General features: G+C 32.8%; 48 protein-coding genes and 1 pseudogene. 7 read left to right on the top strand and 42 right to left on the bottom strand.

Translation table 11 applies throughout. The features are described from left to right. Window positions 1-736: IS4 family transposase (locus H033_RS0103225; RefSeq protein ID WP_026837001.1), on the top strand; the 736-nt coding region annotated here is incomplete at its 5' end. A gap of 449 nt (window positions 737-1,185) precedes the next feature. On the opposite strand, the gene H033_RS0103220 is transcribed toward H033_RS0103225, so the two are convergent. The 3 genes from H033_RS0103220 to H033_RS21945 form a co-directional block, all read right to left on the bottom strand. Further along, on the bottom strand, window positions 1,186-1,917 hold the full coding sequence (locus H033_RS0103220; RefSeq protein WP_196809412.1) for a carotenoid biosynthesis protein: 732 nt from the start codon (window positions 1,915-1,917) through the stop codon (window positions 1,186-1,188). 332 nt (window positions 1,918-2,249) lie between these two features. Then, window positions 2,250-2,474, bottom strand: coding sequence for an ATP-binding protein (locus H033_RS21950; RefSeq protein ID WP_316928619.1), 225 nt, complete (start codon window positions 2,472-2,474; stop codon window positions 2,250-2,252). A 203-nt stretch (window positions 2,475-2,677) separates the two neighbouring features. Next, the gene (locus H033_RS21945; RefSeq protein WP_231367536.1) at window positions 2,678-2,893 is read right to left on the bottom strand and encodes a hypothetical protein; all 216 of its coding nucleotides are present in this window, start codon (window positions 2,891-2,893) and stop codon (window positions 2,678-2,680) included. Between the two features lie 194 nt (window positions 2,894-3,087). Here H033_RS21945 and H033_RS0103205 point away from each other — a divergent pair, with 194 nt between their 5' ends. Then, window positions 3,088-4,098 carry a DDE-type integrase/transposase/recombinase gene (locus H033_RS0103205; protein ID WP_026837005.1) on the top strand — a complete coding sequence of 337 codons (1,011 nt, stop codon included), beginning with the start codon at window positions 3,088-3,090 and terminating at the stop codon, window positions 4,096-4,098. Here H033_RS0103205 and H033_RS19435 read toward each other — a convergent pair. From H033_RS19435 to H033_RS22440, 7 genes and pseudogenes are all read right to left on the bottom strand, one after another. Next, window positions 4,084-4,560 carry a hypothetical protein gene (locus H033_RS19435; RefSeq protein WP_231367535.1) on the bottom strand — a complete coding sequence of 159 codons (477 nt, stop codon included), beginning with the start codon at window positions 4,558-4,560 and terminating at the stop codon, window positions 4,084-4,086. The two genes, H033_RS0103205 and H033_RS19435, sit on opposite strands and share 15 nt — an antisense overlap. 517 nt (window positions 4,561-5,077) lie before the next feature. Then, the gene (locus H033_RS0103195) at window positions 5,078-5,515 is read right to left on the bottom strand and encodes a DUF6624 domain-containing protein (protein ID WP_155827694.1); all 438 of its coding nucleotides are present in this window, start codon (window positions 5,513-5,515) and stop codon (window positions 5,078-5,080) included. A 149-nt stretch (window positions 5,516-5,664) separates the two neighbouring features. Then, window positions 5,665-6,172: pseudogene (locus H033_RS21760) on the bottom strand (aquaporin). Between the two features lie 202 nt (window positions 6,173-6,374). Beyond that, window positions 6,375-6,773 (bottom strand): GlcG/HbpS family heme-binding protein, encoded by a 399-nt coding sequence (locus H033_RS0103185; protein ID WP_026836995.1) that lies wholly within the window; start codon window positions 6,771-6,773, stop codon window positions 6,375-6,377. Between the two features lie 102 nt (window positions 6,774-6,875). Then, window positions 6,876-8,066 carry a formaldehyde dehydrogenase, glutathione-independent gene (gene fdhA, locus H033_RS0103180; RefSeq protein WP_026836994.1) on the bottom strand — a complete coding sequence of 397 codons (1,191 nt, stop codon included), beginning with the start codon at window positions 8,064-8,066 and terminating at the stop codon, window positions 6,876-6,878. A gap of 196 nt (window positions 8,067-8,262) precedes the next feature. After that, complete coding sequence (locus H033_RS22355; protein WP_026836993.1) at window positions 8,263-8,484, bottom strand: helix-turn-helix domain-containing protein; 222 nt, start codon at window positions 8,482-8,484, stop codon at window positions 8,263-8,265. A gap of 18 nt (window positions 8,485-8,502) precedes the next feature. Further along, the gene (locus tag H033_RS22440; protein ID WP_410503515.1) at window positions 8,503-8,769 is read right to left on the bottom strand and encodes a hypothetical protein; all 267 of its coding nucleotides are present in this window, start codon (window positions 8,767-8,769) and stop codon (window positions 8,503-8,505) included. 628 nt (window positions 8,770-9,397) lie between these two features. Between H033_RS22440 and H033_RS21935 the strand changes: the two genes are divergently transcribed. The 3 genes from H033_RS21935 to H033_RS0103160 are packed head-to-tail and all read left to right on the top strand — an operon-like array spanning window position 9,398 to window position 11,362. Further along, window positions 9,398-9,682 carry a phage integrase N-terminal SAM-like domain-containing protein gene (locus H033_RS21935; protein WP_231367534.1) on the top strand — a complete coding sequence of 95 codons (285 nt, stop codon included), beginning with the start codon at window positions 9,398-9,400 and terminating at the stop codon, window positions 9,680-9,682. Next, entirely contained in the window at window positions 9,636-10,241 is a 606-nt protein-coding gene (locus H033_RS19420) for a tyrosine-type recombinase/integrase (protein ID WP_231367533.1), read from the top strand. The genes H033_RS21935 and H033_RS19420 overlap by 47 nt, the downstream gene beginning before the upstream one ends. Then, window positions 10,241-11,362 carry an IS91 family transposase gene (locus tag H033_RS0103160; RefSeq protein WP_026836992.1) on the top strand — a complete coding sequence of 374 codons (1,122 nt, stop codon included), beginning with the start codon at window positions 10,241-10,243 and terminating at the stop codon, window positions 11,360-11,362. Before H033_RS19420 ends, H033_RS0103160 begins: the two co-directional genes overlap by 1 nt. Window positions 11,363-11,666: 304 nt before the next feature. On the opposite strand, the gene H033_RS0103155 is transcribed toward H033_RS0103160, so the two are convergent. From H033_RS0103155 to H033_RS0103140, 4 genes are all read right to left on the bottom strand, one after another. Beyond that, window positions 11,667-12,191, bottom strand: a complete 525-nt coding sequence (locus H033_RS0103155; RefSeq protein WP_155827691.1) for a hypothetical protein — start codon at window positions 12,189-12,191, stop codon at window positions 11,667-11,669. A 203-nt stretch (window positions 12,192-12,394) separates the two neighbouring features. Next, the gene (locus H033_RS0103150; RefSeq protein WP_026836979.1) at window positions 12,395-13,222 is read right to left on the bottom strand and encodes an IS3 family transposase; all 828 of its coding nucleotides are present in this window, start codon (window positions 13,220-13,222) and stop codon (window positions 12,395-12,397) included. 23 nt (window positions 13,223-13,245) lie between these two features. Beyond that, complete coding sequence (locus H033_RS19415) at window positions 13,246-13,629, bottom strand: helix-turn-helix domain-containing protein (RefSeq protein WP_034886061.1); 384 nt, start codon at window positions 13,627-13,629, stop codon at window positions 13,246-13,248. A gap of 226 nt (window positions 13,630-13,855) precedes the next feature. After that, window positions 13,856-14,095, bottom strand: a complete 240-nt coding sequence (locus H033_RS0103140; RefSeq protein ID WP_196809410.1) for a hypothetical protein — start codon at window positions 14,093-14,095, stop codon at window positions 13,856-13,858. Window positions 14,096-14,197: 102 nt separating this feature from the next. On the opposite strand from H033_RS0103140, the gene H033_RS0103135 reads away from it, so the two are divergent. Together H033_RS0103135 and H033_RS0103130 are read left to right on the top strand one after the other, a co-directional pair. Beyond that, window positions 14,198-14,509, top strand: coding sequence for a transposase (locus H033_RS0103135; RefSeq protein ID WP_026836989.1), 312 nt, complete (start codon window positions 14,198-14,200; stop codon window positions 14,507-14,509). 8 nt (window positions 14,510-14,517) lie between these two features. Then, a complete protein-coding gene (locus H033_RS0103130) occupies window positions 14,518-15,405 on the top strand; it encodes an IS3 family transposase (RefSeq protein ID WP_155827685.1) in 888 nt (295 codons plus the stop codon). A 227-nt stretch (window positions 15,406-15,632) separates the two neighbouring features. Here H033_RS0103130 and H033_RS0103125 read toward each other — a convergent pair whose 3' ends face one another. From H033_RS0103125 to H033_RS0102990, 28 genes are all read right to left on the bottom strand, one after another. Beyond that, window positions 15,633-16,316 (bottom strand): glycohydrolase toxin TNT-related protein, encoded by a 684-nt coding sequence (locus H033_RS0103125; RefSeq protein WP_026836987.1) that lies wholly within the window; start codon window positions 16,314-16,316, stop codon window positions 15,633-15,635. A gap of 173 nt (window positions 16,317-16,489) precedes the next feature. Next, window positions 16,490-18,010 (bottom strand): hypothetical protein, encoded by a 1,521-nt coding sequence (locus H033_RS0103120; protein ID WP_026836986.1) that lies wholly within the window; start codon window positions 18,008-18,010, stop codon window positions 16,490-16,492. 152 nt (window positions 18,011-18,162) lie between these two features. Continuing rightward, a complete protein-coding gene (locus H033_RS0103115) occupies window positions 18,163-18,585 on the bottom strand; it encodes a type II toxin-antitoxin system VapC family toxin (protein ID WP_026836985.1) in 423 nt (140 codons plus the stop codon). Next, window positions 18,586-18,834 carry a DUF6364 family protein gene (locus H033_RS0103110; protein WP_026836984.1) on the bottom strand — a complete coding sequence of 83 codons (249 nt, stop codon included), beginning with the start codon at window positions 18,832-18,834 and terminating at the stop codon, window positions 18,586-18,588. It lies immediately after the preceding gene. A gap of 216 nt (window positions 18,835-19,050) precedes the next feature. Next, window positions 19,051-19,473, bottom strand: coding sequence for a type II toxin-antitoxin system VapC family toxin (locus H033_RS0103105; RefSeq protein WP_026836983.1), 423 nt, complete (start codon window positions 19,471-19,473; stop codon window positions 19,051-19,053). Continuing rightward, a complete protein-coding gene (locus H033_RS0103100) occupies window positions 19,474-19,722 on the bottom strand; it encodes a DUF6364 family protein (RefSeq protein WP_026836982.1) in 249 nt (82 codons plus the stop codon). Between the two features lie 235 nt (window positions 19,723-19,957). After that, a complete protein-coding gene (locus H033_RS19410; RefSeq protein ID WP_051227753.1) occupies window positions 19,958-20,857 on the bottom strand; it encodes a hypothetical protein in 900 nt (299 codons plus the stop codon). 161 nt (window positions 20,858-21,018) lie between these two features. After that, window positions 21,019-21,384, bottom strand: coding sequence for a hypothetical protein (locus H033_RS0103090; RefSeq protein WP_026836981.1), 366 nt, complete (start codon window positions 21,382-21,384; stop codon window positions 21,019-21,021). Between the two features lie 144 nt (window positions 21,385-21,528). Beyond that, on the bottom strand, window positions 21,529-21,705 hold the full coding sequence (locus tag H033_RS21540; protein ID WP_155827682.1) for a hypothetical protein: 177 nt from the start codon (window positions 21,703-21,705) through the stop codon (window positions 21,529-21,531). Between the two features lie 207 nt (window positions 21,706-21,912). Further along, the gene (locus H033_RS20810; RefSeq protein WP_026836980.1) at window positions 21,913-23,499 is read right to left on the bottom strand and encodes a hypothetical protein; all 1,587 of its coding nucleotides are present in this window, start codon (window positions 23,497-23,499) and stop codon (window positions 21,913-21,915) included. A gap of 140 nt (window positions 23,500-23,639) precedes the next feature. After that, a complete protein-coding gene (locus H033_RS0103075; protein WP_026836979.1) occupies window positions 23,640-24,467 on the bottom strand; it encodes an IS3 family transposase in 828 nt (275 codons plus the stop codon). A gap of 23 nt (window positions 24,468-24,490) precedes the next feature. Beyond that, entirely contained in the window at window positions 24,491-24,874 is a 384-nt protein-coding gene (locus tag H033_RS19400; protein ID WP_034886061.1) for a helix-turn-helix domain-containing protein, read from the bottom strand. Window positions 24,875-25,090: 216 nt separating this feature from the next. Then, window positions 25,091-25,507 (bottom strand): hypothetical protein, encoded by a 417-nt coding sequence (locus H033_RS0103065; RefSeq protein WP_026836978.1) that lies wholly within the window; start codon window positions 25,505-25,507, stop codon window positions 25,091-25,093. 98 nt (window positions 25,508-25,605) lie between these two features. After that, window positions 25,606-26,007, bottom strand: coding sequence for a DUF4345 domain-containing protein (locus tag H033_RS0103060; RefSeq protein ID WP_034886060.1), 402 nt, complete (start codon window positions 26,005-26,007; stop codon window positions 25,606-25,608). A gap of 188 nt (window positions 26,008-26,195) precedes the next feature. Next, complete coding sequence (locus tag H033_RS0103055) at window positions 26,196-27,146, bottom strand: tetratricopeptide repeat protein (RefSeq protein ID WP_231367532.1); 951 nt, start codon at window positions 27,144-27,146, stop codon at window positions 26,196-26,198. Window positions 27,147-27,189: 43 nt separating this feature from the next. Beyond that, complete coding sequence (locus H033_RS0103050) at window positions 27,190-27,507, bottom strand: hypothetical protein (RefSeq protein WP_026836975.1); 318 nt, start codon at window positions 27,505-27,507, stop codon at window positions 27,190-27,192. After that, window positions 27,494-27,829 (bottom strand): hypothetical protein, encoded by a 336-nt coding sequence (locus tag H033_RS0103045; RefSeq protein ID WP_026836974.1) that lies wholly within the window; start codon window positions 27,827-27,829, stop codon window positions 27,494-27,496. The genes H033_RS0103050 and H033_RS0103045 overlap by 14 nt, the downstream gene beginning before the upstream one ends. A 461-nt stretch (window positions 27,830-28,290) precedes the next feature. After that, entirely contained in the window at window positions 28,291-29,055 is a 765-nt protein-coding gene (locus H033_RS0103040) for a hypothetical protein (RefSeq protein ID WP_026836973.1), read from the bottom strand. Between the two features lie 3 nt (window positions 29,056-29,058). Next, the gene (locus tag H033_RS0103035) at window positions 29,059-29,295 is read right to left on the bottom strand and encodes a hypothetical protein (RefSeq protein ID WP_026836972.1); all 237 of its coding nucleotides are present in this window, start codon (window positions 29,293-29,295) and stop codon (window positions 29,059-29,061) included. A gap of 871 nt (window positions 29,296-30,166) precedes the next feature. Continuing rightward, a complete protein-coding gene (locus tag H033_RS0103030) occupies window positions 30,167-31,078 on the bottom strand; it encodes a hypothetical protein (RefSeq protein ID WP_026836971.1) in 912 nt (303 codons plus the stop codon). A 170-nt stretch (window positions 31,079-31,248) separates the two neighbouring features. Beyond that, window positions 31,249-31,431, bottom strand: coding sequence for a hypothetical protein (locus H033_RS0103025; protein WP_026836970.1), 183 nt, complete (start codon window positions 31,429-31,431; stop codon window positions 31,249-31,251). 647 nt (window positions 31,432-32,078) lie between these two features. Continuing rightward, window positions 32,079-33,932 carry a MutS-related protein gene (locus H033_RS0103020; protein ID WP_026836969.1) on the bottom strand — a complete coding sequence of 618 codons (1,854 nt, stop codon included), beginning with the start codon at window positions 33,930-33,932 and terminating at the stop codon, window positions 32,079-32,081. 252 nt (window positions 33,933-34,184) lie between these two features. After that, on the bottom strand, window positions 34,185-35,114 hold the full coding sequence (locus H033_RS0103015; protein WP_026836968.1) for a M64 family metallopeptidase: 930 nt from the start codon (window positions 35,112-35,114) through the stop codon (window positions 34,185-34,187). 704 nt (window positions 35,115-35,818) lie between these two features. Next, complete coding sequence (locus tag H033_RS0103010) at window positions 35,819-36,376, bottom strand: hypothetical protein (RefSeq protein ID WP_026836967.1); 558 nt, start codon at window positions 36,374-36,376, stop codon at window positions 35,819-35,821. 178 nt (window positions 36,377-36,554) lie between these two features. Continuing rightward, window positions 36,555-36,737: a hypothetical protein gene (locus tag H033_RS0103005; protein WP_026836970.1), complete on the bottom strand. Its 183-nt coding sequence runs from the start codon at window positions 36,735-36,737 to the stop codon at window positions 36,555-36,557. Window positions 36,738-38,130: 1,393 nt separating this feature from the next. Next, window positions 38,131-38,673, bottom strand: coding sequence for a hypothetical protein (locus H033_RS0103000; protein WP_026837004.1), 543 nt, complete (start codon window positions 38,671-38,673; stop codon window positions 38,131-38,133). 265 nt (window positions 38,674-38,938) lie between these two features. After that, window positions 38,939-39,802, bottom strand: a complete 864-nt coding sequence (locus H033_RS0102995; RefSeq protein ID WP_026837003.1) for a GIY-YIG nuclease family protein — start codon at window positions 39,800-39,802, stop codon at window positions 38,939-38,941. Window positions 39,803-39,983: 181 nt separating this feature from the next. After that, the coding region (locus H033_RS0102990) for a hypothetical protein (protein WP_026837002.1) at window positions 39,984-41,634 on the bottom strand (1,651 nt) is incomplete at its 5' end.

Here is a 41,634-nt window from a genome sequence, read left to right as displayed (position 1 = left end):
AAAATTATTCAGTTGCCTGGAAGATCAACCCTGCCAAGGGTTTTATGAGGTACAGGTGGATGCCTGTGCAAAGACCAAAAGAAAAAAAAGGACGGCAAAAATTGAAATCAGATATAAAGAGGTGGAACTCAAAAGAACCAGCGCAACGAGCAAAGGAGTGGCATCCAGCATAAAACTATATCTGATAGAGGCTAAAGAGGCGGACTATACTGGCCCCGATAAAATATGCTGGAGGCTATTGACAACCTTGCCTATACAGACAATAGAAATGGCAGAAATGTGCGTGGAATGGTATAAGTGGAGATGGACGATAGAAGAGGTGTTCAAAATATTAAAAAAAGAGGGATACAATGTTGAGGCGTCAGAGCTGGAGTATGGGTCATCGGTAAGAAAACTAAGCTTATTGATAATGGAGGTCGTCATCAAACTGTTCCTAATGCGGCTAGCGTATGCAGAACCAGAAAGAGAGATGAGCGCCGATAGCTGTTTTACAGAAGAAGAGCAAGAGTTTTTAGAGCACCAAATAAAAAGTCTGGAAGGTAAAACAGAGAAACAAAAAAACCACTATAAGAAAAAAGAGCTAAAAAGATATGTTTGGGCGATAGCTAGACTTGGTGGTTGGAAAGGGTATGAAAGCAAAAGACATCCAGGTATAACAACCCTATGGATAGGATTGAAATATTTTAAAGCCGCAATGGAAGGGTGGACCATTCATAAAGATATGTCCACACGATAGGAACCATCGGGACATACCTCGTGGGCCCGCCCATACCGTTCGGGCGGGCTTGCCCCGAGCTTCTTGATTTCTTTCACTTTTTTGAGGTTCAAATTCAACTTTTGGATAAACTTCATTTTTTATTTCTATTTCAGACTTCCCAATGATTTTAATTTGAGCTACATTTAGGTGTTGAACTTAGAATATCATAGTTCTGTTGCGCTATTGTGTGATAACAATTGTATACACGTAAACTTACATATAATTCACTTAATCAATTGTGAACCTTTGTATTCAATTAAATAATCTACCAAATAAATGTTCTGAGTGACCAGTATTTTTTTAGCAACTGTTTATATAATTTTCTCACTAACTAATAGAATTTCGCAATTACTTTTGTAATTGAAAAAATCCCAAAACTTTTGTGAAAGCTTATAGAACTCTCATAGAAGTAGTTACAAATGAGAGTTTTAGTCGTTTTGTGAAGTTGTAGCGTTAATTTTAAATAATGCTTGTATAATAATATTCCCCAAGATTATTCCGATAATCGTAGGTAACCATAATTCATAGCCTGCGTTAACTCCGGTCCATAGGAAGATTGAGAGGAGAAGGGAAAGAGAGCCAATCCAGAGGTACTTCGAAATCGCCACGTTACCGTTCACAATGACAGGTTTCAAAACCAATTTCAAAATAAAATATGCAATTGTTCCTGAAATAATCCAGCCAATAAAATTTTGTAGAGGTACGTCGAACCATAATCCACCATTGGTGTATTCCCATAGTCCGCGTGCAACGGCTCCAGGGTCCAAGATAACATCTGTGCCAATAAGAATTCCAAGGTACGCCAGAAATCGTGTCCAGTGATGCTTAAACCATTTTTGTGCTAGTAACCAGGCACCAAAAACTAGCGGACTCCAAGCAATAAATACGGTCCAGGGGGTTGTTCCCAGTAACTGATAACCAAACGGCATCGTATATTCAAAAGGTGAATAAGGGAATCCTGTATGAATCCCAATTGATTCTATAATTAAGGCAAATACCCCCAAGGCCATAATTGCTGCAATTCCTCGTATACTATATATTTTCCAAATGCCGTAAAATGCCGGCATAGAAATTATACAAACGGCAATAATGGATCCAGTTTCTACAAACTGTTCTGATGGAACAGAACTCATCATAAAACCAATGATGAAAAAGAGCATCGATAAAGCGATTAGAATTATTTTCTTAATATCCATATTTTTAATAAATGTTTTCTAGAATGCTTGACCATTTAGTTTTTCAATTTCTTTACCCTTGACTCTTTAGATAGATATTCTTTTAAATAAATCAGATTTGTAAATCCTCCCATTACATTTCTTCAAATGCGTAGGAACGGTCTTGATCAAGGCAAGTAGGGCGGCGTAGGGATTTACCTTTGTCGGCGTAGTTGGTTTGTTAAATGGTATCTAAAATATCACTTTTTACTCGATTGCCAGCTATTTGCTGGTAACCAATGTTGTAAACTGGCTTTTATCCCATGTATTTTTATGAACTAAATATTTTCTATTACAAAAGTTAATTTTGCACGTCTTTTTTCAGGTTCGTTGAACTGTTTAATTAACTTAACTGTAAAAGTTGTACCAGTTTTTTCATCACTAATAAGATTAATATCTCCACCGTGAGCCTCAGCAACAATTTGTGTTAACGTCAAGCCCATTCCCCAACTTCCCAAAACCGAATTTTTATCTTTTTTATCTGTACCCATAAATTTAAAAATCTGTTCCTGCTTTGCTTCAGGAATTGGTTTTCCATAATTATTAACTTTTATTTAGACAGCTTCTTTTTCATCAATTATGGAAATAGTGATTGGTTTTTTCTTATCTCCATATTTAACAGCGTTACCAATGAGGTTTTTAAGTAATCTTTTAATCGCAGTACTGTCAAAAATCCCTTCTATTTTCTCAACCTTACAATCTGATTTTATATCATTAGTATAAACCTCCTACTTTCGGCGTGAACCCATTTAATATCTTTTAGTAAATCCGTATTCTCAAAATTTAACATCATCCCTTCGCCAGCTTTAATGGTTATTCCATCCATAAGTCCTTCAATTAAGCATAAAGCTTTCTTTACACCACGTTGAGCTGCTATTCTTGTTTTTTCAGCCCACTTTCCAGTCTTGTCCTGTTCCATCATTTCTAAAGATAATTGGGCAGCCGAAAGTGGATTGCGAATGTCGTGTGAAAGAGTACCTGTAAAGTTTCACTACAATGTTGATGGCATTTCATCCCTTTCGGGGTTTTCTTTGAAGGCGTAGCCGAAAAAGAAAACCCCGAAAGGGTCAGATAAAAAAGTTGATTATTTTTGTTTTACCACAAATAAAAATAATTATGCAACAAATCTATCATTTCAATGCCACTACGAATATAAATATTCGTACCCAAATTCAAACCAATTCTGCTACAAATTCCGAATTGGCATCAAGGTTCAACGTTTCCAAACAAACTATTTCAAAATGGAAAAACAGGGATTTCGTCCAAGATGTTTCCTGTGCGCCCCATAACATTATATATGCTTTGACCGATTTGGAAAAAGCGCTTGCCATAAGTTTGAGGAGTTCCACGTGGCTACCCATTGATGAGGTCTGGGAATCTTTGTTGGAGGGTAACCCGGCAATTTCAAGAAGTTCTGTCTACCGTTGTTTTGTGAAGGAAAACATCAATAAAGTACCTCAGGAAAAGAGGGATATTGCCAAAAAATTCAAAGCCTACAAACCAGGGTACCTAAATATAGATGTAACCTATTTGCCCAAATTCGAAGGGCAGTCATATTATTTATTTGTGGCAATAGATAGGGCCACCAGGACTATGTTCTATGAGGTCTATGAAAACAAAAAGGCTGAGAGCACAGAAGATTTCATGGACAAATGCCTGGATTTCTTTCCGGTCCATATCAGTCATATCTTAACCGATAATGGACTTGAATTCACCAACAGGCTTATTATGTCCAAAAAAGGAAAACTTTGTGACAAGCCTTCTAAAATGGATGTGAAATGCATGAAGAACAACATTGAACATAGGCTTACAAAACCAGCAACACCAAAAACGAACGGTATGGTGGAAAGAGCCAACGGAACGATTAAAAACAATACCATCCTAAAAATAAAATATCAAAACAAACAGCAGATGGGGAAGGATATGATGGAGTTCCTGTGCTACTATAATTTGTACAGGAGGCATGGTTCTTTGAGAAAAGAACTTAATGTGAAAACTCCTTTTCAAGCAGTTGAAAAATGGTACAAAATAGAACCTGAATTATTTAAAACAACACCCAATGAATTTAAAAATAAAATCCTAAGTTTACAATCTGATCTTAATCAACTTCCATCAACAACCTTGTGAAACTCGACAAGTACCAATTAATTTTTCCTGCATATCCTGTATGGAACGTGAAAATGAGCCTACGGATTTTAGTATCGAGGTTTCGATGACATATTTGAGCAAATCCGAAACATTTTCATTATAACCATTGTGGGATATGAGGAATTCACTCAGTGTACGGTGAAAAATTATATATTCGTGTACAACCTGTTCAACAGTATAATAGGCTGTAATTGACCGTTGCTTGCCGTGGTCTTCAATGCTTTTAAAGATTTCTTTGTATTTTTTATCCTTACTAACATCCTTCAATTTATCAAATCGAATCATTAGTTTAGCGATATCGTATATGAGAATAGGAAGATGGTTGTATAAAGCAATTGAGTCAGATTTTTTACTTGCTATGACTTCTTGCACAACTTGGTTCTTCCAAATTTTCATAATTTCTGCATTGTTTTCTCGAAGAATTCTCGCTGTTTCAAACATTATAGCAAAGTCTTTTTCAAATTTAACATTTTAATGCGGATAAAGTTCTAAACAATTATTCGATTTAAATTCTAAATCTAATGTATAATACAATGACGAATGTTTCTTTGAAGCTTGTGCAACGGTCTTGGTTAAAGCAAGTAGCGCGGGTAGGGACGCGAACTTGTCGGCTTTGGTGGTTGTTAATTGGTCTCTAAATAATACTTTTCACTCAAATGCCCACTATTTAGGCTTAACCGATGTTACCTGCTGGCGCTATACTTCAATTATATTGTTAATCAGTTTTATAAAGCGTAGGTGCGTTCAAACCTTTTTCTTGAAAAATCGTTTTATTCACTCTGTAATGCATTTCAGACATTCTATTTAAATATTTTTCAATAGGATCTAACCCAATTTCATTCCTTCTTTTATTGACATTTATGCTGTCTATTAATTCCCTTGGAAATGCCTGACAAATTTCCCAATTGTAAGCTACTTGAGTTCCATAGACTTGTTTTTGTCCGGTATTTAATTTTACTCAATCAATTAATAGTCCGAAGCTCGCTGGATCTGCATTATCATTTAAAACTTCAAATTTCATTTTTTTTAAAATCTTTTTTTGAAATTCTGGGTTATTGTCAGCATGTTGAACAACTAACCAAAAACTTTGAGAACCACGTTCTCCGACCAAATCATATCCTACATAACCGTATTGGTCGAAAATCTCTGTTATACGTTTCTGATTTTTTTTGTGAAGGCTATCCTTATTTGTTTTCCATTCTTGTTCAGATAATTTTTCATAATCACCACGAGCTATGTCTGCGGCGAATTGGTCAGTCTCGCGTATTTCTTCTAATTCATTAGCTAAATTTTGGTTGAACTTGTTTTCTTCCTCAACCACCAAGGAATTTGTTTTTTCTTCTTTACAACTCATTGTCAGAATTATAAATAAGAGAATATAATAAATATTTTTCATACAGAATTTTTTTGAAAGCTTGCAGGCAACGTTAATGTTTATGTGTGGTTGCGAGTAAATAAGCACGAACCTTTCGGATTAGAAAGGACTTTGAATATATGAAAAAGCCATTGAATTACACACCTTGCAACAATTTTTTATATACGGTGTTACCTGCTGACTTTATTCCGTTTTGCTAATGATTTCCATATTATCATTGCTAAAATCGCACTTAATATTGGTGGAGAAATATAAATCCAAAGTGCTGTAATGTTTCCGGATACAATTGCAGTTGCAATTCTTCTTACAGGATTAAATGAACCTTTAAAAATGGGACCTGCAAATAGAATAAGCCCTTTAAAGACTAATCCGATTATGAGTCCTGCAATATTGGATTTTTTTTTAGATGCTACACCCAAAATGGTAAGCATTAAATAGAACGTCAATATAAATTCTATTATGAAGGATTGTAATAATTCGCCTGAGGGAATTGTAGCACCTAAGGTTAGGTTTTCAGGAAACATGAATTTCAGCAATCTACTTGCCGCAAAAGCTCCAATGATTTGTTCAGAAATATAGAATAGAGCTTCTTTTTTGTTGTAATCTTTCCTTTAACGGTGCAATGGTGAAGGATGGTCTAATGTATGAGCCAGAAATATTTTCGAAAACATAAATCATTACACTTACTATTATTCCAAAAGCTAATGAAATTCCTATTTATCTTAAAGTTTCTTTGCTCAATTAAGATAATAGCTCATGTGCCACAAAAAAACCAATGTAAATGTGCCAATAAATTCAGCTGAATGTTTTTTCATAAAAATTTAAAATAAAAAGAGGATAATTAGTTTTAATTATCCTCTTTTTATTAATTAGTATATTATTAGATTGCTGATGCTCCAGCTTCTGCAACTGCGTGGTCATTTTCAACCGCACTTCCGCTTACTCCTATGGCTCCGATTATTTCGTCTTGTGCGTTTTTAATTGGAATTCCGCCAGGAAATGTAATTAATCCGTTGTTAGAATGTTCTATATTAAATAAAGAACCTCCAGGTTGCGATAATTCTCCCAGAAGGCCAGTATTCATATCAAAATAACGAGCAGTTTTTGCTTTTTTAGTTGCAATGTCAAGGGAGCCTAACCATGCGCCATCCATTCGTACGAGTGCAACTACGTTTGCTCCACCATCTACAACAACGATATTCATTTTAGTATCTATTTCGGTAGATTTTTGTTTTGCTGCTGCGATTACTTTTTCTGCTTGTGCTAATGTAATGTTCATAATTTATGTTTTAATATTGTTTTTATTTTAATACAAATGTAAAATGAGAATTTATTAATTCAATTACTATAATAGTCCAGTAACTTATGATAAAGGGTCAAACTATTTAGCTATCATACCGTGTGGGTCGATAACGAACTTTTTGGCGACTCCCGTGTCAAATTGTTCATACCCCCTAGGTGCATCTTGTAGACTTATCACTTCCGCATTTACGGCTTTGGCGATATCTACTTTATCGTGCAATATGGCATTCATTAATTGTCTGTTATATTTCATTGTAGGAGTTTGTCCTGTATGGAAAGAATGGGATTTGGCCCATCCCAATCCAAATCGAATTTTCAGACTTCCTTGTTTTGCGGCCTCTTCTTTGGCTCCTGGATCTTCGGTCACATATAGACCTGGAATTCCGATAGATCCACCAGCTTTAGTAATCGCCATAGCTTGGTTTAATACAATGGCAGGCATTTCTTTCCCTGCGGTGGCGCCGTGACCATTGGCTTCGAAACCTACACAGTCAACGAAGCAATCGACTTCGGGGATCCCGACAATCATAGCTATTTGCTCTTCTACAGGAATCCCGTTGGTTAAGTCAATGGTTTCACAACCAAAACTTCTGGCATGGGCAAGACGTTCTTTATTCATATCGCCTACTATCACCACGGCTGCACCTAATAATTGGCAGCTTGAGGCACAAGCGAGACCTACTGGTCCTGCACCTGCAATATAAACAACTGAACCAGCAGTTACACCTGCCATGACCGCTCCATGAAATCCTGTCGGAAAAATATCAGTAAGCATGGTCAGATCCAATATCTTTTCCATTGCTTGATCCTTATCGGGAAATTTTAATAAGTTAAAATCAGCATAAGGTATCATTACATATTCGGCTTGGCCTCCAATCCAGCCACCCATATCGACATATCCATAAGCGCCTCCTGGTCGATCTCCGTTAACATTTAAACAAATATTCGTTAGTCCCTTTTTACAATTTACACAACGACCACAAGCAACATTAAAGGGAACGGAAACCAAGTCTCCTTTTTTGATAAATTCAACGTCCCGTCCGCATTCTATGACCTCTCCTGTGATTTCATGCCCTAGAATTAAGCCCTTTTCGGCAGTGGTTCTTCCCCTTACCATGTGTTGATCTGAACCACAAATATTACTGGCCACTATTTTTAAGATAACACCGTGTTCACATTTTCGATCTCCCAAAGCCAGTTTGGGATAGTCTATTTCCATTAATTCTACTTCTCCTGTACCTTTATAGGCGATTCCATGATTTTTGCACATAATATTCTGATTTTAATGAAATTAATAAATATTTTCAACTGAATTGAGTTTACAATTTATGCTATTTTTTTGGTTAACGTTTATGAAAAAAGGTCAATAATTTGTGAAAAAAGGTCAAGCAACCCATGTTTAGGAAGCTTTATAAGTGAAGTTAATCTTATTTAACTGATAATGAATAAAATACAGAAAATAAAAGCTATAATGAAGCCTCTTTTGGGCTAAAACCAAATTTATTTTTAAAGGCAGTACTAAAATTTGAAAGGTTATTATACTCAAAATCTAAATAAATGTCTGACGGTTTTGAATCTCCTTGTTCCAAAATTTCCTTTGATTTTTGAAGCCGTTTATCCTGCAGCCATTTTCTTGGAGACACATTATATTCTTTAATGAAATGTCGATTAAAGGTTGATAGGCTCATTTAGCATAAGAATGCAATTTACTCTAGCTTTAAGTTTGAATCTATTTGACTTTCAACAATCTTTTTAAATTGTGACTTTTCCTTAACTATTAAAGAATGTAAATAGATTTCAAACTTTCTTCCATATTTCTGTAGAAGATAAAGCATCAATTCTTCAAATTTTACAGCAAGTAAATTCTCCATAAAAACTGTTGGTCCCTCACTAATTGTGGATAAAGAATTTAAATATGAAATGATATATGCGTCATTTCTGATGATGAAATAAGGTGATCCATCTTTTGCAATGTATTGATATTCAATATTTTTATCTAAAAAATTCTTAAGCTTTTTATCTAAAAAAAGAAGAGTTTACAATAATAAGTCGCATTTGTATCCAACAGTTCGGTCCAAAGCCAATTTCCTTTTTTAAGCCATAGCGATTAGTCTTTATTTACTGCAACTGCTATTCCAGTAAAATGGACTTGTTTTTTTCCAACTTGTAAAAAGCTAAACATATTCATACCTTAATTGACCTTGCTTTTAACAACATCATTGGAAATTTTAAAATCATAAACGAATAAATCAGGACTTTCTTTTTTTACTTAATATAGACTTCAGGTATGTTTTCTATTGGCATCTGGATTTTTTTTCAGCTTGCAGGTAACGATGATTTGTATGAGCCGTTGCGTGTCTCACACACGAACCATTAAAAGCACGAAACTCCGCTGGAAAATTCTTGGGAATTTTCCAGATAAGCACAGACCCAGCAATGGCTTATACACAATGTTGAACTAAACCTAAAGGTAGCTTCAAGCAATCGGTCGACTACTATTCACTACCTTTAAGTAGGTATTAATATTAATATTTAAAGTTATGAAAAAAAAGTAGTACCCTTATTGAGAGGGCCTGTATTTCTTTACCAGAATTTGAGGTATTGTATCGCAAATTAAAACGGTCTATTGAACTCTCCGGCAAAAGCCAAAGTACCCTTACCAATTATGCCCGCTGCCTCGCGCACCTTTCTCTCCATTTTAAATGTAGTCCTCTGGACCTTGACGAGGAACAAATTCTGGATTACCTGCATGTTTTAAAATCACAGCACAAAACACCATCAGACAGTTTCTTTAAGCATACGGTTTACGGCCTTAGGTATAGCCTACCGTGTCCGCGGCATGAAAGAGATGCGGGTGGCGCTTCCATCTATTGCACGACCAAATAAACTTCCGGTGGTATTGAGCAGAAGCGAGGTGAGGCAACTCCTTAAAACCCCGAGACTACTCAAACATCTGTTGGTCCTTGCAATGCTCTATGGCTGTGGTCTTCGCTGTTTCGAACTTGGCAACCTTCAGCTCAAAGATCTGGATTTTGACCGCAGGATGCTCCACATCCGCCAAGGTAAAGGCCGCAAAGACCGCTATGTTCCTTTATCCGGAATGCAGATTCGGGGTCTGAAAAAGTACATCGCAGCAGAAAACCCTTCGACCTGGTGGTTTAATGACTATGACAGGAAAAATAATCCCACTGCCTTGTCCACAAGAGGAGTCCAGTGGATCGTACGAGAGGCACGTAAACACAGCGGGATCAAAAAGGAAGTCACTAGCCACAGCCTTCGGCACAGCTATGCAACACACCTTTTGGAAATGGGACTGGATATCATTACTGTGAAGGATCTTTTAGGGCACGCAGATATCCAAACCACCTTAACTTACCTTCACGTGGCACAACTAGGTAGACAAAAGCCATTCAGTCCGCTGGAGCGGCTGTATAATCAAAAGTAATGGCATCCGCTACTCATGAAGTAGCACAGGTGTTAGAACGTAATAAGGAAGTTTTAGCTGATTATTGTGCCAACAGCTGGCAGCTAAGAACCCTGCACGCAGTTCGCAAATGCCGGACTGCTGCTTTGGGAGGTCATATTGACTGCTGTAATAATCCTTCTTGCCGGCGTTTGCACCTTAGCTACAATAGCTGCCGTAACCGACATTGTCCCAAGTGCCAGGGACACAAAAAGGAAACCTGGATAAGGGCCAGGGAAGAAGAACTCCTAAAGGTTCCTTACTTCCACGTGGTCTTTACCCTTCCCTGTGAGCTTAACCGGATATGCCTGTATGAACCAAAACTTGTATATAACTTGCTGTTTAAAACAGCCTGGCAAGTAATAAAAGGTTTTTCTGCAAATCCAAAGTTCTTGGGAGCCAATTCCGGTATGATTGCTATCCTGCATACTTGGGGACAAAACCTCTCGCTTCACCCGCACCTGCATTGTATTGTTCCAGGTGGTGGCATTGCCAAATCTGGCAAATGGAAGTTAGCCAAAAGCAAAGGAAAGTACCTGTTCCCGGTAAAAGCCATGAGCAAAGTGTTTAGGGCACAATTTGTGGCGGAACTGCGTAAGGAGCTGGGAACACAACAAGCCACTGCATTTTATGAGAACTTATTCAAAAACGAGTGGGTAGTATTTTGCAAACGTCCTTTTTTATGCCCTTCGCAGGTCGTGGAATATCTGGGACGTTACACGCACAAGATCGCCATCAGCAACCATCGCATAAAAGAGGCACAGGATAATACCGTAACTTTTTCGGTAAAGGACTATCGACACGGTGGAAAAAAATCAATACTCAAATTGACCGATGTCGAATTCATTAGGCGTTTTTCGCTTCATATACTACCCAAAGGCTTCGTGCGTATACGCCATTACGGGATCCTGAGCAGCTATCATAAAAGAATCAGCATTCCTGAGCTACAGGAAAGTCTTGGTAAAATCGATCTTCCAGAGAGACCACCTCTTCAGCATAACGTATGTCCTTATTGTAAAAAGGGAAAGTTAGAAATCATTGTGCTTTTTGGAGTGCGTGGACCACCGGAAGGCTGGAAGAATAAATTAGAAAAACAGAAATAAGTCCCCTTCGAAACACTATATACATGGTGTAACAGATCAGTAATGCTCAAAAACGAAAAAACATATGCAAATCAACGACTGGATTACTTGAGGAACACTAAAGAATAAAGTAAAAGCAGTAGAAAAGGAAGAAACTATTAAGCAGAAAAGATAATCAACTTCCAAATTACCGAATAGCAACTCTCCAAATTAGACTAATACCCATAGTAGACAATCGGCAAAAAACCGGTTCAGTCAACATTGCTTTCATGTTAGGCCGTACCGGCCACACGAAAGCTTAGTTATTGTAAGCAGTTGTTTTGTTTCATTTATTCTTCTCTCGATATTCAATTGGAGTCCAACATCTCATATACATACTTTCAATTTTTCCGTTTGGATAATAAACAGAATAGAAAGTTTGATCGCCATCAGAACAGTCCTCATTTCCATATAGTTTTGGATTTTTATTCCAATCTTTTTTAATTTCTAATTTTTCATAAAGTTCTTTAATGTCATCATAACTTCCGTTTGAATTTTCCAAATCAGATAAATTTTTATATTCAATTTTCTCGATATATTTTTTATTTTTTGAATCAAATTTATAGTTTACTAAAACTCCATCTACAAAAATATTCACATAAGAAGCTACACATCCGAAGCAGATATATGAATAGCTTTCAGTTAACAAAATGGGTTTATTTGGGTATTTGGTTTTCAATTCAGTTAGTTTTTGTAGATATGAATCTCTAAACTTCAATTGAACTTTTAATTCTGGATTTACAGTATTTGAAGATTCAAATGGTGAATTTTTAACACTTTCTAAGTGTGCAGTATTAATCTCTCGATTCAAAACCGAGATTTTGTTCGTGGAACATCCGATCAGAGTCAGAAAACTTAAAGTCAATATTCTTAGTTGAATTTTTTGTCTTGTCCTGAAATAGGTTGACCTTTTTTGTGTTAAAGGTTTTCATTTATAAATATCGTTTTTCTTCACGGAACATTGACAACTTCTTCAAAATTTTTCCTTCGGTTTTGAAAAAGTTGCCAACATTCCTAGGCCATTTTCTTTTTATAGGATTTGTATTTTATTGTATTGTACTTTTTGTGGATATGATCTGGTGTTTCCAGGCCAAGGCTCCAATGCAGTCTTTGCCCGTTATATACCTGAACTGCCTGCTTCATGATCTGTCTTGCTATGATGACGTTCTTGATTGTTTTCTTTAGTCCGAACTCATATTTGAGTATTCCGTTTATCCTTTCTGCAACTGCATTTTCGTAGGGGTCGTATTGTTGAGTTGTACTTAATACAAAATTGTTCTTGTCGGCAAATTCCGTGAACTCCGGACAGCAATACTGTATTCCCCTATCTGAATGGTGTATGATGCTCATATGTTTGAATTTCAGGTTCTTGATTGCCATGTCCAAGGCCTGCACGACCAATGTTGCCCTCATGTTGTCGTCGAGTGCCCATCCCATCAGTTTTTTGGAATATGCATCTGTTACCAGAGCCAGATAGGCGTGTCCATCATCAGTCTTTATATAGGTGATATCGCTTACGAATACTTGTTCACTGTGCGAGATTTCCATATCCTTTATTAGGTTTGGTGATTTATAGAATAAGTGTTTTGAGTCTGTTGTAATGTGGTAACGTTTGGTCTTCTTGACCAGCATTCCATAACTTCTTAGCAGGTCGAAGAGCGCGTCCCTGCCCATTTTTACATTTTGCTCCATAATCCCTTTTTTGATGTACTTGACCAGTTTTCTGGTGCCTGCCTTTGCGTGTGTTTTTCTTTCTTTACGTACAAGTTCCAGGACTATTTCGTCCCTTTTCTCTTTGGTATAATTTGCTTTGATTCTTTTGTAATAAGCCTGTTTGCTTATCCCGAGGCATTGATAGAGCCATTTTATTTTGAAAGGCTTTGTTTCTTTTTCTCTATCTCTTTTGCTAATGCTTCGGGCAAGTACTTTTTTGAAAGGTGCTCCCCGGTAATATTTTCAAAATCGGCAATGACATCTTGTTGAAATTCTTTTACAAACTCCAGTTCTTCAATACGTTGCTTCAATTTTTTGATCTGATCGTTCTTGCTCATACTCATGGATTTATTCTCGAAGTTACTCAATTTCTTAATCCAGTATTCAATGGAACTTCGAGAAATGTTATACTTGTTTGAAGCATGATTTACGGAGATCTGTCCGTTAGCTATTTCATCAATTATCGAAAGTTTCATGTCGAAACTAACTTTTTGATACTTCTTTTTTCGGCAGGTGCCATTCTTTGGTGTTTCCATAGGTGACTAAAAGTGTTTAATTTTTGGTCAACCTATTTTAGGACGAGGCATTTCTCACAATTGCTTACAACGGTCTTGGTTAAGGCAAGTGGCGTGGAGTAGGGACACGTTCTTGTCGGTTTTGTTGTTTGTTTCTTGGTCTCTAAAATATAACTTTTTGTTCAAATACCCGCTATTTGCGCTTAACCGATGTTGTGGAGCGTTATAAGTTCTGAATTGATATTCATTAACTCTCAACACTAATTTCGTTTAGGTTTTCTACATTCAAAATATCATTTATCGTGTCATTTGGAGTCAGCCATATAATTCCTCCGATTCCTCCAATTATCAATATCCTCAACAGTGATTTATTGAAATCTGTGCTGTATTTCATAAAACCAATAATTCCTACAATAATTAGGATTGGAAGTCCAATTTCATTAAACGCATTCATTGGCCATCTCATTATGGAAAAAAGTATCCCCAAACATGTGAAACTTAATCCGAAACCTAATCCAATTGATCCGTATAGTTTAGCCCCCAATAAGTTCGGAGTGATATTTTAAATTTCAAATAATACCTTTGAGATATGAAATACAAGAAATGGAGTCTAGAAGAAAAGTTAGAAATCCTATCTTCTTCAGAAGAACTGGGCATTGTTGAAGCCTGCCGCAAATACAGTGTTAGTACTGGTACTTTTTATAGTTGGAAGAAGAAATATGACACCCAGGGAGAAGTAGGCTTAAAAATGACCTATGACATTCGTAGTAAAGAGTTAAAGCAGGCAGAAGAAGAAAATAGGATACTCCGGAAGTTGTTAAGTAACAAGGAGATCGAATTAGAAGTTCAACGAGAGCTTTTAAAAAAAAAGTTTGGGACGTCCGATCCAAGAAAAATTTAGTGGATGCTATGTTCTTAAAACACAACATTGGTAAAACCAAACTTATTGATATGGTAGGTATGGTCCACAGTAGTTATTATAGAAAACCCAGTGCTGCTAAAAAGGGAAATAGGCCAAGCGAATTCACCTATCACGACAATAAAGGTTTGGTTAGTCAATTTGCTGTTATTGAGTCCGTTAAATCAATATTAAGTCATCCATTTATAGATTGCGGTTACAGGCTTATGACTTCATATTTGAATCGGGATGGATATACAATAAATCATAAAAAGCTCTATAGAATAATGAAAGAAGCCAATCTATTGAAGTTGGACGACCGAATAGATAGGAGTGGTTCTGGCCGAAAATTTGTTAAGTTCAGAAAAGTTATCACTACAAAACCCTTTGATTGCCTAGAAATGGACATCAAGGTGGTTTGGATCCCCAGTGCTGGTAAAAATGCCTATTTGCTATCTTTAATAGACGTGCATACTCGTAGAATACTAAAAGACCTTTTTGCTTTTTCTATTAAACAAGATCAAGTGATAAAGTTGCTCTCAGAATTGTTTATGGCTTATCAATATCCTGATAGTGTTGTAATCAGAAGTGATAATGGAAGTCAATTTATAGCGAAAAATGTAAGGGAATACCTAGGATTGATAGGAGTAAGTCAAGAATTCACACACATAGCAACTCCCGAAGAAAATGCCCATATAGAAGCGTATCATGGAATTTTGAGGAAAGAAGTCTTTAAGAGGTTTGAGTATAGGACTTTCGGGGAAATAGAAAAAATCCTTAAAGAATACGTGCTATTCTACAACAACGAAAGGCTACACGGACTACTTGGTAGAATAACACCTATGGAAAAATGGAACGCAGATAAACACCTTATTTTAATAAAAAAATTAACCGCATAATTTTAACTAACGAAATTTAAAAGAATACTCTTGTTTTATAGGGGTCAAAACAATATGATTATTTGTTCGGATTTTTTAACTGCTGCATAACGGTCTTGGTTAAGGCAAGTGGCGTGGAGTAGGGACACGTTTTTGTCGGCTTAGTTGTTTGTTTCTTGGTCTCTAAAATAACACTTTTTAATCAAATGCCCGCTATTTGCGCTTAACCGATGTTGGGCATAGTATTTTTACTCCAATTTCGTTTTTTTTACGATATGTATTCCACCAATTTCATAAGCAACACTAATTGGTATAATTTTATCTTTTAAATAAAAATTTCCGTTTTGAAATGGTGTAATTCGTTCGTCAACTAAGAAAAAATATTCTTCTCGACTGGTTAATATATTTAGATTTTCATTTGTAAGTTCTATTTGATCAAAGTAATCAACAATTCCAAGTTCATTCAATTCAGGTATTGTCACTTTTTGAGAGTTCATTTCGCAAAAGTGTTTTTCTCCAAGACCTGGCATTCCAAACCAAGGTGCTGCTTGTGCAACTTGTAATGAAATTTTTGAGGTGTCATCGTTAAAAAGAAAATGTTTAATTTCAAAAGTCTCAAATTCTGGCGGTAATGATTTTTTCGGAAATGGTTCTTCTGCTCTCCAAAAGAACATCACTTTATTCCGCCAAGCTGGATCATTCCGATCTTCACAAATTAAATTAGTTGTCCAATAATGCATATAAAGATCACTTGTACGTAAAAGAATAGTTGATTTTTCAATCCCTTCTTTTTGTTCGTCTGTTAAAGATCTAATTATTCTGAATATAGATTCGTTGTCAACAGCAACAAATGTTTCTCCTTTGTTTAATTGAACACTTTCATTCTCAGCTTTAGATTCTTTTTTACCAAATAATTTGTCAAATATTCCCATCAAATAAAATTATTATGATTGTTTTTTGTCGTTCAAAATATTATGCCCAACGGTCTTGTTTAACGCAAGTGGCGTGGTGTAAGGACGCGAACTTGTCGACTTTAGTTCTTTTTTAATTGGTCTCTAAAATAACACTTTTCACCAGAATGCCCGCTATTTGCTGTTAAACGATGTTAGGCAAAGTTGCTTTCCAACCAACTTTCTATTTCATTAAAAGAAATTATTCTTTCTTCGCTATTGAGAATTGGAAATCTTGTAATAACAAAGTGTTCTATTTTATTGATTTTCAATTTATCAATTAATAATTTTTCTCTATCATATTCCTTTTTTAATGCTCTTTGTAAACTTCTAATCAAATATTTATTATATCGAATAAATTTTTCCTGATCTGATTCTATCAAAGTTAAATCGATTGCATTATTCTTGCATTGAAAATTATAAATTGTTTTATCTCTAATTGTAACTACATCGAATTCTTTTTGATTAATTCTGGTAATATCCGTTATTTGAAAATTATAATTTTCCAAGATTTTTTTTATCATATCTTCAAATACGAAGCCAGCGTGTATTTGAAATTTTTTCTTCTTATTTAATATGAAATTTTTGAAATAGTAGAGGAATCTCATCAATAAGTTGACATTCGTGTAATACTTATCTTCTAATTCTATAAATGGATGAAATGAATTTAGGTTTACCCAGTAATCATCTTCTGTTTGAAATAATTGATTTTTTAATAGTTTTTGATTTTTAATAGAATAAAAACTAATGAAATCTTCCAAATTTGATTTTGTAATTGTAAAAAAATAATCATCCGAAATACTTTCTACTATTTCATTTATAAATCTTGAGAATATTTTGAAATCTGTTTCATCAATTTTATATAAAGCATATGCTTTTTCTATTAATTGTATAGAATGTAATAGCTCTTTTTTTGAAAATATTTTATCTCGATCTAAATCTATCCAATTGAATTGTTCAATTTGATTGTTTCTGTGCAAAACTTGGTCAAATATTGAAAGCCTTTCTGGTTCATTAGAAAATCTTTCTAGAGGTTGAAATGTATAATTCCCTTCTAATTTTTGTCCATCGGATTTAGCTTGATAATCATTAAATATTTTAGACAAAACTCTTTGTTGATTAATAGTCGTAAGTGATACGCAATTCAATTCTATAATTGGTAAAAAGATATTTAATAAGTCGGATTTTTCGGCTATATTATTACCTTGAGAATGCTTTGGAATTAAATATAGTAAGGTTACAAAGTATCGTCTTCTTTTCTGATAATAATTAGCAACATCTAGTAATGTTTTAATTTTATTAAATTCCTCTATGCCATTATCTGTTATTTTGAACGAATGCGAAATTGCAATTGTCTGTATGGTAAACTGAAAAAAACGATCACGTGTTTTAGATTTGTATTTTGATCCTATAATATTGGAAATTGACATTAACCTATCAAAATCTGGAGGAAAAGTAATAGAAGTACTCTCTACCAACTTTTTTTCTTTATCTGTAAAATTTCCAAAAAATATAAGGTTGATAAATTCTTCTAATGATTGAACAAGACTATGCCATTTTGGAAATAAATCTATTGCAGAATAGTTTTTTAACATATTCTGAATATGACTGGAGTGGAGTTGTAATTCTTTGTTTAATTTATTATGGAATTCTTGTTTAGTTAGATTCTCTATCATTGATTGCAATTTTGCCTAACGGTCTTGGTTAAGGCAAGTGGCGTGGAGTAGGGACACGTTCTTGTCGGCTTAGTTGGTTTTTTACTTGGTCTCTAAAATAACACTTTTCATCAGAATGCCCGCTATTTGCGCTTAACCGATGTTGGGCGGAGTTATTTTGTTTTTAAACTCTGCATATATTCATCAGCAGTCATAACTGGCAATAAAGACTTTTTAAAATCTTTTCCATTTCTGGTTATTATAATCTCACAATCTGAATCTAATGCGCTAAAATATTGAAGTGCATCTTCGAAATCTGAAAAGGAAGAATTTAATCCCTTTTCAATTATATGTTCGTCTAATTTACAGATTTCACAAATGATTTTAAATTTTCTTAGTTTTTCTTGTGCGATCTGTGCAGACTCAAATTTTGAAAGGAAATAGTTTAGAGTTGCAAATGAGATAGGTGAAACCACAAACGTTAATATTTCTTTGTCAGCTAATGTTGCTAATTTTGCAATAGAGTCATAAAACGGATCTCGCTCACCCAGTAAATCAAGAATTACGTTTGTATCTAGAAATAATCTTTTTTTCATCTATTTATATTTCTCCAATAATTGATCAGAATATTCTTTCCTATAATTTAAGTCAGCTGGAATTTTTGTTCCAGTAGCTAAACTTTTAATAAATGGAGAAATTTCAAAATCTGAATCTTTCTTGTCGGTTGTCAATAATTGCAAATATGATTCTACAATTCTAGACAAACTCATTTTTTTGTCTGATGCATATTCTTTCGCTCTTTCGATTATTTCTTGATTAAGCTTTAAAGTCAGTTTTGTATCCATAATAAATTTTTAATACGTACAAAAATAATTAAAATATCCGTATAAATTAAATTTTAGCTGAATTTTTCTGAATAATTGCGCCCAACGGTCTTGGTTAAGGCAAGTAGCGTGGAGTAGGGACACGTTCTTGTCGGCTTAGTTGTTTGTTATTGGTATCTAAAATAATACTTTTCATCAGAATGCCCGCTATTTGCGCTTAACCGATGTTGGGCGGAGTTATTTTGTTTTTATACTCTGCATATATTCATCAGCAGTCATAACTGGCAATAAAGACTTTTTAAAATCTTTTCCATTTCTGGTTATTATAATCTCACAATCTGAATCTAATGCGCTAAAATATTGAAGTGCATCTTCGAAATCTGAAAAGGAAGAATTTAATCCCTTTTCAATTATATGTTCGTCTAATTTACAGATTTCACAAATGATTTTAAATTTTCTCAGTTTTTCTTGTGCGTTCTGTGCAGACTCAAATTTTGAAAGGAAATAGTTTAGAGTTGCAAATGAGATAGGTGAAACCACAAACGTTAATATTTCTTTGTCAGCTAATGTTGCTAATTTTGCAATAGAGTCATAAAACGGATCTCGCTCACCTAGTAAATCAAGAATTACGTTTGTATCTAGAAATAATCTTTTTTTCATCTATTTATATTTCTCCAATAATTGATCAGAATATTCTTTCCTATAATTTAAGTCAGCTGGAATTTTTGTTCCGGTAGCTAAACTTTTAATAAATGGAGAAATTTCAAAATCTGCATCTTTCTTGTCGGTTGTCAATAATTGCAAATATGATTCTACAATTCTAGACAAACTCATTTTTTTGTCTGATGCATATTCTTTCGCTCTTTCGATTATTTCTTGATTAAGCTTTAAAGTCAGTTTTGTATCCATAATAAATTTCTAATACGTACAAAAATAATTAAAATATCCGTATAAATTAAATTTTAGCTGAATTTTTCTGAATAATTGCGCCCAACGGTCTTGGTTAACGCAAGTGGCGGGAGTAGGGTCGCGTTCTTGTCGGCTTTGTTGTTGGTTTCTTAATGACTAAAATATAACTTTTACTTGAATACCCGCTAATTTGCGATAACCGATGTTATGCGCCGCTTAGTAAATGCACTTATTTTTAATTTATAGAATGCGGATTAGGAAAAAGTATATTCATATTATAGTCATTTGGTACATTATATATTAACTCTCCGTTATCGTTAAAATCAATCGCAGCTCTCATTGCTCCAATCCTAACCTCGGAATTATCTCTCTTTATAATGCAAAGTGAAACTCCTTTTAATCCTAGTGCTTTTTTATGAATGTTTGGTCTAAAACATACATTATAAGCTTTTTTTAATTTTACTGATGGATAGCACCAGGCTTGTTGTTTTTCTATAGGTAGAAAGTCAAAATAATCTTTTGTTATTATTTCTGATACACGATATAAATACTCTGTTCCAATACCAACATCTTTTGTGAATTCAGTGATTAAAAAATTATTTATTATTCTCAATTTTTGATTTTGTTCTTTAGATAAACTTTTATTTTCTTTCCATTCTCCAATTTTTAAAGCTTCAATATCTTGTTTAGCTTCATAAGTCATTAAAGCAAATATTTCACCCTCCTTTATTTTCATTTCCTCAATTGCAGTTTCTTGGGAATAAGGACAAGTGTATAGTAAAGATTCTCCTATATTATTTAGTCGCCCTCGATTTTCTACTACTGGTGGTTCCCAAGCATCTTTTTCGGTCTTCATTTTATTCAAAACAACATTTAAATCGGACGTATCAAATTTTCTGATGCGATAAAATGGAGTTCCGGTTTTAAAGGTGGTAATATGAACAATAGAGCCACCGTAAGATTTGTTTTTTAGATTATAAGAAATGACTTGTTTAATTCTTTTCTTTAACTCTTTATCTGAAATAGTTTTTAAGTCAATTTCTCTAAATTCTTCAATTCTATCGTATAATTCATCTATTGATGTTTTATCTAAGAAACCTTTGAATAATTTTTTATGATAATCTGAATCTTCCATTTGAATTTGTATCCTGTTCTAAGTGAAGCATAACGGTCTTGGTTAAGGCAAGTGGCGTGGATTAGGGACACGTTCTTGTCGGCTTTGTTGGTTATTACTTGGTCTCTAAAATAAAACTTTTCAAGCAAATACCCGCTATTTGCGCTTAACCGATGTTAGCTTTAGTTACTTCTAATTACGAATTTTGATTTATCGTTTTTCAAATCCACGAATAATATTCCTAAATCATTTTGTAACTGTATTTTTAATTTTTCAAATGACATTTTTTCCCAACTATAGTCAATCCTTTTTGATTTATCATCATAAATTATTTCTTCTGAATATTCTGAGTTCAATAATTCAGTCAGTTCTTTTAAGTCATAATTAATAATTTTAATTGAATCATTTGATCTAGATACTTTATATGCATTATTTCCATAATTGTTAATGAAATTAGAATATCTTAATGAATCCTGAATATTGATCTCATACGATTTATATTTTTTTATTTCCAATTTCAGTTTTAAATTATCCAAAATTTCACTCAAGACAATTTCATTTATAGATCGACTTTCATCTTTTTGTTTTATTAATAAATCATAATATTTATTTTTTAATTTTCTATTTTCGAAAATAATATTACTAGTGTCAGTTTCAATCAGTATTCCAAAAATCTTCTTTAAGCTTATTCTTTATGCATTTACATTTAATGGTGATTCTTGAATATTATTTGTAAAGCCACGATGAAATTTTGTAGCTTTTTTAATTTCAAGCACATGAGTTTCCTTATCTGATTTTATTGATTTTTCTTTGCAAGCATTCAAAGAAATCATTAAAATAAGTAGAATTATAATTTTTATTTTATTCATCTTGGTTCATTTTGGAACTTAATTAAAGCTAACGGTCTTGGTTAAGGCAAGTAGCGTGGAGTAGGGACGCGAACTTGTCGGCTTTGTTGTTTGTTTCTTGGTCTCTAAAACAACACTTTTTGTTCAATTGCCCGCTATTTGCGCTTAACCGATGTTAGGGACAGTTATTTAATATTTTCTTCCATTTGTTGAATGAAATTTTCAGGTTTAATTCCAATTTTTGTAAGTCCCTTTTCTAAGGCATTCCAACGCTGCTCTGTTTCGATGGAGAGTGTTCGTTCTCTCATTCCAATCATTGAATAAGCGTCCTGCATTAAGTATTGTTTTAATTCGACTGGACAATTTGGATTCTCTAGAAGTATTTCTTTCTTCAATTTTTCTAATTGAAGATTCTCTATTTTCTTCAAATTCAATTTGAGTGTTTTTTTTATTTTCTCGATATTCTCTTGCAACTTTTGTTCTGTCTTCTTTAATCTTTTCTTTTTCTGATTCAACTCTATATTGTTCAAATTTTTCAAGTCGCTTATATTTTCTTGGTAATCCTTCTCTAGATTTGACAATATCTCCAATTCTTGATTCAGTATCTCTAATTTCTGATTCAATTTCTCTTTCTTGCTCTCTAATTGAATGTTCTGATCTCTCAAAATCTTCTGCTCCGAGGAAAGACTTTCTAATTTCTCGGAGTTTGTCTTCAAGTTCTTCTCTTTTGTTAATATATCTTCCTTCCAGATCTCCACTTTGTTTTTCAACTGAGTCCTCATATTCTTCTTTTGTGTCTCGAAACTTTCTTTCTTCAATTTCAATTCTAGCTCTTTCAGATTCAATTTGTGCTGTTCTCTTTTCAAATTTTCGAGAAATTCTTTTTCTAGTTTCTTCTCTTCTTGTTGCGAGTTTATTTCTAAGTCTTTCCGTATTTTCTTCAACTCTAGATATTTCAGATCTAAACTCTTTTTCAATTTCTCTGTATTGTTTTGATCCCAAATACCTTGTAATTGTTCGTACAAGGTCTCTAATTTGAAATTTTCTGCAGTCGAAAGTTTCTTCGAAAAATCTTTTTTGGAATTCATCAATCTGTGAAACTCTCTCTGAATCATCTTTGGGAGAGAATATATACTTAGTGCGTTCTTCTTCATAGTTGTAAACCCATTTAATATAATTAGTCTTTGAAAAGCTTTTTTCAATATTTTCAAGAGAATCTTTAGGAATAGTAATTTGAACAGTATTAATACCTAATCTTCTAATTTTAGTCAATTTCTCTACATCGATTTTGTGAGTTACAACTATTTCAATTAGGAGAATTGGTTTGTTTTGTGCATTGAAGAATGTAACGTCTGGCCTAATCAATAAATTTCTAGAATCTATTTCTGGATTTTTTCCAAACTTTACTTCTCCAGAATCTGTTTCATAAAATGTAATTTCAGATTTGGTATATTTTGCATCAATAAATTTAGAATCACTGATTTGAAATGCTTTGCCATCAATTCCTTCTGGCGGGTATTTGTAAAGTGTAGGAACCCTTATACGTTTAATCCTATTTAATATTAAAACTGCTTGGTCATGGCGATAGTCTTGATTACTAAAAGTGCACTTTCTTTCACTTTTCTTTACATCATTTGGATCGTGGCGAAAATAAGATTTTCTTCCTCTTATTTTTGTTTTTACAGCTTGCATTTCATTTTTACATCCGATACAGAAATATCCTTTTCTTCCACTTTCTACATCTAGAATATAAAGCGGTTCTTCCTTAACATTTTCTGCATACTCATTTTGATCTTCAGCTTCGTGTTTTTTCATACGGATCTCTTGTCTTGTCCTGAAATAGGTTGACCTTTTTTGTGTTAAAGGTTTTCATTTATAAATATCGTTTTTCTTCACGGAACATTGACAACTTCTTCAAAATTTTTCCTTCGGTTTTGAAAAAGTTGCCAACATTCCTAGGCCATTTTCTTTTTATAGGATTTGTATTTTATTGTATTGTACTTTTTGTGGATATGATCTGGTGTTTCCAGGCCAAGGCTCCAATGCAGTCTTTGCCCGTTATATACCTGAACTGCCTGCTTCATGATCTGTCTTGCTATGATGACGTTCTTGATTGTTTTCTTTAGTCCGAACTCATATTTGAGTATTCCGTTTATCCTTTCTGCAACTGCATTTTCGTAGGGGTCGTATTGTTGAGTTGTACTTAATACAAAATTGTTCTTGTCGGCAAATTCCGTGAACTCCGGACAGCAATACTGTATTCCCCTATCTGAATGGTGTATGATGCTCATATGTTTGAATTTCAGGTTCTTGATTGCCATGTCCAAGGCCTGCACGACCAATGTTGCCCTCATGTTGTCGTCGAGTGCCCATCCCATCAGTTTTTTGGAATATGCATCTGTTACCAGAGCCAGATAGGCGTGTCCATCATCAGTCTTTATATAGGTGATATCGCTTACGAATACTTGTTCACTGTGCGAGATTTCCATATCCTTTATTAGGTTTGGTGATTTATAGAATAAGTGTTTTGAGTCTGTTGTAATGTGGTAACGTTTGGTCTTCTTGACCAGCATTCCATAACTTCTTAGCAGGTCGAAGAGCGCGTCCCTGCCCATTTTTACATTTTGCTCCATAATCCCTTTTTTGATGTACTTGACCAGTTTTCTGGTGCCTGCCTTTGCGTGTGTTTTTCTTTCTTTACGTACAAGTTCCAGGACTATTTCGTCCCTTTTCTCTTTGGTATAATTTGCTTTGATTCTTTTGTAATAAGCCTGTTTGCTTATCCCGAGGCATTGATAGAGCCATTTTATTTTGAAAGGCTTTGTTTCTTTTTCTCTATCTCTTTTGCTAATGCTTCGGGCAAGTACTTTTTTGAAAGGTGCTCCCCGGTAATATTTTCAAAATCGGCAATGACATCTTGTTGAAATTCTTTTACAAACTCCAGTTCTTCAATACGTTGCTTCAATTTTTTGATCTGATCGTTCTTGCTCATACTCATGGATTTATTCTCGAAGTTACTCAATTTCTTAATCCAGTATTCAATGGAACTTCGAGAAATGTTATACTTGTTTGAAGCATGATTTACGGAGATCTGTCCGTTAGCTATTTCATCAATTATCGAAAGTTTCATGTCGAAACTAACTTTTTGATACTTCTTTTTTCGGCAGGTGCCATTCTTTGGTGTTTCCATAGGTGACTAAAAGTGTTTAATTTTTGGTCAACCTATTTTAGGACGAGGCATCTGTGATAATTGTCCCTAACGGTCTTGGTTAAGGCAAGTTGCGTGGGGTAGGGGCACGTTATTGTCGGCTTTGTTGTTTTTTAATTGGTCTCTAAAATAATACTTTTCATTAGAATACCCGCTATTTGCGCTTAACCGATGTTACCTGCAGGCTTTTTTTAGTCATTAGGTTAACATAATCAATATCAGTATTAATGTAAAAATTCCAACTGCTGTTGTGTATTTACCCATTTTCTTTGATTTTGTCCAACCTGCTAAAGAAATGATGGTTATTAGGGATATAATTCCCAAAAAAAACGAAATTGCTCCTACAATTCGTGGAAGCAATAAATCACTTTCGATTACTTTCGAAGGATATCCAATAGTTGTCATCATTAGAATGTTAGTCCATGCAAAAACTGAAATTAAAAAGAAACTAGCTGTTAATGTTGATACAATCATAATATTTTTGAACAATCTAGTATTCACTTCTGATACTAAAAGATTTGCAATTACTGCAATTGTAAATCCGCCAAGTAACGAACTTATCATTATTATTTGGTCAGCAAGTTTATTCCAGTATTCAAATGTAATTTCAGTCATAAATTCAATGTGTTTTTCTTTTTAGATTTTAACTCCTTTTGTCAATCATTTTTTCATTTTTCATAACCGATTTTATCTAATAGATTTTCTACTCAGATTTAATTCAATTCCGTTTTATACTTTTTTAGTTGGTAAATAGAGTAAAGTCCGATAACAAACTCCGCTACTAATCCAAAAATATAACCTCCAGTTGGCAATCCGTCCAATATCATACTTAATAATCGTCCTATTGCAAGTGTCAACATAAATAATATATTTAGCTGTGTAGCATTTTTCCAATATTCAATTTTCCATATACCTAAAATCCATACTAGCGAAATTCCCAAATATAAGCACATAATGGCTCTCAACATATTTGAAAGGTCAATTGTATTTACCTGAATGTTTAAATGTTCCGGCAGAATAGATGGTGAACCATAAATTATGGCAGTAGGCATTACGATTAATAAAGAGATGATCAGATGTAAGTTCTTAAAAATCCAATTTATTTTATCTGTCATAATTTCAATTCCGATATCATATCTATGTTTCGTTTTTTTTTTTTTGCTTGCAGGTAACGGTCTTGGTTAACGCAAGAAGCGGGAGTAGGGACGCAATCTTGTCGGCTTTGTTGTTAATTTCTTGGTGTCTAAAATATTACTTTTTACTCGATTGCCCGCTATTTGCGATAACCGATGTTGTGCTAAGTTTAATTCCATCTAACCTGATAAGGATATCTTTCATAAACGACATTATCCTCATTTATTGAAAACCCTTTTCTAGCATTTTCCTTTGCACTTTTATATACGCTCTCTGCTTCTTCTATTTCACCTAATTTATAAAGAACTTTAGTTTTATAATATTGAACGTCAGAAAATTGAGGATATCGCTCTAAGGCTTGATCAAATAGTACTAAAGCCTCTTCATATTTCTTCAGTTCGTACTTACTAATTCCGTAATAAAAGAGGTCTAGATGGTGTAACCAGTCTTCACCTTTTTTATCAATAGTTCTCTCATAATCTTTCTCAAACAAATTTTCTGCTTTTTCAAATTCGCTTAGTTGCAAGTAACTTAACGCGATGTAAAAATTATATGAGTGATCCATTTCAAATCCGTATCCATATGTTTCTTGATAATCCGTAAAATCAATAATTGCGTCTTTATATTGCTTAGAAAATATACACTTTATAAATGCTCTGTATCGTTGCCATCTTTCAGGATTATACTTTACTGCTTTATCAATGAATGTCATTCCAACCTCGTATTTACCTTGTTTGAATAATGGCATAGCTTTCTGTTGCCAGAAATAAGCTATTGTGGAATCCACTTTCAATCCTTTGTCAATTTCGTTTTGCCAATCTTGCGAATAAACATCAGTCAGCCAAGCTCCGTTATTCAGATATATATCTTTTAAAGAATCTTGTTGTTTTTCGGTGAATTTTGGAATTGCATTTTCACTTGACAATTTTAAATTTTCTTCTTGTTTACAACTGTTCAAAGTAGAAATAAAAAGGAAAGTCAGAAAGTATAATTTTAAATTTCTCAAATTTTGTATTAAATTTTGCACAACGGTCTTGGTTAAGGCAAGTGGCGTGGAGTAAGGACGCGAACTTGTCGGCTTTGTTGTTTGCTTCTTGGTCTCTAAAATAACACTTTTCATCAGAATGCCCGCTATTTGCTCTTAACCGATGTTGTGTGCAGTTTTAGTTCTTTAATTTAAAGTTAAATCTTTTATTTATTGAATCAAATGAAATTAATATTTCGTTTAAGTTCTCTTGTTTTAAATCAGATCGACTTATTCCAGCAGTATTAAAATTTAGATTTTTCTGGTTGTCTAATTGCGCTTTAACTTGAAAAATAATAAAAGGTTCTGACACATATTCTTGCCAAACTTTTTTAAAATTCAACTCATAGATAGGAGATGAATTATTCGCTAATATGGCGATGGTATCATGTTTAGAATTTCCACTCGTAAATATTAATTCCTGGATATCATAATCTGAACTGTTAATAAATTTCAAGTTTATGGGCACTGATTTTGAACATGAATTCAGCACTATTGATATTAGAAATAATAGATAAATTGATTGTTTTTTCAAATCGATTTTTTTTTAATTGCACACAACGGTCTTGTTTAACGCAAGTGGCGTGGTGTAAGGACGTTAATTTGTCGGTTTTGTTGATTGTTACTTGGTCTCTAAAATAACACTTTTCACTAGAATGCCCGCTATTTGCTGTTAAACGATGTTGCATACCGTTGTGATGTTCAAATGTTGTTGTTTTCTTGACAATCTTTTTTTGTTCTTTTTGTTCTTTTCTGAATCTCAAATTAACTTTCCACATTCGAGTAAGAATCAGTTTAGAATTTATTGGTTCTTAATTATTTTTTTTATTTTTCACGTTTGAGTGAAAGTCAGAATTATAAATCTTAAGGCATTCAAATTATCCCTTTTTCACGTCCGAGTAAAGGTCAGCTTACTGGTCGGTAGGGAATTCATTTATCACATTTTTATCTTTTAAAAATCATTGTCAATAAAGTCAGAGTTGATTGGTTTTTGTTTTTTACTAGAATCTTGAAAAAGTCAGCGCAACAGTTGCGAGAGATTGGTTTTTCTTCATTCAGATTTGCCGTTATTTTTTGCGTTTTTCATTCTGAACAATGGTTTGCAACGGTCTTGGTTAAGGCAAGTAGCGTGGAGTAGGGACGCGTTCTTGTCGGATATGTAGTTTGTTACTTGGTCTCTAAAATATCACTTTACATCAGAATGCCCGCTATTTGCGCTTAACCGATGTTGGGCATAGTTTTATGCAAAATCTAAATCAAAAAGTAATTGTTTTATTCTTTTTCCTTTTTTCGTCAATTTATATGTTCCTTTTCCATTGTGTTCAACAATGTCATTGGATTCAAAGAAGGAAATACTTTTTGATGATAAATTCTGGTTCAAAGTTAAATCAGTAAGTCCTTTTTGAAGATACTCAGAAACTAAATGAAATGCATTATGCAACTTTTCATTATTTATTATTCTGTTGTATAATTCTATTGCACTTTTTTCTTCTATTTCTTCATTTGAGCCAACCTCAATTAATTTTGAATTAGGTTTTTCGTCATTAGAAGTTTTTTCTATTAAAAGATTTAGTTCTTTAATTTCTTTGTCTTTTTTACTTAGGAGAGATTCAAACTTTTTTTCATAATCTAGCAATTGTTGTCTTAGTTGTATAGACTGCTCCAAAGTCAGTAATTGTTTTCGTTCAATTTTGTTTTTGTTATCAATACGCCATTGTTCAAATTTCAAACTTAGGAAATATGCTCCATTCGAAATAAATGGAACTATTGTAATTAGGATTAATGTTGAAATTAATGGAAACCAAATTAAATAATTTATATCATTAAAATTCTCAACTATATAATCGATTCTGTTATTTGTAATTTTATCACTATCAATAATAAAACTAGCATAGAATATTTTCCAGTTCCAAACTAACCAAGAAATCACAAAAGTTCCAAATAATGGACTTGTAACTCTTTGGTATAATATAGAGTTAATTGAAGTTCGTAGATCAGTAATCATAAATTACTTATTAGAAGGATATAGTAATTGCTTTAGCTTTTCCTTATGTTTATCAGAACACTTTTCTAATAATTTTTCTTTTCTATGTTCACTTATTTCATATGCATTTAATTCATCCTCTTGATTAAGTTTGTATGCACTTTGGTCGTATTCTCTCAAAACTGAGCCATCATCGTAGAAAGTATAATCATCATCGAGTGTGCCTCTTCCAATAAACACTTTAAATAATTCTTCAGCCATATTAATCGATTTTGTTTTTTAAGTGTGAGTTTAAAATTACAATTTATATTTCAGTAATGAATACTGTTAAATTATGCCCAACGGTCTTGGTTAAGGCAAGTGGCGTGGAGTAAGGACGCAAACTTGTCGGCTTAGTTGTTTGTTTCTTGGTCTCTAAAATAGAACTTTTAGTTTAATTACCCGCTATTTGCGCTTAACCGATGTTGCATAGCGGTTTTTACTACAATTATGTTGTTTTGTTGTCTGCCTTTTTTTTATTTTTCTTCTTTCCTGAATTATAATTTTATTTTTCACGTAGGAGTAAGAATCAGTTTTTTGATTTTTTGGTTTTTAATTGTTTTTGTCAATTTTCATTTTAGAGTGAAAGTCAGAGTTATAAATCGAAAGGCATCCAATTTATTCATTTTCGTGCTTGAGTAAAAGTCAGGATAATAAGCAGAATGCATCTATTTTTAGCTTTTACAGGTCCGAGTAAAAGTCAGCTTAGTGATTTTAAAAATCATCAATTATTACTTTTTCTTTTAAATTCAAATTTTATTTAGAATCCACGTACTGATTTTAAGATCATCTAATTTTCACATTTTTCATCTTTGTAAATTTTTCAAATAAACCTCAGAGTTGAGCAGTTTATGTTTTTTACTAAAATCTTAAAAAAGTCAGCGCAACAGTTGCGAGAGATGAGTTTTTTATATTCAGATTTTTTTGAGTTTTTTCTTTCTGAAAACTGATTTGCAACGGTCTTGGTTAAGGCAAGTAGCGTGGAGTAAGGACGCGAACTTGTCGGCTTTGTTGTTCTCTTACTTGGTCTCTAAAATAATACTTTTCACTCTATTGCCCGCTATTTGCGCTTAACCGATGTTGTAAACTGTATTTATTCCTCTAACATCCATTGGAGTAATTCTTCTTTGTCAACTATAGACCAACTGTGAGGATCACGATGGCCATTTGCTCTATAACCTTTATTCTGAGTTGCAATATATTCCACTTCATTAAAACTATTAGAAGTTAAAAATTCAGATAATCTTTTTAAATGAAAAGCATTCATTTGTTCGTATTCGACACCCATATTTTCTTTCCACCACACTTTATCAGGCTCTGTATAAAATCGAATTTTTGTATTTTTTAGATTCTTTAAATTTTCAAAATTTTGAGTTTCATAGGTGAATGCAGAATATTTTTCATAAGGTGCAATTTCATTATTGGGATTTCCAAGTTGTTCATTAAAATAATTAAATATGAATGAACTTTCTCCTACTGAAGCCTCTGAAAAATTTCTTTTAATGTTTCCTTCTGCAATACGAAACAATGCAGCCAGATCAATCGGTGAATCTACCACGAAGACTCCCGCGGGATTTAAGTTGTATTCAAGATTTTGGGAAAGATAATTACCTATTAGTAACGCAATACTTCCTCCGCTAGATAGTCCGCCAATATAAATTTTATCTATCGGTAAATTATTTGATGTAAATAATTCTTGAATGGTAACTGCTAATTCTGCTTTTTCATTCTCTTCGAGCCATAATTTTCGATTGAAATTTAAATAGGCAACTGCAACGTTCTTCTCATTTGCTAAATCACTTATAGGAAATTCATTTTCAATACCTGCAGCATCTTCTGGAAATCCACCTAAGAGCAGTAAAACAGCTTGTGTATTATCTGGTTTATATAAATTATAAGATTCGTGTGAAATCAGGTTTTTTTGAACTTCTTTTCCTTGACCAAAAATAAAAGTGGTGGAAAATAAAATTGCAATAAGACTAAAATTTTTAAGCATTTTTTTCATATAAATATTGTTTACAACGGTCTTGGTTAAGGCAAGTGGCGTGGAGTAGGGACGCGAACCTGTCGGCTTTGTTGTTTGTTACTTGATGTCTAAAATATCACTTTTCATTGGAATACCCGCTATTTGCGCTTAACCGATGTTGTGCAACGTATTTTTTTTTAGTATTTACATTAATCTTTTTTATGTTCTTGTTCAGTATGTGTTTGGTTTCCATTAATCATTTTATCTTCGTCATACATTGCATTGGACATTCCAAGCATAACAGCTGTAATGATTAAAATGAATTTTCTTTTTATCCAATGAGCAAAATGCTTAGATTTTTCTAAATAAATTTTATTCTTTTGTTTATACATTTTAGTAATGATAAATGATTAGACATTTATTATATCATTTTATGCAGCAACGTGCATATTCTCATAGAAAAGAGAGCTTTTCTATGCTATGTATAAACTTGAATATTGGATGTTAGATGTATTTATTTTTTTTAAAAATACGCGATGGGCAATTATAGAAGTTATTTTTTGGTAAAGCCCAATACGTAATTTTAAAATAATTAGAGTTTTAGTACTATAAGCCTTTCTTAAATTGTGATATGTAATTAATAGAATTGAAAATATACTTTCAGAAAGAACTTTTCCAGTATACACAAACAATTCCGAGTGCTTTTGTCTAAATTCTTTTCTACTATCAATGTATGAGACTTGAATATATTTTGAAGAACTTATTCCCGAATATGTAGAACACTCGTTAACCGTCAGACCGAAAATCAGAAGTAAAGAAAGTAGATATTTTAAATACTTTATCAATCTATTGTATTCAAATTATTTTGTCCAAGTTATCATTTTTTTTTAATATGTTGCACAACGGTCTTGGTTAACGCAAGTAGCGGGAGTAAGGACGTGTTTTTGTCGGCTTAGTTGTTTGTTACTTGGTCTCTAAAATAATACTTTTCAATGGAATGCCCGCTATTTGCTGTTAACCGATGTTATATGCCGTATTTTTATTCGATTTCACATTTTGAAATATTTGATAAAATTTTAATTCCGCTCTTTTTCATAAGTTCGCTTGCATTAAAATCGTTACATATACCTGGTTCAAGTTCATAGCTGAAAATCATTGAATTATCTTTAATCTCACTATTAAAACTATAATTTGTAACTAACATTTTATTCCCCGATAGTTTTGCAAGTTCAATATCGTGTGTTGCAATAATTCCTGACGTTTTGAGCTTACTTATTTGATTAATCAATGAATAACCTCCTCTATGTCTATCTTCTGAGTTTGTACCTTTGAACATCTCATCCAAAAGAAAAAATACATTGTGACTACTTTCTATCAGTTTCAGCATCTTTTCAATTCTATTTAATTCTGCATAAAAAGAAGAGATTCCTTTCTTTAAATTATCTTCTGTTCGCATACTTGAATATAGCTTTAGGCTGGATACCTGACCATTTTTTGCACAACAAGGTGCTCCGGCTAATGATAAAACGATGTTGACACCTACAGTCCTTAAAAAGGTACTTTTCCCTCCCATATTAGAACCGGTAATCATAACAACATCACCTTGTCCTTCAGAATGAAAATTATTACAAACACGATTATCTGAATTTATAAGGGGATGTCCTAATGACTCAAAAAGTACATGGTTGTTCTTTTCTGTAATTTCAGGAAATGTATAGGATTGATTTGAATAAGAAAAACCTGCAAAACTACTTAATACTTCAAACTCACTTACTACTTCTGCCCATGCTCTTAAAAATGTTCTATTCTTTGATTTCCATTTTTCTGTTTCAATGATCAGGTAAATATCCAATAGCAGGAAACTGTTTAATAGCGTATAAAAGCCATTTCCGCCAATTGGCACCTTTTTTATAGGTCTTTGATGTGAGAAATCCAATGAACTGCATATCCTGTGAATTTCCTTGGATGCTGAATAATTGCCATGTGTTAATAGTGATTGTAACTCGGATAATTTTTTTGACTTGAAACTTTCAGTTTCAATTTTTTTGATAAGTGCCAAATAACCTCTTAAAGTGTTAAGATTCTTTGTTGAGGTTTCAACAATATCCTCCGCTAAGGGATTTACCTTTCTTAAAATCACATTGTTGATAAGTAAGACTACAATCATAAGAGACAAATAAATAAACCCCTTTTGTGAATCAAGGTTAGCATAAAAAAAGTATGAGCCAAGCAAAAACAGAACTGGAAGAATTATTGCAACGGCTAAATATAGAAGTCGATATTTTAATAAAACAACAGGTTTTTCTACCCAGTCTAACAGTTTATAATAATCACTTTTTTTATTTTGAAAGTGCATGCCTGCCGCCTCAAAATCTTGCCTCCAATCCAATTTTTGAGATAATTCTTTTATGGCTTTTTGTCTGTGGCGTATTTCGTTATTAGATGCAGGTTCAGATAACCATTTTGATAAGAGTATCATACCTGACTCTGTAGTTGTTCTGTTAACCAATTGAAAAATAGAATGTTGTCCGAAAATATCCAGATCAGATGTGTAGGGATGATTTTGATCAATAAACTTATGTCCGGTATCAAATTCTTCCAGGTCACATTTTTCTCTCAGAATCTCGGATTCATTTATTCTTTTCAGGAATGATGTATGTTTTTTTAAGTAAGCTATTTTGGTATGATGCTTTAAAACTAAAGCAAAACCTATTACTGAAACAGGAAAAACAATATAAACGGGAGTAATTGATTTTATACTGAACAAGGTTATAAGAATGATACCTGCAATTACAAAAATAAGTAGCCTAAGTAGGGATATTCTATTTAATACCTTCTTTAACCTTAATATTTTGGAATTATACTTTTTTATATTTTCTTGATAGATCTTCATTAATTATTTTTCAATTATCTAATATTTGATAGCAATCTTAAATATGGCATATAACGGTCTTGGTTAAGGCAAGTAGCGTGGAGTTAGGACGCAAACTTGTCGGCTTAGTTCGTTTTTAATTGGTCTCTAAAATAACACTTTTCACTCAATTGCCCGCTATTTGGGCTTAACCGATGTTATGCCCTGGCGGTTATTATAATATATAAAATCACTCATCTATAATTGAAATTTAGAAATCTCCTCTTTGTATAATCATTTACATCCTATTGCGTCAGCTAACCTTTGTTCAACTATACTTTTTTGTATCGGAGAAAATTCAGTGGAATAAAAGTCATTTCTCATTATAGAATTATTCCATTCTCTCCAATAACCTGTTTGGGAATACCTTGATCCTTCAAACCAATTATCTGGATTGTATGTTAGAATGTTTAATTTAGGTGTTATTGGTAGAAACCAAGGTTGTAGACCCAAAGCACAATTTGCCTCGGAATCTACATATTCATCATCCATATTTCCAAATGAATGACCGAATTCGTGTCTGATCAAAAATTTAAATATTTTATCACTGTCATATTTTGATACAATCACATTAGAAACCTTGGGATTTGAAATCGTATTATATTCTGTTACACCTGGAAATTCTGCACTAGCGAAATATCCTGTAGAATTTGCTATAATTATAGTATACGCATAATCTCCTGTTGCATAATGACCATATAAGGTTTCAAGAGTATCTCTTTTTGAAGATTCTAAGCCTAATAAACGTTCAAGTCCAATTTTGTTGCTAAACACACTCCAAGGAGTTTGTGAGGCAGTATTTGTTCCAGTTGTTCCATTACAATCACTCGTAAATTCTATTGTCTTAATACCTGACGTTAAAGATGGTGAGTCTACTCTGTAAAAGTTCAAGCTATTACTTGATGATGTAAAAGGTTCCATATCAAGAATTGCTTGTTTTGCTATATCACTTAAAATTTTAAATTCTGGAATTTCTTCCTCTGTAAAGCCCTCCGCTAAGAATATGATATTAGCAACACAACCTGTTTTTTCTTCTCCAATTATTACTGGACAAGGGATTATAGAATCTACACACGATTGTACAATATCTTTTTCTGGTAAGTCATCATTATTACAACTAAAAAAGGCAACACACACAAGGATTAAAAAAATAGTTTTTTGCATATTATATTTATAATTAAATCATGAATTTTCCGATTAGCTTGGGCATAACGGTCTTGGTTAAGGCAAGTAGCGTGGAATAAGGACGCGAACTTGTCGGCTTTGTTGATTGTTTCTTGGTGTCTAAAATATAACTTTTTGTTCGAATACCCGCTATTTGCGCTTAACCGATGTTACCTACTGTAGCGACCAGATTTGAGTAAGAACGAACGATTCCGCATTCCTCTCTTTATTGCTAAAATTTTCAGTAGAACTTTTGTATTTGATTGAGAGTAAGTATTTTCTGAATTTATTCTTTAGATTTATTTTCATCTAATTCCGTTCGAGTAAGATTTTTAGAGAGATATTTTCTTTTCTAATTTCTTAAATTTTTATTTTAGTTCTTTACTTCTATTTTTCATTTAATTCCGTTCGAGTAAGAATCAGAACGAATTATTCTCATTTCTGAATTGCTCATTTATAGCTTTTGTTCTTTAAGATATTTTTCATTTAATTCCGTTCGAGTGAGAGTCAGCTGGAATTATTTTCTTTGAAATATTCTTAGTTTTTGACGGTGGAGCTATAGTAGGTAAGGGTCTTGGTTAAGGCAAGTAGCGTGGAGTAGGGACGCTTTCTTGTCGGCTTAGTTGTTTGTTACTTGGTGTCTAAAATATAACTTTTTACTCGATTGCCCGCTATTTGCGCTTAACCGATGTTATGTTTAGTTTTTATAGTTCGGATATTGAATTGAATAGATCAAAATGATGTTTTTCAGTTCTAAGTTCAATTGTTAATTTATCGTTTTTATTTTCAATTTTATAAACTTCTCCAGATTTAAATAGAGGAGTCAATTTTTTTATCAGTTCAGTGATTAGCTCGGAATTGTTTGTCTTAGATATCAAAATATAATGATCAGAAACTTTTAATCTCTGTAATGATTTTGAAAACATAAATAGGAAAAAGTCAGTCCTGGTCTTTTTTCTTATCAAAAATCCAGAATTATGAGAAATTCTATTTGTTGTCCATTCCGCAAGAGTAAGAAGATTTTGATATTTAGAAGTAAAAAGTAAATTTCCACCGGAATAAGTTGCTTTCTTATATTTCAAGATCCAATTTTTTGGATTATTTATTTTGCCGAATATTGTATACGACCAAGCGTTATAATTTCCATTTACTTTTCCGTTTTTCTCAGAAATAAAATTTTCAAATTCTCGACAAAATTTCTCATTCGCAATATAAAATGGAGACGTTTTTTCATTCTCAGATGCATTTGGCTTAATAATCATTTTTTCTTTGAAAAATTAAACATAACGGTCTTGGTTAAGGCAAGTGGCGTGGAGTAGGGACGCGAACCTGTCGGCTTTGTTGTTTGTTACTTGATGTCTAAAATATCACTTTTCATTGGAATACCCGCTATTTGCGCTTAACCGATGTTGTGCAACGTATTTTTTTTTAGTATTTACATTAATCTTTTTTATGTTCTTGTTCAGTATGTGTTTGGTTTCCATTAATCATTTTATCTTCGTCATACATTGCATTGGACATTCCAAGCATAACAGCTGTAATGATTAAAATGAATTTTCTTTTTATCCAATGAGCAAAATGCTTAGATTTTTCTAAATAAATTTTATTCTTTTGTTTATACATTTTAGTAATGATAAATGATTAGACATTTATTATATCATTTTATGCAGCAACGTGCATATTCTCATAGAAAAGAGAGCTTTTCTATGCTATGTATAAACTTGAATATTGGATGTTAGATGTATTTATTTTTTTTAAAAATACGCGATGGGCAATTATAGAAGTTATTTTTTGGTAAAGCCCAATACGTAATTTTAAAATAATTAGAGTTTTAGTACTATAAGCCTTTCTTAAATTGTGATATGTAATTAATAGAATTGAAAATATACTTTCAGAAAGAACTTTTCCAGTATACACAAACAATTCCGAGTGCTTTTGTCTAAATTCTTTTCTACTATCAATGTATGAGACTTGAATATATTTTGAAGAACTTATTCCCGAATATGTAGAACACTCGTTAACCGTCAGACCGAAAATCAGAAGTAAAGAAAGTAGATATTTTAAATACTTTATCAATCTATTGTATTCAAATTATTTTGTCCAAGTTATCATTTTTTTTTAATATGTTGCACAACGGTCTTGGTTAAGGCAAGTGGCGTGGAGTAAGGACGCAAACTTGTCGGCTTAGTTGTTTGTTTCTTGGTCTCTAAAATAGAACTTTTAGTTTAATTACCCGCTATTTGCGCTTAACCGATGTTGCATAGCGGTTTTTACTACAATTATGTTGTTTTGTTGTCTGCCTTTTTTTTATTTTTCTTCTTTCCTGAATTATAATTTTATTTTTCACGTAGGAGTAAGAATCAGTTTTTTGATTTTTTGGTTTTTAATTGTTTTTGTCAATTTTCATTTTAGAGTGAAAGTCAGAGTTATAAATCGAAAGGCATCCAATTTATTCATTTTCGTGCTTGAGTAAAAGTCAGGATAATAAGCAGAATGCATCTATTTTTAGCTTTTACAGGTCCGAGTAAAAGTCAGCTTAGTGATTTTAAAAATCATCAATTATTACTTTTTCTTTTAAATTCAAATTTTATTTAGAATCCACGTACTGATTTTAAGATCATCTAATTTTCACATTTTTCATCTTTGTAAATTTTTCAAATAAACCTCAGAGTTGAGCAGTTTATGTTTTTTACTAAAATCTTAAAAAAGTCAGCGCAACAGTTGCGAGAGATGAGTTTTTTATATTCAGATTTTTTTGAGTTTTTTCTTTCTGAAAACTGATTTGCAACGGTCTTGGTTAAGGCAAGTAGCGTGGAGTTAGGACACGTTGTTGTCGGCTTAGTTGTTTGGTTCTTGGTCTCTAAAATATCACTTTTTACTGGAATACCCGCTATTTGCGCTTAACCGATGTTGGCTGTAGTCCTTTCAACCGAGTTTATTTTCATTCATCGGTATCAGCACTTGGACATTTATTGTGCTTAAACTTCCTGATTTTGTTTTTAAGTGATTTGCTTGATCAGTCCTTATTGAGTGTGGTTAGATTTATATTAAATCTACCCTCTGTAAGAAATGTCTTTTTATTGGGGTTCTCAGGATCAGTAAGAGTAATTTTTTGAAATTCTCCAATTATTAGGCTATCCTGCACTTCTGTTATTTTTATAAATTGAGGACTTACTTCTTCTTTTGTAAGGTAGAATATTAAACCAGGGTTACCAATAATTACAGATGTAGGTCTTACTCTAGGGATTTGGTTCGGATATTCTAGATCTACATTTTGAATTAAATAATTTCCTGGTTGCTCAACGTCATCAATTAAAATGTAAATACTTTTATCGGTTCTATTGTCGACATCTATATACCAAGCACCATCTCTTTTACGTGCCTTTAGACCGTATTGGGTACCAGAAGGAAAACGATGAATATTTTTAGGAATATATTTTTCCCCATTCAAACGGGCAAAAAAAGAATTTTCGCCACTTGTAGGAAGATCGTCTTCTACACTACAAGAATGGAAAAGGATACCTGTCGAAACAATAAATAAAATTTTTATGAATTTCATAAGATGGTGTTTATGGAATTAAATTAGTTATTTTTATATTGCTGACAAAGTTTAATTTCATATTGAAACTCTCAACTTCCTTAATTATTTTTTCTTTTTTTAACAAGATCGTTTTTTTTGGATTACAGCCAACGGTCTTGGTTAAGCCAAGTAGCGTGGAGTAAGGGCGCGAACTTGTCGGCTTAGTTGGTTTTTAATTGGTCTCTAAAATAACACTTTTCATCAGAATGCCCGCTATTTGCGCTTAACCGATGTTGTGCTGCGTTTAATTCTCTGATTCTACCTCTTTCAATATTTGTCCATCATTTAGTTTCCACTCGGTTAAACCGTTCGCACTTCTTCCCATTACAACTGCAGCTGCTGCAGATGGACTAGAAAACAAATAATCTTCTTTGAAAACGAGTTTGTTATTCAACGGAGTTATGATATTATCGTCAATTAAACTTTGTCTTTTATTAATCCAGTTTTTAGGAAAAGAGCTAGTCAGTGAAGTTGCAATTTCTGAATTTTGTAAAACTACGAATCCTTCGTTTGTCATTTGTCCTTTCGCATCTGCTCCTCTGGCGGAATTTATATAAAAAGTATTTTTGATCTGTTCTTCTAAAGTCTGATCTTTTCTTAATTCTTCGAATATTTTAAATCCTAAAGCATTCACTAGAAGTTTTATGTTATCAAGGAATGTTTCCATCTCTGCTTGGTCGGATTCTGAAATTGTTGATCTCGGTGGAATATTACCGTTTTCTAAATCATATCTATTGACTTTTATCGCAATTTCATGTAATCTACTTTCCAAATATTTGATGTGTGCTTTATTTAAGTTTTCATCTTTACTTACAAACACTAAAGCTTCATTCCAGAAATCTTTAGCTGATAAATGTTGATTTAATCTTTTATAAATCCCCTCAGCTTCACCAATATAAGCTAATTCTTTATTCTCAGATTTGTGAGATTTTCCTAATAAAATATAGATTCCGGTATTTTCTAATTCTGGTCTGTCATAAGAATCTTTTATTTTATTTCGAGGGATTTTCAATGCTTTCCCTGTCCAATTTGATAATTCGCATGTCATTCTTCCATTAGGTTCTCCGTCTATTAAGAAGATTTTTATAGTTTTACCAAAATTTCTCATTAATGTTTTTTAGTTGGATTTTGTGTTAAATGCTGCACAACGGTCTTGGTTAAGGCAAGTAGCGTGGAGTAGGGACGCGAACTTGTCGGCTTTGTTGTTTGTTTCTTGGTCTCTAAAATATAACTTTTTACTCAATTGCCCGCTATTTGCGCTTAACCGATGTTAGGCACAGGCACTACTACTATTTACTCAATGCTTTTAAAATCCGTTCTTCGTTTATTAAAATATCTCTAAATAAAACATGAGGGAACTCTTGATATTTGGATATTTTGAAAGCTTCAAAAATATTTGATAAAGTCAGAGCAGTCACAAGAGATAAATTCATTTCCGTATCCATTTCACAATCGGTAACAAAATCATCACTAAATTCAGGAGCTACAAGTAAAATTTTTACAATTCTCAAATCATTTTTTAGAGCCAAGTTTTGATATGATTTTAATTGGCGAGATACCGTACTAAATTTGTTATACCCACGTTCTTTACTGGTTTTGCATTCCACAATGATAACTTCATTATTTCCTAAGTTTAAAAGAATATCGATCATATCCTTGTTTGTATTCAGTTGATTTTTAAACTTCTCATCAACATCAAAACCAAGTCCGTTGAAAATTACCTTCGTTAATTCCTCGAATTTTATACCAAGTTCACTTTCCTTAACAGTAATTCCGTTTTCTTTTAATAAGTTAAGATTTCGATATCCAACATTCATGTAGTTTTCTAAATATAAATTTTCTACATCCTTGTAATGTTCTAAAATATTTAGAATATTTTCTCCTCTTTGTCGAATTCCATTTTCTTTAATGAAAAAGGTTAAATCTGATTTCGTTATTAAATCCAAGATGTCTCTTGGTTTGATATTATAAGCAAGTAAAAATTCAGCTTTAAGAACATATTCATCTTGTAATTCGAATTGATCTTTTATCTCTTTATTTAGCTTGGGTAATGATTGATTCAATTCAGTTAATAACTTATCAAACCCATCTAATGAAATTCCGACTTTTTCGTCTTTCTCAACAGAATCAAAATGTTCAATTAAACTATTGATTTTTTCATCCAAGGTGCTCCCTCTCAAATTTTTAATTTCAAGACCTTTTTCACACAGTTCATTTAGCGTCTTCTTACTTTCGGTCAATGTGCTTCCAGTCTTATAAATGCCTGTAAGCATAAGATTTGTAAATGATACTCCTTCTTTAATTATTCCTTCTATTTTTTGAGAATAGTCAAGTTTGCGGTCAATATTATGGTCTTTTGCAATTTGGTTGATGATTGGTTCTCTCAAAAGTTTTAAAGTTCTCCTGTAGAATTTTTCTGCAACTTCTTTTTGGCGAATTTTTCTTAGAACTCTTACCATTTCATCTGCAACATAAATAGTATTTTCTTTACTAGAATAGAAAATAACACCAATATTTTTGAGTCCTTTAATTACTTCTTGAATTTCAATTTTTTTGATTGGTAAAATTGAATAATTAATTAGTTTTATTTCTTCTTGGGATAGACCAAGTTGTTTTGAAAGAGTAAGGATTATAGATAGCTCATCTGAGCTAACTTTAGAATCTCGGTTGTTCTCAACATCATTATAATAAGCTGTGTGAAGACAAGCTTTATATATTTTATAGTCTCTTTTTCTTTTATCACTTAATTCAGATTTGTCATTTTCAAAATCTGCATTTAGTGCTTTTATTTTATTTTTAAGATTCTTTATTTCTGTATCATACAATCTTGAAAACCAATCTTGCTTCATTATACAATTTCCGTCTCTTATAATTATATCAATAAGAATATCTAATTGGGAAGTGATTTCCTGAAACTCACATTCAATATATTTCCTAAAT

Origin of the sequence: Gillisia sp. JM1, from assembly GCF_000424645.1 — a bacterium.
In the GTDB taxonomy this organism is placed as follows: Bacteria; Bacteroidota; Bacteroidia; order Flavobacteriales; family Flavobacteriaceae; genus Gillisia.
This window is presented reverse-complemented; position numbering and strand designations above follow the sequence as displayed.

Excerpts from the sequence above, each read along its gene's own strand:
- H033_RS0103205 (WP_026837005.1), top strand. The coding sequence starts at position 3,088 with ATGCAACAAATCTATCATTTCAATGCCACTACGAATATAAATATTCGT.
- H033_RS0103000 (WP_026837004.1), bottom strand. The coding sequence starts at position 38,673 with ATGAAATTCATAAAAATTTTATTTATTGTTTCGACAGGTATCCTTTTC.
- H033_RS19415 (WP_034886061.1), bottom strand. The coding sequence starts at position 13,629 with ATGGAAACACCAAAGAATGGCACCTGCCGAAAAAAGAAGTATCAAAAA.
- H033_RS0103220 (WP_196809412.1), bottom strand. The coding sequence starts at position 1,917 with ATGCTCTTTTTCATCATTGGTTTTATGATGAGTTCTGTTCCATCAGAA.
- H033_RS0103125 (WP_026836987.1), bottom strand. The coding sequence starts at position 16,316 with ATGGGAATATTTGACAAATTATTTGGTAAAAAAGAATCTAAAGCTGAG.
- H033_RS20810 (WP_026836980.1), bottom strand. The coding sequence starts at position 23,499 with ATGAAAAAACACGAAGCTGAAGATCAAAATGAGTATGCAGAAAATGTT.
- H033_RS0103065 (WP_026836978.1), bottom strand. The coding sequence starts at position 25,507 with ATGACTGAAATTACATTTGAATACTGGAATAAACTTGCTGACCAAATA.
- H033_RS0103010 (WP_026836967.1), bottom strand. The coding sequence starts at position 36,376 with ATGATTATTAAGCCAAATGCATCTGAGAATGAAAAAACGTCTCCATTT.
- H033_RS0102995 (WP_026837003.1), bottom strand. The coding sequence starts at position 39,802 with ATGAGAAATTTTGGTAAAACTATAAAAATCTTCTTAATAGACGGAGAA.
- fdhA (WP_026836994.1), bottom strand. The coding sequence starts at position 8,066 with ATGTGCAAAAATCATGGAATCGCCTATAAAGGTACAGGAGAAGTAGAA.
- H033_RS0103035 (WP_026836972.1), bottom strand. The coding sequence starts at position 29,295 with ATGGCTGAAGAATTATTTAAAGTGTTTATTGGAAGAGGCACACTCGAT.
- H033_RS0103020 (WP_026836969.1), bottom strand. The coding sequence starts at position 33,932 with ATGAAGATCTATCAAGAAAATATAAAAAAGTATAATTCCAAAATATTA.
- H033_RS19435 (WP_231367535.1), bottom strand. The coding sequence starts at position 4,560 with ATGTTTGAAACAGCGAGAATTCTTCGAGAAAACAATGCAGAAATTATG.
- H033_RS0103025 (WP_026836970.1), bottom strand. The coding sequence starts at position 31,431 with ATGTATAAACAAAAGAATAAAATTTATTTAGAAAAATCTAAGCATTTT.
- H033_RS22355 (WP_026836993.1), bottom strand. The coding sequence starts at position 8,484 with ATGAGCCTATCAACCTTTAATCGACATTTCATTAAAGAATATAATGTG.
- H033_RS0103100 (WP_026836982.1), bottom strand. The coding sequence starts at position 19,722 with ATGGATACAAAACTGACTTTAAAGCTTAATCAAGAAATAATCGAAAGA.
- H033_RS0103045 (WP_026836974.1), bottom strand. The coding sequence starts at position 27,829 with ATGTGGAAAGTTAATTTGAGATTCAGAAAAGAACAAAAAGAACAAAAA.
- H033_RS0103115 (WP_026836985.1), bottom strand. The coding sequence starts at position 18,585 with ATGAAAAAAAGATTATTTCTAGATACAAACGTAATTCTTGATTTACTG.
- H033_RS21945 (WP_231367536.1), bottom strand. The coding sequence starts at position 2,893 with ATGATGGAACAGGACAAGACTGGAAAGTGGGCTGAAAAAACAAGAATA.
- H033_RS0103015 (WP_026836968.1), bottom strand. The coding sequence starts at position 35,114 with ATGCAAAAAACTATTTTTTTAATCCTTGTGTGTGTTGCCTTTTTTAGT.
- H033_RS0103160 (WP_026836992.1), top strand. The coding sequence starts at position 10,241 with ATGGCATCCGCTACTCATGAAGTAGCACAGGTGTTAGAACGTAATAAG.
- H033_RS19420 (WP_231367533.1), top strand. The coding sequence starts at position 9,636 with ATGAAAGAGATGCGGGTGGCGCTTCCATCTATTGCACGACCAAATAAA.
- H033_RS0103105 (WP_026836983.1), bottom strand. The coding sequence starts at position 19,473 with ATGAAAAAAAGATTATTTCTAGATACAAACGTAATTCTTGATTTACTA.
- H033_RS19410 (WP_051227753.1), bottom strand. The coding sequence starts at position 20,857 with ATGGAAGATTCAGATTATCATAAAAAATTATTCAAAGGTTTCTTAGAT.
- H033_RS0103130 (WP_155827685.1), top strand. The coding sequence starts at position 14,518 with ATGTTCTTAAAACACAACATTGGTAAAACCAAACTTATTGATATGGTA.
- H033_RS19400 (WP_034886061.1), bottom strand. The coding sequence starts at position 24,874 with ATGGAAACACCAAAGAATGGCACCTGCCGAAAAAAGAAGTATCAAAAA.
- H033_RS0103120 (WP_026836986.1), bottom strand. The coding sequence starts at position 18,010 with ATGATAGAGAATCTAACTAAACAAGAATTCCATAATAAATTAAACAAA.
- H033_RS0103135 (WP_026836989.1), top strand. The coding sequence starts at position 14,198 with ATGAAATACAAGAAATGGAGTCTAGAAGAAAAGTTAGAAATCCTATCT.
- H033_RS0103040 (WP_026836973.1), bottom strand. The coding sequence starts at position 29,055 with ATGATTACTGATCTACGAACTTCAATTAACTCTATATTATACCAAAGA.
- H033_RS0103005 (WP_026836970.1), bottom strand. The coding sequence starts at position 36,737 with ATGTATAAACAAAAGAATAAAATTTATTTAGAAAAATCTAAGCATTTT.
- H033_RS0103055 (WP_231367532.1), bottom strand. The coding sequence starts at position 27,146 with ATGAAAAGTGTTATTTTAGAGACCAAGAAGCAAACAACAAAGCCGACA.
- H033_RS0103110 (WP_026836984.1), bottom strand. The coding sequence starts at position 18,834 with ATGGATACAAAACTGACTTTAAAGCTTAATCAAGAAATAATCGAAAGA.
- H033_RS0103030 (WP_026836971.1), bottom strand. The coding sequence starts at position 31,078 with ATGAAAAAAATGCTTAAAAATTTTAGTCTTATTGCAATTTTATTTTCC.
- H033_RS0103060 (WP_034886060.1), bottom strand. The coding sequence starts at position 26,007 with ATGACAGATAAAATAAATTGGATTTTTAAGAACTTACATCTGATCATC.
- H033_RS0103195 (WP_155827694.1), bottom strand. The coding sequence starts at position 5,515 with ATGAAAAATATTTATTATATTCTCTTATTTATAATTCTGACAATGAGT.
- H033_RS21540 (WP_155827682.1), bottom strand. The coding sequence starts at position 21,705 with ATGAATAAAATAAAAATTATAATTCTACTTATTTTAATGATTTCTTTG.
- H033_RS0103185 (WP_026836995.1), bottom strand. The coding sequence starts at position 6,773 with ATGAACATTACATTAGCACAAGCAGAAAAAGTAATCGCAGCAGCAAAA.